Origin of the sequence: Pseudoalteromonas sp. MMG007, from assembly GCF_018100985.1 — a bacterium.
GTDB lineage: Bacteria > Pseudomonadota > Gammaproteobacteria > Enterobacterales > Alteromonadaceae > Pseudoalteromonas.
This window is the reverse complement of record NZ_JAGJEI010000006.1, coordinates 115,344-173,014: the sequence shown is the minus strand read 5'-3', so window position 1 is coordinate 173,014 and position 57,671 is coordinate 115,344. Positions and strand designations below refer to the sequence as shown.

44 protein-coding genes and 1 tRNA gene (2 of these 45 cut by a window edge) are annotated in these 57,671 nt (G+C 38.3%); 10 read left to right on the top strand and 35 right to left on the bottom strand.

Going from position 1 to position 57,671, the window contains the following annotated elements:
- The 19 genes from J8L71_RS09850 to J8L71_RS09760 form a co-directional block, all read right to left on the bottom strand.
- Positions 1-748, bottom strand: partial view of a hypothetical protein gene (locus tag J8L71_RS09850; RefSeq protein WP_211000387.1) — the 5' portion only. It extends 242 nt beyond the left edge of the window; only the first 748 of its 990 coding nucleotides appear in the window; the start codon lies at positions 746-748; its stop codon lies off the left edge, out of view.
- A gap of 35 nt (positions 749-783) precedes the next feature.
- Complete coding sequence (locus tag J8L71_RS09845) at positions 784-1,485, bottom strand: acylneuraminate cytidylyltransferase family protein (RefSeq protein WP_211000386.1); 702 nt, start codon at positions 1,483-1,485, stop codon at positions 784-786.
- Entirely contained in the window at positions 1,478-2,539 is a 1,062-nt protein-coding gene (locus J8L71_RS09840) for a nucleotidyltransferase family protein (RefSeq protein WP_211000385.1), read from the bottom strand. Before J8L71_RS09840 ends, J8L71_RS09845 begins: the two co-directional genes overlap by 8 nt.
- The gene (locus J8L71_RS09835; protein WP_211000384.1) at positions 2,529-3,185 is read right to left on the bottom strand and encodes an acetyltransferase; all 657 of its coding nucleotides are present in this window, start codon (positions 3,183-3,185) and stop codon (positions 2,529-2,531) included. The genes J8L71_RS09840 and J8L71_RS09835 overlap by 11 nt, the downstream gene beginning before the upstream one ends.
- Positions 3,175-4,248 carry an N-acetylneuraminate synthase gene (gene neuB, locus J8L71_RS09830; RefSeq protein ID WP_211000383.1) on the bottom strand — a complete coding sequence of 358 codons (1,074 nt, stop codon included), beginning with the start codon at positions 4,246-4,248 and terminating at the stop codon, positions 3,175-3,177. Before neuB ends, J8L71_RS09835 begins: the two co-directional genes overlap by 11 nt.
- A complete protein-coding gene (gene neuC, locus J8L71_RS09825; RefSeq protein WP_211000382.1) occupies positions 4,245-5,411 on the bottom strand; it encodes a UDP-N-acetylglucosamine 2-epimerase in 1,167 nt (388 codons plus the stop codon). The genes neuB and neuC overlap by 4 nt, the downstream gene beginning before the upstream one ends.
- A complete protein-coding gene (locus J8L71_RS09820; RefSeq protein ID WP_211000381.1) occupies positions 5,411-6,565 on the bottom strand; it encodes a LegC family aminotransferase in 1,155 nt (384 codons plus the stop codon). The genes neuC and J8L71_RS09820 overlap by 1 nt, the downstream gene beginning before the upstream one ends.
- A 15-nt stretch (positions 6,566-6,580) precedes the next feature.
- Entirely contained in the window at positions 6,581-7,771 is a 1,191-nt protein-coding gene (locus tag J8L71_RS09815) for a UDP-N-acetylglucosamine 4,6-dehydratase (protein ID WP_211000380.1), read from the bottom strand.
- 86 nt (positions 7,772-7,857) lie between these two features.
- Positions 7,858-9,795, bottom strand: a complete 1,938-nt coding sequence (locus tag J8L71_RS09810; RefSeq protein WP_211000379.1) for a nucleoside-diphosphate sugar epimerase/dehydratase — start codon at positions 9,793-9,795, stop codon at positions 7,858-7,860.
- Positions 9,796-9,958: 163 nt separating this feature from the next.
- Positions 9,959-10,507 carry a sugar transferase gene (locus J8L71_RS09805; protein ID WP_211000378.1) on the bottom strand — a complete coding sequence of 183 codons (549 nt, stop codon included), beginning with the start codon at positions 10,505-10,507 and terminating at the stop codon, positions 9,959-9,961.
- Positions 10,500-11,411: an NAD-dependent epimerase/dehydratase family protein gene (locus tag J8L71_RS09800; RefSeq protein ID WP_211000377.1), complete on the bottom strand. Its 912-nt coding sequence runs from the start codon at positions 11,409-11,411 to the stop codon at positions 10,500-10,502. The genes J8L71_RS09805 and J8L71_RS09800 overlap by 8 nt, the downstream gene beginning before the upstream one ends.
- Before the next feature lie 31 nt (positions 11,412-11,442).
- Entirely contained in the window at positions 11,443-12,258 is an 816-nt protein-coding gene (locus J8L71_RS09795) for a glycosyltransferase (protein ID WP_211000376.1), read from the bottom strand.
- A gap of 54 nt (positions 12,259-12,312) precedes the next feature.
- Complete coding sequence (locus J8L71_RS09790) at positions 12,313-13,521, bottom strand: hypothetical protein (RefSeq protein ID WP_211000375.1); 1,209 nt, start codon at positions 13,519-13,521, stop codon at positions 12,313-12,315.
- Positions 13,522-13,532: 11 nt separating this feature from the next.
- Entirely contained in the window at positions 13,533-14,615 is a 1,083-nt protein-coding gene (locus J8L71_RS09785) for an EpsG family protein (protein WP_211000374.1), read from the bottom strand.
- Between the two features lie 160 nt (positions 14,616-14,775).
- A complete protein-coding gene (locus tag J8L71_RS09780) occupies positions 14,776-15,627 on the bottom strand; it encodes a glycosyltransferase family 2 protein (RefSeq protein WP_211000373.1) in 852 nt (283 codons plus the stop codon).
- Between the two features lie 81 nt (positions 15,628-15,708).
- Entirely contained in the window at positions 15,709-16,662 is a 954-nt protein-coding gene (locus tag J8L71_RS09775; protein ID WP_211000372.1) for a Wzz/FepE/Etk N-terminal domain-containing protein, read from the bottom strand.
- A 57-nt stretch (positions 16,663-16,719) separates the two neighbouring features.
- A complete protein-coding gene (locus J8L71_RS09770) occupies positions 16,720-19,398 on the bottom strand; it encodes an SLBB domain-containing protein (protein ID WP_211000371.1) in 2,679 nt (892 codons plus the stop codon).
- 123 nt (positions 19,399-19,521) lie between these two features.
- Complete coding sequence (locus J8L71_RS09765; RefSeq protein ID WP_211000370.1) at positions 19,522-20,304, bottom strand: DUF481 domain-containing protein; 783 nt, start codon at positions 20,302-20,304, stop codon at positions 19,522-19,524.
- Positions 20,305-20,331: 27 nt separating this feature from the next.
- A complete protein-coding gene (locus J8L71_RS09760) occupies positions 20,332-21,150 on the bottom strand; it encodes a mechanosensitive ion channel domain-containing protein (RefSeq protein WP_211000369.1) in 819 nt (272 codons plus the stop codon).
- A 273-nt stretch (positions 21,151-21,423) separates the two neighbouring features.
- Between J8L71_RS09760 and J8L71_RS09755 the strand changes: the two genes are divergently transcribed.
- From J8L71_RS09755 to J8L71_RS09725, 7 genes are all read left to right on the top strand, one after another.
- Positions 21,424-21,499: transfer RNA gene (locus J8L71_RS09755), tRNA-His, on the top strand.
- Positions 21,500-21,765: 266 nt separating this feature from the next.
- Positions 21,766-23,091: a surface lipoprotein assembly modifier gene (locus J8L71_RS09750; protein WP_211000368.1), complete on the top strand. Its 1,326-nt coding sequence runs from the start codon at positions 21,766-21,768 to the stop codon at positions 23,089-23,091.
- Between the two features lie 12 nt (positions 23,092-23,103).
- Positions 23,104-24,228: a FecR family protein gene (locus J8L71_RS09745; protein WP_211000367.1), complete on the top strand. Its 1,125-nt coding sequence runs from the start codon at positions 23,104-23,106 to the stop codon at positions 24,226-24,228.
- 38 nt (positions 24,229-24,266) lie between these two features.
- Positions 24,267-29,882, top strand: coding sequence for an Ig-like domain-containing protein (locus tag J8L71_RS09740; RefSeq protein ID WP_211000366.1), 5,616 nt, complete (start codon positions 24,267-24,269; stop codon positions 29,880-29,882).
- Positions 29,883-29,884: 2 nt separating this feature from the next.
- Positions 29,885-30,730, top strand: a complete 846-nt coding sequence (locus J8L71_RS09735; protein WP_211000365.1) for an MBL fold metallo-hydrolase — start codon at positions 29,885-29,887, stop codon at positions 30,728-30,730.
- Between the two features lie 5 nt (positions 30,731-30,735).
- Positions 30,736-32,958 carry an adenylate/guanylate cyclase domain-containing protein gene (locus J8L71_RS09730; protein ID WP_211000425.1) on the top strand — a complete coding sequence of 741 codons (2,223 nt, stop codon included), beginning with the start codon at positions 30,736-30,738 and terminating at the stop codon, positions 32,956-32,958.
- 7 nt (positions 32,959-32,965) lie between these two features.
- Entirely contained in the window at positions 32,966-34,591 is a 1,626-nt protein-coding gene (locus J8L71_RS09725) for an HD family phosphohydrolase (protein ID WP_211000424.1), read from the top strand.
- Positions 34,592-34,818: 227 nt separating this feature from the next.
- Here the strand turns inward: J8L71_RS09725 and J8L71_RS09720 are convergent, their stop codons facing one another.
- From J8L71_RS09720 to prlC, 12 genes are all read right to left on the bottom strand, one after another.
- Complete coding sequence (locus tag J8L71_RS09720) at positions 34,819-36,246, bottom strand: NAD-dependent succinate-semialdehyde dehydrogenase (RefSeq protein ID WP_211000364.1); 1,428 nt, start codon at positions 36,244-36,246, stop codon at positions 34,819-34,821.
- 377 nt (positions 36,247-36,623) lie between these two features.
- Positions 36,624-36,962 (bottom strand): ISC system 2Fe-2S type ferredoxin, encoded by a 339-nt coding sequence (gene fdx / locus J8L71_RS09715; protein ID WP_058547557.1) that lies wholly within the window; start codon positions 36,960-36,962, stop codon positions 36,624-36,626.
- Between the two features lie 11 nt (positions 36,963-36,973).
- Positions 36,974-38,836 (bottom strand): Fe-S protein assembly chaperone HscA, encoded by a 1,863-nt coding sequence (gene hscA / locus J8L71_RS09710; protein WP_211000363.1) that lies wholly within the window; start codon positions 38,834-38,836, stop codon positions 36,974-36,976.
- Between the two features lie 41 nt (positions 38,837-38,877).
- Positions 38,878-39,405, bottom strand: a complete 528-nt coding sequence (hscB, locus tag J8L71_RS09705; protein ID WP_058547559.1) for a co-chaperone HscB — start codon at positions 39,403-39,405, stop codon at positions 38,878-38,880.
- A gap of 81 nt (positions 39,406-39,486) precedes the next feature.
- Entirely contained in the window at positions 39,487-39,810 is a 324-nt protein-coding gene (gene iscA / locus J8L71_RS09700; RefSeq protein ID WP_006791976.1) for an iron-sulfur cluster assembly protein IscA, read from the bottom strand.
- A 9-nt stretch (positions 39,811-39,819) separates the two neighbouring features.
- On the bottom strand, positions 39,820-40,203 hold the full coding sequence (gene iscU / locus J8L71_RS09695) for a Fe-S cluster assembly scaffold IscU (RefSeq protein ID WP_138682518.1): 384 nt from the start codon (positions 40,201-40,203) through the stop codon (positions 39,820-39,822).
- A 42-nt stretch (positions 40,204-40,245) separates the two neighbouring features.
- Positions 40,246-41,463 carry an IscS subfamily cysteine desulfurase gene (locus J8L71_RS09690; RefSeq protein WP_058547561.1) on the bottom strand — a complete coding sequence of 406 codons (1,218 nt, stop codon included), beginning with the start codon at positions 41,461-41,463 and terminating at the stop codon, positions 40,246-40,248.
- 24 nt (positions 41,464-41,487) lie between these two features.
- The gene (gene iscR, locus J8L71_RS09685; protein WP_058547562.1) at positions 41,488-41,979 is read right to left on the bottom strand and encodes a Fe-S cluster assembly transcriptional regulator IscR; all 492 of its coding nucleotides are present in this window, start codon (positions 41,977-41,979) and stop codon (positions 41,488-41,490) included.
- Between the two features lie 231 nt (positions 41,980-42,210).
- Positions 42,211-42,936: a tRNA (cytosine(32)/uridine(32)-2'-O)-methyltransferase TrmJ gene (gene trmJ, locus J8L71_RS09680; RefSeq protein WP_058547563.1), complete on the bottom strand. Its 726-nt coding sequence runs from the start codon at positions 42,934-42,936 to the stop codon at positions 42,211-42,213.
- Positions 42,937-43,039: 103 nt separating this feature from the next.
- Positions 43,040-43,795, bottom strand: a complete 756-nt coding sequence (locus J8L71_RS09675) for a class I SAM-dependent methyltransferase (RefSeq protein ID WP_211000362.1) — start codon at positions 43,793-43,795, stop codon at positions 43,040-43,042.
- A gap of 50 nt (positions 43,796-43,845) precedes the next feature.
- Positions 43,846-45,024, bottom strand: a complete 1,179-nt coding sequence (locus J8L71_RS09670; protein ID WP_211000361.1) for a response regulator — start codon at positions 45,022-45,024, stop codon at positions 43,846-43,848.
- Between the two features lie 135 nt (positions 45,025-45,159).
- On the bottom strand, positions 45,160-47,211 hold the full coding sequence (gene prlC / locus J8L71_RS09665; RefSeq protein WP_211000360.1) for an oligopeptidase A: 2,052 nt from the start codon (positions 47,209-47,211) through the stop codon (positions 45,160-45,162).
- 226 nt (positions 47,212-47,437) lie between these two features.
- On the opposite strand from prlC, the gene gorA reads away from it, so the two are divergent.
- The 3 genes from gorA (at position 47,438) to J8L71_RS09650 (ending at position 50,615) form a co-directional block, all read left to right on the top strand.
- Positions 47,438-48,799, top strand: a complete 1,362-nt coding sequence (gene gorA / locus J8L71_RS09660) for a glutathione-disulfide reductase (RefSeq protein ID WP_211000359.1) — start codon at positions 47,438-47,440, stop codon at positions 48,797-48,799.
- Positions 48,800-49,063: 264 nt separating this feature from the next.
- The gene (locus tag J8L71_RS09655; protein ID WP_211000358.1) at positions 49,064-49,663 is read left to right on the top strand and encodes a hypothetical protein; all 600 of its coding nucleotides are present in this window, start codon (positions 49,064-49,066) and stop codon (positions 49,661-49,663) included.
- Positions 49,664-49,778: 115 nt separating this feature from the next.
- The gene (locus tag J8L71_RS09650; protein WP_211000357.1) at positions 49,779-50,615 is read left to right on the top strand and encodes a mechanosensitive ion channel domain-containing protein; all 837 of its coding nucleotides are present in this window, start codon (positions 49,779-49,781) and stop codon (positions 50,613-50,615) included.
- 50 nt (positions 50,616-50,665) lie between these two features.
- Here J8L71_RS09650 and tldD read toward each other — a convergent pair whose 3' ends face one another.
- The 4 genes in view from tldD to rng are tightly spaced (each overlapping or abutting the next) and all read right to left on the bottom strand, a layout consistent with a single transcriptional unit that may run on beyond the window.
- The gene (tldD, locus tag J8L71_RS09645; protein ID WP_211000356.1) at positions 50,666-52,105 is read right to left on the bottom strand and encodes a metalloprotease TldD; all 1,440 of its coding nucleotides are present in this window, start codon (positions 52,103-52,105) and stop codon (positions 50,666-50,668) included.
- Positions 52,102-52,941 (bottom strand): carbon-nitrogen hydrolase family protein, encoded by an 840-nt coding sequence (locus J8L71_RS09640; RefSeq protein WP_211000355.1) that lies wholly within the window; start codon positions 52,939-52,941, stop codon positions 52,102-52,104. The genes tldD and J8L71_RS09640 overlap by 4 nt, the downstream gene beginning before the upstream one ends.
- Complete coding sequence (locus J8L71_RS09635; RefSeq protein WP_211000354.1) at positions 52,938-56,792, bottom strand: YhdP family protein; 3,855 nt, start codon at positions 56,790-56,792, stop codon at positions 52,938-52,940. Before J8L71_RS09635 ends, J8L71_RS09640 begins: the two co-directional genes overlap by 4 nt.
- Positions 56,792-57,671: the 3' portion of a ribonuclease G gene (rng, locus tag J8L71_RS09630; protein ID WP_058547573.1), read on the bottom strand. Its footprint extends 593 nt past the window's final position; only the last 880 of its 1,473 coding nucleotides appear in the window; its start codon lies beyond the right edge, outside the window — the gene reads right to left on this strand; the stop codon is at positions 56,792-56,794. The genes J8L71_RS09635 and rng overlap by 1 nt, the downstream gene beginning before the upstream one ends.

Genomic DNA, 57,671 nt, shown 5'->3' with positions numbered 1-57,671 from the left:
CGTACCCTAGCCCTTTAATTTTTTCAAGTTTACAACTAGATTCATCTCGATGAGGAACATAATAAAGCTTTAAGAATGGATAGCTTTTATAGATACTTGTCAGTACTTTAATCTCGTCGCCTTCTTTCATATAACCTGATTCAGATAATTTACTCCCTAAAAAATAAATACTTTCAAAAGTCTTTATCTGACAAACTTTTTTTTTCTCAAAATAATTCGTTTGTTCAGGTAGTAAATATCTTTCTAAATCAAAAAAAGAATATAAATTTGGCACTCTAGGTTTATTCAAAATAAAACTAAACAACTTGAGGCGTAATCCTTCAACAGTTAATATATCTTTGTTTTTTCTTATATAATTCTTTTGGACAGCTATAGTGACTGCTCCATCATCTAATAATATAGCCTCTTTGGGCTTCAGAATAGCTTGAAAAATTGCGTAGTTAGGACTCCGATAATCACCATAGAAAAAGCGCTTGATATTACCTTTATAATTTATCAAAAGCCTAAAAGTAAAAAGCAAAAACTGTAAATTTTCTAGTATATTATTTTTCCTATAAATAAAATTGATTTCAGGCCATCCGTCGTCATTATCCAAACCTTTCAATATTTGGGAGTGGTTAGTATCGCCTTTATTTTTAATATTTATAAATAGAACCGCATTTTTTATATTGAAGTGTTCTCTCGCTTTTTTTGCGGAACTCAGCTGCAAAGGGCTTTCAATAAAAAACACATCCTGTAGTTTATGCATCTTGTTTCTCTAATAATTTACATATGACTTAGCAATCAACGACTAGCTAATAAAGCTTCAGCTATGATGAAATCATTTTCATCATCAATATCAATAGAATGTGATTTACTCATTGGAAATCCAAATGAATTTGGAAGCGATAAGTAACTATTACCGTTTTTAACATTTTTGACTTCAAAAAGATAAATAGCACCATTTAGTCTATAATAAGTAGGTAGATCTTGGCTTCTTGTCTTTAATACTGAATCGGGAATAAAGCCAGATAAGTTAAAATCACTTGGTAATACATTAGCCCACAATGGTGAATGGTCGCACTCAGTTACTGATACGACTGCCCCAGCAGATTTTTTAATAAACAACTCAATAGCTCCATCAATATCTTCATTGTCCCTTAAAGGAGAAGTTGGTTGAAGCAATAATACTAAATCAAAACTATGACCTTTAAGTTCATAATTATTTATAGCATCTAAAATTACGTCCATACTGCTAGCAATATCACTTGATAGAGAATCAGAACGAAGGTAAGGGACATTTAACCCATGTTCAATAGCTATGCTAGCGATTTCAGAGCTGTCAGTAGAAACAAACGTTGTATCTATGTACTTAGATGCAGTACTTGCCTCAATAGTCCATTGGATAAGTGGTTTGCCTGCAATTGGTAATATATTTTTTCTGGGCAACCTCTTGCTTCCCCCACGAGCAGGAATAATAGCTAAGATTTTTTTATCATTAATCATTATTAATTCCTAAGGTATGAATATCCAGTTGTGCTTTTTGGAAGTCATCATGACGGCCAACGTCTAACCAATACTCATGAATCGGGAACTTCAATGTTTTAAGCCCTTCGCCTTGTTTTTGTTCAAATAAGCTTGGCATATCTAATCGTTCATTTTTTGAAAGCGAATTAATAATATGATTAGAAATTATGTAAATACCTGCATTTACAAAGTAACGGTATGTAGGCTTTTCTACCATCGCCGTAATCTCATGCCCTTCACCTTCAATTACTCCAAAGGGGATTTTAATTTCATAGTCACGCACACACATGGTTGCATCGCTTGCTTGCTTTACATGGAAGTCAAGCACCTTGGAAAAATCGACGTTCGTTAAAATATCCCCATTTATCATAATTAATGGTTCTTTTGGCAAGTCATCTGGCAATAAAGAGAGCGCTCCTCCAGTACCGAGCGGCTCTTCTTCATGCACATAAGTAATTTCAACATCAAAGTTATCGCCGTTACCAAAATAATCCATAATGACTTCTGGTAAATAGTGTGTAGAAATATAAAACTTATAAAAACCATGGTTCTTGAAATTATTTATCAAGGTTTCAAGCATTGGTTTACCACCCACCTTTAGCATTGGCTTTGGGCAATTATCAGTAAGAGGACGTAATCGTGTTCCAAAACCTCCAGCCATTATAAAAACTGGATTTTCACGCTTCTCTATTACTAGCGTTTCGTGAAGTGTTTTTAAACCAACTAATTCATTGTTATTATCAACTATCGGCAGAGATAATATTCTACGAGATTGCATTAATTGCTTAAGCTCATTACTGCTTAACGAGGCTTTTGCACTGACAGGGCTTATATTCATAATCATATTTACTGGGGCTGTTAACTCAATACCCTTGAGAATACCTCTTCGTACATCACCATCCGTTATCATGCCTACTAGCTTATTGTTATCAACAACGAGTGCTACTCTAAGCGCTTCTTTATCAATCACTTGTAACGCTTCTTTGATTGAGACTGAAGGCTCAATTACTACTTTTTGCCAATTAACTGTCATTACTTTCTAATCCTTTAACTATTGCGCGCGCACCATAAACAATTGAGTTCGCTGGAATTGATTTTGTTATATTTGCGCCTACACCAATTATACTATTGCGGCCTATAGTAATATTATTGATTACATTGCTACCCGTAGCTATGTGAACATTATTTTCTACTACAACCTGACCACTTAATGTTGTTCCCGGAGCTAAATGGCAATGTGCGCCAATAGTGCAATCGTGATCTATTGACGACGAGGTATTTATAATCGTGTTATCTCCAACTGCAGCACCGAAATTAACTACGCAGTTATTCATTACTTGAACACCGCAACCTATTACAGAATAGTCTGATATGATGGCTGAATCAGCAATGACTGTGGCAAACTCATAGCCTAGTTTTTTAAAGCGATTATAAATCGCCTCTCTTAGGGAGTTAAACGGCATAGAACCTATACCATTAACTAATAAAACATCTTGAGGATTAAATTTAAGAATATCATCATCGTTATGAAACAATTCAATATTGTCGAAGACGTTACCGACCGCTATTAACTCAGGTGCAACTACACCTACTATTTTTTTATTTTGCTTAAGAAGGGTCTCTGCTAATACAGCTGCATGCCCCCCCCCACCAATTATAATAAGTGGCTTATTTTTCATCGAGCAACTGCCCTATTGAGTAATCTCTAGTTGCAGGAGAGTCTAGTAACTTCCAAAAATTGATTGGCTCTATACCGCCACCGGGGCGTTTTACAGCTAAATTATCTGCAGTGAACACCTCTCCTTGTTTAATTGCTTGTGCTGCCACTACACTTTTACGAGCCACAGCTTTATTTTTAACTTCAGATGGGCGCGGCCCTTTAATACCATCACCTAATATTTTTTCCACTATGCGAATGCCATCAACCATTTCTTTTAATTCGATAGGATCAAGAGATGCTTTGTGATCTGGGCCTGGTAATGCTTTATCAACAGTAAAGTGCTTTTCAATTAAAGTAGCTCCTTTGGCGACAGCCGCAATAGGTACCACTATACCGGCACTATGATCTGAGTAACCTACTTTTAACTTAAATGCATCTTTCATTGTGTCCATAGCATTTAAATTTATATCATTAAACGGTGCTGGGTATTCAGTTGTGCAATGTAAAAGCGTTACTTTGTCTTTTAATAACTGCTTACCTTGCTCAGAAAAGTATGCAGCCTGTAGCGTTTCATCTGTTGGGTTACCCTCAGCGTTTATATAACCAAAAGCAATAACCGATAGAACTTGCTCTATTTCAGAAAGGGTTGCCATTCCTGTAGATACAATTAAATCACAGCCTGTTCTAGCATGTTCAAGCACTAATGGTGCGTTTGTAATTTCACCCGATGGCAGCTTAAGGCGCGTTATTCCTAAATCATCAACTAAAAACGATAGGCTCTCTGAATCAAATGCTGTAGATAAAAACTCAATACCTAAATCATTGCAATATTTAACCAACTTATGATGTGTTTCATAGCTTAGCTCTAATCGCTTAAGCATTGAGTACTGAGACTCTTTTTGACCACTATTAGTAATTTGGTACTCTGCTTGCTGTGCATCTTCAGTCACTAAGTTTTTAGCTTTAAATGTTTGAAATTTAACTATATCGGCACCAGCTTGATGCGCAGCGTCAACAAGAGAAAAAGCTAAATCGTCACTGCCATTATGATTAACACCAGCTTCTGCAATAATTAATGTCATAGAGGTTCTCGCTTTAAGTCGTAAAAAGATTTGCTCGGCTCAAATTCTAAAGATTTGAGCATTTGAATTGCTTGAGCGCTTGCATTACCTGCGCCATATGGATTTATTATTGTTTCGCCTGGAGTTTTATAACTACCTGTAACAGCTGTCGTTATTGCTGCTGAAATAGCAGCTTTTGTTGCTATGCAGTTAAGTACAGATTTAGCAGCTAAACGCCCTTTTTGCCTTTCGCCTATATTAACTGTAGGCACATTAAATGCGGGTACCTCAATGATCCCACTAGATGAGTTTCCAATAACAACAGCGGCATTTTTGACCGTGCTTAGGTAGCGCTTTTGTCCCAACGAAGGTATTGCACATACTCTATTAGGATATTGTTTAGCATAGCCTTCAAGTATTGGAATTATACGACGACCACCATCATCGGCATTTGGATAGGTTAAAATAATTTGATGATCTTTAAACTCATCTAGTGCATTGAGTAATGCAATAAAGCTTTGCTCTGGTGGCTCTTCACCTAGCGTTACCGGATGATAGGTAACAAGAAAGTAAGGCTGTTTTAAATTAAAATTTAATGAGTTGCCAATTTCATTTACGCTCATAAAATTACTACGCGCTAAATGATCAAGGCCAATTGCACCAATGTTTTTAACCCGTTCAGGTACTTCACCTAGCTGTATAACACGTTGCCGATACTCCTCAGTAGAGGTTCCGTGTAAATAGCTCAGCTTAGTAATGGCATGGCGAATAGCATCATCATAGGCACCTTCAGTGACTTCCCCACCATGTAGATGCAAAATAGGAATACGCAGTATCATCGCGGTTTGAGCGGCCGCAAGTGCTTCAAAACGGTCACCCAGAATGACCAACGCATCGGGCTTTAATCGACTTAATGCATCTGTAAATCCAAGTACACCCAGCCCTATACTTTTAGCGGTACCGACGGCCGTATCTGACGAAAGTAAAATTTCTATCTTCTCATCTATACTGAAACCATCTTGCTCTATTTGTTTATACGTTTCACCAAATTCAGATGATAAATGCATACCTGATACTAATAGCTGTAACGTAAGCTCTGGATCACTTTGAACATCTTTTATTAGCCAATATAGCAGCCCATACTCTGCTCGAGTACCTGTAAATACAGCTATTTTTTTTGTCATTACAACTTGCCTAAACTTTGTACTGGAGAGCTTGGTATATTAACTAAGTGAGCCTCAATAAACTCTGAATGGCTTAAATCGCCTCTCATTGCCTTTTCGAACATAGGTAAACGATGCATTAATTGCCAAATTGGTCGGGTCATTACGCCATCAGCATTAGTCTGCTTTAATAGTTTTTCTCGTTCACTTTGATTTGGACAAATGATTGCATTTAACCAATAGTTTGATTTTGCGTAGCTCGGCTCAGTAACAAATTTAAAGTCAGATCCTTTAAAAAAATCTACATATAAGTTTGCAAGATCACGCTTGTTGTCGATGAATTCGGCCAAGTTTTCCATTTGCGCGCAGCCAAGTGCCGCGTTTAAGTTAGGCATGCGATAATTAAATCCCGCTTCATCATGAAAGAATTCATACGGGTGAGGAACTTTAGCAGTAGTTGTTATATGTTTTGTATGCTGTCCTGACTCTATACTTTTACATAAAACCATACCGCCACCACCGGTGGTGATAATTTTATTACCATTAAAGCTGATTGCGCCAAAGTCACCTAATGTCCCGGTGTGCTTACCTTTGTAAAAAGAGCCAAGACTTTCTGCTGCATCTTCTACTAAAGCGATTCGCCACTCGTTACACACACCCATTAACTCATCAAGCTCAACAGGATGGCCAAATGTATGCATTGGAACAACAGCCTGAAAGCGCTGCTTTGTAGTTTTGTGTATAGGTCCTGATTCGGTTAGCACTGCGTGTTGCTCTAAAAACGTAGACAATGCTTTAGGGCATAACCCTAAGCTAACAGGTGAGACATCAACAAATGCCGGTTCTGCTCCCATATGATGTAATGCGTTACAGGTGGCTACAAAAGTAAGGGCTTGAGTAATAACGATATCATTATTCTTAACTCCCGCCATATACAGCGCGGCATGCAATGCTGCAGTACCATTTACAGTCGCAACGGCTTTTGCGGTCCCGGTATAATCTTCAATGTGAGCTTCAAAGTCATCTACAAATTTACCAACACTTGATACGAATGTGCTGCTAATTGTTTCTGATACATACTTTTGTTCATTCCCTGAGAAAGTTGGTGCGTGTAAAGGAATGAACTCGTTGGTTTGGTAGAGATCTTTTACAAATGAAACAAGCTGTTTAGTCATGATATATCTGCCTAATTACATTTTACCATCAAGGTATTTGCCCGTTTCTTTATGCCCGAAATCAGGTATCATTTTAAAGAAAAGCGACACAATTTCATCTTTTGTCCAAGATTTATCAGTTTTCATTTGAGTAATTGCTTCTTCAAATTCGGCTAACAAAGCTTGCTCAAAAATTGCGTCATTTTTAATAATGCCTAAATTTTCAAAACGCTCCATATCTAGTGTTTCACTGTCGGTAAAAAACTCTTCAAAGTCTTTTTCGCCAGTGGTGTCACTTTCAGTAAATAAACAGGGCCACTTACCTTGAGCGGGTAGTGTTTTTACCAGCTCTCGTGCTTCGTCTTCTGTTTTACATAGGAAAGGTTCGTAACCACGATCTTGGAGGTATTTTACAGCAATGTCTGCAAAGGTAATTAAATGTAACGCTTCACTTAGTTTTGGAAAGAAAATATCTCTATTCTCACCGAAAATACAAGACATTAAACATAATTCACCAGACTCTTGCGGGGTAACAAAGTAGCGTTTGATATCACTAGGTGCGACTATAGGTTGTTGTTTTTGTATACGCTGATTAAAGCTATGTAATAATGAACCATCTGAAAAAGCAACGTTGGCAAATCGAGCTGTAGAAATAGCGATTTCCTCGCTTTTACGCATTAAAAACATTTCCATAATGCGTTTTGACGCTCCCATCATATTAACCGGGTTTGCCGCTTTATCGGTAGAAACACAAAAATATTTTTTTGCGCCACAATCGATCGATTGTTGAATGGTTTTATCAGTATTAAATATATTTACGTCAATCATGCGCATTAATGTAAATGGGTCTTTTTCACTGCGTACATGTTTAAGTGCTGATAAGTTCAATACATAGTCATACTGCCCATCAGCTTTTATGAATGCATCATACTCGACTGAACCAATATCAAGCGCAAAAGTCTGGAAATCACCGTCAATATACCCAAACGAGCTGCGAACATCGCGAACAAGCTCAACCATATTATTTTCACTAATATCAACAACATGAAGCTTTTTAGGGTTGCGTTTGAATATTTCTTTAGTAACAGCTTGGCCTATGGAACCAGCACCTCCGAGAACAAGAAACTTTGACTCGTTTACTATTTCTTTTAGCTCATTATCAAACACTTCTAAATCATTTAAGAATAAGGGTTTATTTCTACCTATTAGTTCAAGTATGCTTTTCATTAATTTTCCAGTTTTTCGTGTTTAATACTAAATTATATAATAAAGAAAATTTATAAATCACGTATTTATAACATTTCATCTATTTTCTAAAACTTCTCATTTGCTATTGGCAACATTGATATGTTTGTTTTTCCCACTGCATTTTCTTTCCAGTTTAAATCACATATATCATCTGTAGGGGTAAAAGCTGTTGGGGCAGATAAAAGAAGCCGTCTAATTTCTACATGATTAGAATCATCACATGAATTTTTAAGTTTATCTAAGAAAGACTCAAGCTCAGTCCAAGGCATTTTAATCTCTTGTGCACTCAATATTCTTGGATGCTCTGTACCAGTTACATTATCTCCAATGAGTAACTCTTCAAACAGTTTTTCACCTGGACGTAACCCTGTACACTTAATCTCAATATCTCCGTTAGGGCGTTTCTTATGTTTAACTTCTAGCCCTGAAAGATGAACCATTTTAGTCGCTAAATCTTTTATTTTAACCGGCTCGCCCATATCTAGAACAAATACGTCGCCGCCCACCCCCATAGCTCCAGCTTGTATTACTAGCTGTGCAGCTTCAGGAATAGTCATGAAATAACGAGTGATATCTTGGTGGGTTAACGTGATTGGGCCACCTGCTTTAATTTGTTTTCTAAAAAGCGGCACTACAGAGCCTGAAGAACCTAAAACATTACCAAAACGAACCATTGTAAAACGCGTACTACTTTGCTCATCAGAAAGAGCTTGCAGTACTAATTCGGCCATCCGTTTTGTAGTACCCATAATATTAGTTGGCCTAACAGCTTTATCTGTCGAAATTAGTACAAAGGTGTCTACTTTTGCGTTTATTGCTGCGGTAGCAACGTTATAAGTACCATAAACATTATTACGTACACCTTCTACAACATTATGCTCTACTAATGGTACATGCTTATAAGCCGCAGCATGGTAAACCGTTTGAATTTTGAAGGTCGAGAATGTTGATTCAACAAGCTTTTTATTTTGGATCGAGCCTAAAATAGGTAGGATCTCTACGTTTAAACTATTCGAGGCGCAGTACTCTGTAAGCTCTTTTTCTATTGCATATAGAGCAAATTCAGAAAGTTCGAAAAGTACTATTTTTGTAGGGTTATTTTTAATTATTTGCCTACATAGTTCCGATCCTATAGATCCCCCTGCGCCAGTAACCATAACAGCTTTATTAGTGATATTTGCTGACATCAGATCACCTCGAGGCATCACGGAATCGCGCCCTAGTAAATCATCAATTTCTACGTCTTTTACTTCGTCAAGGTTATTTGTACCGGATACAATATCTGCCATACCAGGTATTGTCATAACTTGTAGCTTAAACTTTTCAATTGCATTTAATATTTCTTTACGACGGCTACGAGAAGCGCTGGGCAAAGCAAGTAAAATTTTATTAGCTGACTTTTGCTTTGCGATATCGGCAATTTGTGATGGCGCATGCACACACACACCCTGAATTAATGCTAAATGCTTTTTAGGATCGTCATCAATAAAGGCAACAGGTGAGTATTCAGGGCCATTAGCTAAGGCAGTTGCAAGCTGGCGCCCTGCTGAACCAGCCCCGTATATTATTACGCCCTCTTTACGGCGCATGGTTATTTGCCCAACCACTGCACGAACAGTTAGCCTTGCCCCGCCTACAAATAAAATACAAAAACTAGCATATATAAAAGGTACTGTGCGTGGAACAGGAGCGCTTAAAAAGAAAGACAAAACAGTAAAGTAAACGGTAGAGAGTACAACACCAGCGATAATAGCCCAAATAGCTTGCGTGTTCATATAGCGAAGCACTGCTCGGTATAAGCCAAGTTTTACAAAACTAAGTAAGCTCAATGGAAGTACTGTTGCTAGTAATATCCATGTGTGTGTATTTTTTAAAACAGCAGTGCTATCAAGCCGAAGTAAAAAGGCAAGCCAAAAAGCTACAACAATAAAGATACTATCTACAGCAAGAGATACGATTCTTTTTTGAGGGCGAGGTAAATCAACTAAGAATTTTAAAAACACAATACATTTCCCTGAAACTAGCAGTGAAACTGCTACTCTATTGATTACAATTTTACTACAAGATGAATAACTATTGTACTTAATACCTAAAGACTATAAGTAAAATATTATATAGTCTTTAGGTATTTGGTTACTTTTTGTAAGTTTGTGTATGAGAGATTGGCTACTTGACTCTATCGCCACTGCCGCTTCCTGTTACGGTTTGTAGTATATAAATAAAGTAATGTTTGAGACTTAATGTAGCGATCATTTTTTCGTCGGTTTCAGCTAGCAACTCAGGAGTCGACATATCGATTTCATTTACTTGCGCTAAACCTGTTACACCTGGACGTACATTGTAGATACCTTTAGCATCGCGAGCTTGAGTGAGCTCTTCTTGATTAAACAAGCCTGGGCGTGGCCCAACTAAGCTCATTTCGCCTTTAAGTACGTTCCAAAGTTGTGGCAGCTCATCTAATTTTGTTTTACGTAAAAAGCCACCAAATTGTGTGATAGATGCTGTACTTGCTAAGTGGCTTGCTACAGAGGCTGTATCTACGTTCATTGTTCTGAACTTTACCAAGGTAAACGGTTTTTTATTTCGACCTACACGCTCTTGCATAAACAAAGGTGAGCCTGTGTCAAAAAAGCCAATTACATACAATATAATCAAAAAAGGCATTGTAATAATTAAGCCAGAAAGCGCTAAAAATAAGTCAAGTATCCTAATCATGTTTTTCTCTAGTTAATTGGCGCATTGCTGCATCCATTGTAAATACGGGTTTCCAACCTAGTAATTCATGCATATTACTCGAATCGACTTCTAGATTATCAAACAACTGCTTATTTAAAGATTGTTTTCCTAGCAACTTAAATGCAAATTTCATTAAAAAAATAGGAATAGGTAACTGAAATATAGTTTTATTCAATCCAGCCGCAATAGAGTTTGTAAACTCTTTGGTTGAGACCTGTTGATTGTCAGATGCTAAAAATATTTGTCCTTTCGCATTTTCATGTTTTAAACATAGATATATAAAATCTACTAAGTTGTGTACTGATATAAAACTGCGTTTATTTTTTACTAACCCAAAAGGTAATATAGCAAATTTCGAGATCGTTTTTAACAGTAGCCTAAAGCTACCGGGAGCTTCTTTGCCATAAACCATGACAGGTCTAACGATCACTATTTCCAAGTCCGTATTATTCGCTATATTTTGTAGTTCTATTTCAGCATTATACTTCGATGTAGCGTAATCATTATGTGGATTTGCTTTATCATAAGGCTTGAAAGCCGTTTCACCAGAACTGATACCATTAACACCTATAGTGCTTACAAAAATAAAACGCTTTATATTTGCTTTAACGGCTTCATTAGCTAAATGAGAGACTAGTTTAGTATTGTATCGAGTGTATATTTCAGAATCGGTACCACTTATGTGGACTACACCAGCTAAATGAACAAACGACTCACACCCAACTAAGTCCTGAGCTTTAACGTTAAATAAATCATCGTATTTAATGTAATCACTTAATTTTATGCTTTTTCTGGTTAATGCTAACAGTTCAATGTCACTAGGGCATCCTGTAAGGAGCTCTTTACCTATAAAGCCAGTTGCACCTGTAACTGCTACTTTCATATAAATTCTCTATCTTTGATAATATTATTAATTAGTTTACCTTTCGAGAAAAAAGATAGACTAGGTAAAGTAATTTTTGCGGTAATAATCGTGGTAACGATCTGACTATAAAATAAAAATACGATTTTAAAGCATACTGAGGAAATAGCTTCGCTTTCTGCTTAGCAAGCTTAGCCTCGTAGGTTACATATTTAAAGCCAGTGCGCCGTGCCATCATTTCTTTACCTGCACGTGCCTTTACTAGTGTTTGCTGTATGTTGTACCCTTCGTAACCTCGACTAAGCATACGTAACCATAAATACCAATCTTCCATCGAGATCATATGCTTATAACTGCCCACAGAGATAACCGCGCTTTTTTTAAACATGACACTCATATGGTTGAATGGATTTCGTGAAATGCAGTTTTTAATAATATCATCATTAAATTCTTTTACATTACGAGTCGCTATATAGTTAGTACTTTCACACTCAATCTCATCAATAAATGATCCACAAAGGGTAATTGATGGCTTTTCTTTAAATATAGCTAGTTGCTTCTCAAAACGATCTGCTAAACATAAGTCGTCAGTGTCCATACGAGCGATAAGTTCGTAAGAGCATGCCTTCAACCCTTCGTTCAGAGCATTTCCTAGGCCTACATTTACCTGTAAAGGGACTAATATTATATTAAGCAAAGGCTGCCATTTATTTATAACTTCTATTAAGCTTTGCTTAATAGGGCCATCGAGTACAAGTACTACTTCAGACGCCTTCACGGTTTGGCTATATAAGCTTTCCAAGCATGCATGCAAATATGTAGGGTTTTCTTTATCATATATCGACATTAAAACCGAAAAATCATTCATTCATCTGTCCTATAAACACAGTTACCTAAATACACAATGGCCTTACTTAGGATTTTACTTACTTGCTAACGAGAGCAGCTTATTAAGTTCTTTTTCACTTATTAATTCATCTGAAAAATAGTCAAAATCTACCAGATAGTTATGTATATAGCTAAGTATCCTAGAAAAGTCGAAGTCACTGTAAATTGCTCGTCCGTATACTTTTAATTCTTTATTATAAATAAGCGCTTCTAGTCCAATAGTAGAGTTTATGGTAGTAACTACTTTGGCACTTTTAATTAGCTCAGTCGTATTAGAGTTAACTATTAAAAAATCATATTTATTCTTAAGCGATATATAGTCTTTTAGGATTTCAGGATCCGTTTCCGCTGGATGAATTTTCACATAAAGCTTGCAGCCATGCTCTTTGGCTAATAAAACTGCTTTTTCAATAGCTTGCTGGTTATTTATATCGCTATTTAAAATTAGTTGAGAGTCATACCTTACTTGCGTTGGAAAAAAAATATAATCGCAATTTAGGTCTGCATCATCGTAAGTTAGATCTGAACTAGATTTAGAGCGAAATAGCCTCAATACAGCGGTCACTTTTTTTAATAAAGAAACCTTGTCTTCCTCACGTATACCTTTACCAAGAAAACTACTTAAATAATCAGTAATGTAAGCTTTTATAAATTTAGGTTCTAGCTTACCTTGAGGAATAGGATTATTTTTGTAATCCTCATAAACCTTAATCCATTGCTTGTGCTTTTCAGGTGCGATTGAAGGAAGCATGTCTAATTGATGAGCATCGAAAAATAAGCTTGATTTAGCATTTACTCCTAACCTGTCAAATATAACCTTCCCAGGTAAATTACTAATTTCACTAAAGAGTGTTTTAACATTTCGTCCTGAAAAATGATCTATAAAAGCCTTTTGCGACGCTGAATTACCATTAAAAACGATCGCAACTTCTATATGATCGTAATTTAATTGCTGATTAATCAACTGAGCACTGATCATTTGATAAACAGATTTAGCATGTTCTAAAGACTGGCTACCACGGTAAACATATGTCAAGTTTAAGAAATCACTGTCAGCCAATGCATTGGCATCATTTAGATACTTTGAGTGAGCATTAAATAATACGACTTCAAAGTCGCTTTTTAAAAACTGGTAAACAGAATACTTTGTAGTAAAGAAAAGAAAACGCTTATTATTTGCACCTTTAGCTAATCGATAGAAAAAAGTGGCTCTATCATAATTATCAACATAAACAGCTATCATTTTGAATCCTTTTATAATCTTCCGCCGGGTTCTGGAGCTTTGTCATATTCTTTATACAAGAGCTCATGCATATTGTTTGAAAGTGATTCTTGCGTTGTTGATTTAAGAGCAAGTACACCAAACACTATGATATTTTGTGGTAGTAAAAAGATAATAAATATCATTGAATATACAAAAAAACGATTCATAAATATCTTTAAATTTTCTGCAGCAAGTATAACAACCGGAAAAAAGAAAAACATACCAAAGTAAATATATCGCTCAGCTAATGTCCTAGAAAATATAGCTAAAAATATAATTGGAAACATATATAAACTTACACTGTATAGCATTTTTATTGCATATTCTTTTTTATCATTAAGCTGAGCAGTTCCATACATGAACTTGAATTTTTTGATATAAACCTGTCTAATTCTATAAATAGAAAAAGCGAATACAATTAATTTAATTAATGCAATTAAAATAAATTCAAAATCTCGCCTTTCTATATACTCGCTCCACGGACCAGTCAGAAAGGTCATAAGCTTTCTTTGTATATGGTCTAAAAAAGGTAGCACGCTTGCTAAAGGTGTAAATAAGAAGCCAGTAATGCCTAAAACAAGCAATAATGAAAAAATTGTTTTGTATTTATGAAAGGAATTTTTGAATATAAATACAGGAATATACATTACAGAGTAAAGTATAGCCGCAGGGTGTATTAAAGGTGCAATAATAACAAACGCCAAAGCGGCCTTTTTCCTTTGAGTACAAATTAAATATAACGCTATATAACTCAATGAAAAAGAAAGCATCGACTCAAAGTTACCTATGGCAGTACTAGGCATACTTATAAGGGCTATCAAAAAGAAAAACAACAATTTTTTATTTCTATTAAATGAGAATAAAACAGCAAACTTTAAGCTTACAGTTAACACTATAAAATAGTTTAAAAATAGCGAAAGCCCCGTATAAAATTGAGGCCCCATACCTAAAGACTGTAGTAGATTAAAAACACTGTATCGATACAATTTACCTGTAGCTAGTATATGTATGTCTGGTTTGTAAAAAGATAAATAGTACCTTGAATAATCACCGATATATGACACCGGGTCCATGGCCATTCCATAAAAAATAAAAAACAATGAAAATAAAAACACTATAAAAGTATAGTTATTCTTATTTAAAAAAAACGGAACAACACACGAGAACAATATAAATGAAAATACTGGAGAAAAAAAACTGCCAACTAGGAAGAGTAGATATAAAAAAAAGCTTTTAACGTTTGAATTTAACATACATGCCTGCAATAAAAAGCAAGATACTTTCGTACCACGTATATGAAATATTATTTTTGACTAAGTCCTTTTTTTTACACTTACTCAAAAGGTAAACTTTATTTTTCATTAAATATAAATACTCTGAATACAAAAGTTTATACTTGCTATTTATGTACTCTTCTAATAAATAAAAAGCTTTTAACCCTTTAATATGTTGCTTTACACTTTTTAAATCTGTTATCTGTCCTTCTCCGTGATCTTTATTCCATAAAGCTACAGTATGCTCAAAATATTTAGTTTTGTTAGTTTTTATAAGCTCCATATGCAGCTGAGTATCTTGATACTTAGGGAGAGTCTCTAAAAACATGATATCGTCAAAAGCTCTTTTCTTAATTAATGAACCGTTAGTATGTAGCCCTCCAATAGCATGAAAACTATTGATGTATGTATTGTCCACAAGATGTTTAGGCTTATTACCACTGCCTTTAACGTGTCCAAACACTGCAACTAAGTTAGGCTGTGCTAATAATTTAGCAAGTAAGAATTCAATTTTATCTGTAAGGTAATGATCATCATCATCAAGAAATGCAATATATTGACCTTTAGCTAATTTAGCACCTTTATTTCGAGAAGCTCCTCCTCCTAATCTTTTTTCATTTCTTGAAATATGTATAGGAGTTTTGGAAGAAAGGTTGTCTAATTTAACAGGGGCGTCTGAGCAGTCATCTATTACTATAATTTCAATGTTCTTATATGTTTGTTGACATACTGAATCGATAGCGCGTGTAAGCATTGTAGTCCTATTTAACGTTGGGATTACTACACTTACTAATGGTTCATTGGTACTCATCATCATGCCTTTGAGTTACATATAAAAAGAGCTAGAATTTAAAAAAGCTCTAACTCGTATGAAGCTTAAAACTTTTTAGGTTTATTTTTGTTTGAGAAAAAAACGAATAACTAAAAAGAAAAAACTGAGAATGAAACCTAATAGAGTACCTGCAATACAAATTATTGCTCGTCTAGGTTTAAACTTTTCTTCAGGAATAACCGCAGGATCTATAGTTTTAAATACATATTCATCACGTACATTAGCAAACATAATTGTTTTTGTTTGCTCTTCCACTAACTTGTATAAGACACTTCGAATATCTGAAATTCTTGTTTTATCAAGTTGCTCCGTTAAAAACTCGGTGCTTTTAACAGCCTCAGTTACATCACGCTGCTTAACCTCTAAGTTTATATCTTCAATTAACCAATCAACCCACTGTTGAGCCACTAATGGAGATATATGCTCTACAGAAAGTGTAATAGTCCCACTCTCTGGATCTGAGTTTGTACTGACTATTTTAGAAAAAACTTTATAAGCTTCCTGCATCGAAGGCTCAGCATTTCTAGGGGCTTTAACTTCTCTTAACCACTTATTTTCTGAAACAGAATAAATTTCTTCATTATATGACAGCTCACCACTGTCAATACTCCAGCTTTTGGCTGCCATCAACTCAGGTAGTACTGAGTGCTTTTCTATAAAACTGCTTGTAAACTTTCGCGATTGAAGAATTTCAAGTGCGAGCTTAGTTTTATCAGCTCCGCCACCGCCTAGGTCAACACCTGTAATACCAGCTAAGCCACCAAATTGACTTGCTAAGCCTGCTAATCCATTTGATTGTTTAGACTCAGCAGGAATAAGTACAGCCTCTGCTTTATAAATATTTGGTAAATTAATAGCATAAAAAACAGACAATACTGCAAAAATACTCGACACAATAATTATAAGTAACTTTCCACGCCATATGCTGGCGATCAAATCACGCATATCTAATTCATCATCTTGGTTGTATGAAACCCCTGTTTCATACTCACCTTTTATATTATGTTTAGTCATTACTTAATTTTCACTTAAATTATTCAAATTAGATAAACAGATTTAAAAAACCATCACTTATATGCTGCTGATTGCGGCTACTGCTACACCTAATTGGTAAAGTATTTGAGTTGCAGTACTCCATAAAGTCAGTTTGTCCATATGGTCTGCGTTCATAGGGATCACAATTGTATCGCCAGGCTCTAACTGTTCTGAATTATTAGCTGCAAACCAGCCGCCGGTATGAGGTATTTTTACCGAGCCATTTGCTTTAATGATGTAAATACTATCTTCGTCAGCACGCTCTTTCAGGCCACCGCTTAGATCTATATAGTCATCAACACTTACGCCAGTTTTATACAAATGTGAGGTTGAGTAGTTAACTTCGCCAATAACACTTATTGAATCACGCTTGCTTGGTACATATAAAACATCACCATCTTGAAGAACTAAGTTTTGCTTATTTTCAACAATGAGTGGTAAATCGATTACCAAACGCCCTACTGCTTCTACACTTGCTAAATCATTTAGTAGCATGTTCATTTCGTCGTACGAAAGTGTGTTACTGCTTACTGAATTTTGAAAGCTCTTTGAAGCTATGTCACGGCGTAGTTCTGTTGATAAACGCGCTAACTGCTCCTGCTCTTGCTCTTTGATTGATGCCCGAGTAAATATTGCTGCTTTTTGCTCTGCAAACTCAGAAAAACCACCTGCGCGCTGAAGTAATTCAGTGAGCGTTTCACCTCGACGGATAGTATATGTACCAGGGAATCTAAGCTCACCTTTAAGTTCTACTTTTACGTTTTCTTGCCAATTTGGGATAGCAAACACGTTAATGCTGTCTTTACTTTGTAATGTAATATTACTTTGTAAGTCGCCGCGCATTGCACTTTCAAGGTCTAAGCGTAAGTGCTCTATTTTAGAGGCATCACTTGCTACAATACGCGTTATTTCAGCTTGCTTAACATAAGCAGACTCAAGTAAGCCGCCTGCCGCTGTTACTAAATCACGCACCTCACCGCCTACCATTAATGGGTAAATACCTGGGAAAGTTACGTTACCGCTAATTTCAACAAGCTGCATAGCTTGGCTCACAGAAGCCTGTTGTTTAAACTTGGCAATAATTGGTGCAAGTAAGTTATGACGACTAAATAATGCGTAGTCTTCTGGTTTAAGCTCTTGCTCTGCTTCTTCCTTGGCTTTACGTTTAGAAATTTCAGCAATAGTTAGTGCTTTATTTTCATCAATCACAAACTTGTCGTCTTGTTGACTAATACCAACGTATTTTTCAAATTGTTTTTGCTCGAACTTATGCCATTGTTCTGCTTTTTGCTGTTGCTCTTGCTGTTCTTGACTTAGTGCCATATTAGCAAGTGCTGATTTTTCAGCTTCTTTTTCTTCAAAACGGCTGAATACAACAATTTTGTCATTCGCTTTTAGCGCTAGGTTATTTTCAGGGTTTTTTATTATCGCTTGTGCTACATCAAACTGGTGCGCTTCTATATCACCATTAATGTTTATTTCGCGGATCACTAAGCCATAGCTTAGATCGGCTTGTGGGAGTAAGTCTCCACGTACTGATTTTAAAACATCAGAAATACGCTTACCTTGATGCCACTGATAATTACCAGGGCGAGCTACCGCACCAATTAGGCTTATAGAGTTTTGATATTGTGAGCTAACTGAATTAAAACGAATACGATCGCCATCTTGCGGGATATAGTTTATTTGTGATTTAGAAAAATCGACAGAAAGAACTTCTTTGCGGTCAAAATTAAAGCGCTCCACCACAGCATTTTTAGCATATGCACCGGGCTTAAGGCCACCGGCCATCGTTAGCAATTGCTTTGCAGACTCGCCTTTTTTTAGCTCAAATATTGCAGGGCGTTTAACTAAACCCTCAACGCGAACCTGTGCACCTACAGGAGGAACAAACACAACATCACCCGGCTTTAATACTATATCATTGCTGCTATCGCCTTTAATAAGTAAGTCATACAAATCAAAGTTAGCAACAACCTTACCGGCGCGTTTAACTTGAATATTACGAAGCGAGGCAATATCCGACACACCACCACTTACAAACAGTGCATGCGATACCGTTGTCAACGAAGAAACACTATAACTACCTGGTTTATACGCTTCACCAAGCACTAAAATACGCATACTACGAAGCTGCCCAAGTGATACAAAAGCTTTTACGCCTATGACTTCTTGTTCTACTTTTACTTTTATTAAATCTTTAATTTCGGCAAACGTTAAGCCGGCAACTTCTACCGGGCTTAAATCAGGAATGCTTATTCGGCCTTCACGGTCAACAGTTACATCAAAACTGTCGCTTTCTTTTCCGTAAAAGCTTATTTTTAATTGATCGCCAGGCCCTACTATATAAGTATCGGGTACTGCTGCATTTTCGCTTGGCATAAAGGTGGTAGGCTCGCCAGCAAATAACTCATAACCGTATGGTTTTAATTCGTCTGTTTTTGGCTTAAAACGCTCTTCATCGGTTAAGTCTGTTGTTTCTTGTTCCGGGCGTTCACCAATAGTTGATTGCTGCTCATCACTATTTTGAGCATTAGATTGGCTTGTTCCGGTGATTGTAGATACATCTACACCATACTGTTTAGCAAGCGCTTCTTGTTGAGCTTTTGGCAGTTTTTTAAATTGCTCAATTTGAGAGGCGGTTGGCGTAAAAGCCGTTGCGCTAAGACTACAAAGCAGTATAAAAGCACTAAAAAAATATGTTAAAACTTTCACGAGTAGGTATATCCCTAGTTCTACAACCAAAATCGGTCGCCATAATACATTAAATTTAGATAAATAAAAAAGGGACTTTCGCCCCTTTTTTCATTTTAATGTCATTTATATTCGTTAGTGTAGTTAAAAACTATAAACTAGCGTTAATGACGTTTCTGTATCTGTGCTTTCTTCATCGTCAGCAACGTCTGAGTTGTTGATAACGTTAAAAGCCACTTTCATTTGTAATGAACCATTAATTTTAGCAAGCAATGCAGTTTCTGAGCGAGTCTTAGTATTTGAGTCACCGTATTCAACAGCCACTAATTGAGTAAAACGCGCATTTTCAGAAATCTGCCAGTTGTAATCAAGCTTACCTAAAGCAATTATTTCACTGTCGCTTTCGCCAGCTAAAAGGTTACCGTTTTCGTCTACTTGAGTACTGTCATCTGAGTATTCAAAAAACTTATAACCCGGACCAAACTCTGCATTTAACCACATGTCGTCTTCGTTAAGTAAACGAAGACCGTAACCTGCAGATATCACAGACTCAGTTCTATACGCACCAAAGTAATCTGAAACGTGTGAACCATAAATGAATAAATGCGAGTGCTCTTCATTTAATTTGTAATTACCTTGCGCAGAGGCAGAGTACTTTTCGTTAGTACGCTGCTTTTCTTTGTCGCCGTTATCGTCTTCAACTTCATCTTCTTTGTAGATGCCGTCGATTTTGTACTCGTTATCCCAGTTTTCTAAGTGGTGTAATACTTTAAGGCCACCTTTAAGCGTGGTTGTTTCTGTATTACCACTAGTGACAATTGCCCCAAGTTCACTCGTCACTTCCCACGTTTTTTGTTCTGCGTCTTCAGCGAATGCGTTGGTTGCAGCAGATGCTGCAACTAAAAGTGTTAAAAGCTTTAATTTCATTAAAAATAACCTATTTAATACTAAGAATTAGTCTTGCTTGTGTAAATGAACATCCATTTGTGGAAACGGAATATTAATATCTGCATCATCTAGTGCAATTTTAATATTTTCCATTAATGACCAGTATGTAGGCCAATAGTCGGCAGAATTAACCCAAGGGCGAACAACAAAGTTTACGCTAGAATCACCTAACTCATTTACAGCAACTGTATAAGCTGGATCTTTAAGTAAACGGGTTTCTGCGTCAAGCACTGATTTTAATACTTCTTTAGCTTTACGTAAATCAGCATCGTAACCAACACCAATAACTAAATCGATACGGCGTGTAGATTCACGTGAGAAGTTAGTAATAGCACCAGACATAATTTGAGAGTTAGGCACAATGATTACTTTATTATCTGGAGTACGTAATTCTGTTGAAAATATTTCTATTTTTTTAACAGTACCCATTTTTCCGCCTGCTTCAACAAAGTCACCAGACTTAAAAGGACGAAGTAAAATAATTAGCACACCAGAGGCGAAGTTAGATAATGAACCTTGCAGTGCTAAACCAACAGCTAAACCTGCAGCACCCAAAATAGCTATAAATGACGTTGTTTCTATACCAATCTGTGAAAGTGCCATTAATATTGTTACAGCAAACACAAGTGCAAACACTATACTTGCAACAAATGACCCTACAGCTTTATCTACTTTCTTTTTAGCAAAGCCTTTTTCAGTTAAGTTAGAACAAAACTTAGCAACACGACTACCAATTAAAAAGATAACAAGCGCTACAACAGCTTGAATACCATAATGTAAAATTAGGCCTGAGTTTTCATTTAGCCAATTAAGTACTGAATCCATATTTACTCCGATTTGTTTATGTAAGCGATTTTCAGGAAATATTATACATTAATTTACAATTAATTCTCATAAAACAATGAATTCATACTACAAAAACGAAACATTTTTTATTTTTTAGCCAATAAAATTCCAATGCAATTTATTTATTCTGCATGAACTGAAGATCTCTAACGCTATCTTTTTAAATTATTTTATTTATTTTAGCTTTTAGGGCTTCACAAGGTTTATTATTTTATGTATTATGCGCGCCACACCAAACAAGGTGTTGTAGTGGCGGTTGTAGCTCAGTTGGTAGAGCCCCGGATTGTGATTCCGGTTGTCGCGGGTTCAAGCCCCGTCAATCGCCCCATTTTTCTTCTTTTATTTATCTCTCCTATAAAAATAAAAAAACCTCATATAATATTTTTTTGTATTCTACTTATCCTGCATTTATACAAGTTAACAGAGAAATTTAAGACTTTTTTGCTATTTAATATTTTATCCATAGCGTCAAAAACATAAATTTAACCTTAAGTCTGTTTTCTTTACATGAAAACAAAAAGTGCTACCTTAGTTAAGCATGAATAGATTTTAGTACCAGCGACTAGTGCATCTTTACAGGATTTTAAAACAAACATGATAAAGCGTCTTACTTCTATTTTATTACTTAGTTACGTTACCTTACACAGTTTAAACGTTAAGGCTCAAGACGATATCCCTTATGTGAAGATGTTAGGTGAAATACAGTATTTAATTTCAAACAAACAATACTCTAAAGCATACAAACAAAGTCAGAAATATTATAAATACTTAGGTGAGCCCGACTTTGATTATTTGTTGGGTATTTCTGCTCTAAATTCAGGCGTATCGGCTCCCGCTGTATTTGCATTTGAAAGAGTAGTAGAAGACAAGCCACAGTGGTATGAAGCTCGTTTATATTTGATTAAATCTTATATTGCGGCAAATAACTTACCTGCTGCAAACTCTCAGGCTTTAGCTTTAATACATAACAAGACTGCCTCTGATAGAGTAAAAACTGCCGCGCAAAATTTATTAGAAATATCTCAAAACAAACAACGTGTTAATGCACGTTCGTTTAACCAAAGTATTGAATTTGCTTATGGCAAGGATGGTAACGTTAATGCGGGGACGTCTGAAGATACTATATTAATTCCTAATTTAGGTGAGTTTTTACTTTCGCCAGATAGTAAAAGTACTGACGATAGTTATGTAAAATTAAATTATAGAGGCCATTATTTACACCCTATAGATCAACAAAGCGCTTTATCTGTAGGTATAAGTACTGACTGGTATAAATTTAGCGAGTTATCACAATACGACCGTATAAATACGCGTTTATCAGCTCGCTACCAGCAGCAGTTAAACAACACCCGCTGGTATGTGCAAGCAGGCGTTACCCCTTTGCTGTTAGATGGCGAACTATATAGAACAGAAACATCAGTTGTTGGCGGAGCTAACTACAAATTAGATAAACAGTTAAGCCTTTTTAGCGCAGTAACACTTGGCCATATAAAGAACTCGTTTGATGAAAAGTTAGATAACTCTTTTTACTCGCTCAATATTGGCGCAAGCTATATGTCATCAAGTTGGTTACATAGTGTAAGTGCTAACCATAAAAGCGAAATTGCAAGTATTGATACTGGTGACTTTAATGCAAGAAATATTAACGGAGTATACTATCAAGTAACCGCTCTACTTGGCCAGCAGTGGCAGTTGTCGGCTCAAACTGGCTATCAGTGGATTGAATACCAAGATGAGCACCCTTTATTTATGCAAGATCGTGACGATAGCTTGTTAATACTTTCAAGCTCATTGCGGTACTTAGTCACTAAAAGCTTAGCCGTACAGTTAGCGTTAAACTATCAAGATAAAACTAGTAATATTTCGCTGTTTGAATACGACCGCTTTGATACTAATTTAAGCGCTAGTTACTCATTTTAATTTAAGGTAATTATGAAACATTTAATCCCATTATTAACCACCTTACTTTGTGTGAGTTTTTACGCGCAAGCTAATACATCAGCTGCGGGCAAAACTATTTTGGCCAGAGGTGCGGTAGTCGCTACCGATGCCACCTCCGATAAGCAAAGATCTTTAAAACGACGCGACACTGTATACGGCGTAGATAAAATAACAACCGGCGAAAAAAGTAAGGCTCAATTTTCAATGTCTGATGGGGGCTTAATTGCTTTAAAAGAAAACTCAGTACTAAATATTGCAAATTATGATTTTGATGCAGTTACACAACAAGGTTCTGCGTCAATAGAGCTAATTAAAGGCGGGTTACGCTCAATTTCAGGTGTTATAAAAAAGAACGGCGGTTCTTATAACGTTAAAACACCGGTAGGCTCTATTGGTATACGTGGAACACACTTTGAATTACAGCTAGTTGATGGCGATATGTACGTTGCCGTTTGGGATGGTGCTATTGATCTTACCTTAAAAGATAACAGCATTTTATCACTTGGTAGTAATGAACCCTTTTCATTTGCGCAAGTTACGTCTTTAGGGGATGTAATAAAAACCACCCAAGCTCCGGCTATTTTTGCCCAAAGCATTGCCTCTATTAACATTAATGGTGAATCAGACGCTCAGCAGGAACAAATAACAGAAAATATCGCTTCAGAAAATATCGAAGATGCCGATATACTCCTCACTGATATTTACGCAGAACAACAGTTTCAAGCGGTTAGTAATGCGTCTTTAATTGACCAAATAGCCCAACGACAAGGTATTTTTAATTACCAAGCAACGAGTTTTGACGTTTCGTCAAGCTTAGGTGAAGTAAGCGACTTTTCTATGTCTATGGCGGTCGATTTTGATAATGGCACTGTTCCTGATGGAGAAATAAGTTTTAACGATGCTGGCGGAAATTGGTACGCTGCTTATAGCGGCTTTATTGATTTAACCAAATTAGATTTGGCCGTTACTTTTGCCTCACATAATAACAATAAAGCTACTGGTGAAATTGATGCTATTTTTTTAAACGATATAAATACCATCACTGGCGACTTTAATCTAAATGAAATAAGTAACCCAGCAATTAACACCTCAGGCTCGTTTAGATTAGAGCCCTAAAAAATTAATATATAAAGCTTTTTATTGGAGTATGTAAAATGACAGCAAAAAACCTTTTTTTGCACGGTTTAATGGTTTTTTTGCTAAGTGCATGTGGCGGCTCCTCAGAGGAGGCGTCTCAGCAAGAGTCTGTATCTACGCCTGTAGAGCTAGATTCCCCATCTTCCTTAGCTAATACAATTAACTTAGCGGGAGTTACTGGCGAAACAATCACTACTAAAGTACAAGTTTCTGGTGCTGTAGCTGCAAGTCGAGGTGTTGTAGGTTCAGCCATAGCCAACTCTCAGGCGACAATTACTCTTTCACAAATTGGTGAAATAATACAAGGCAATATTACTTTTTTACTTAGCGTATCTGACCCTGACGGTATAAACGCAGTAAACCTAGTACTTCCGAGTGTGAGTAAAAGCTTACCTATATGTACACAAGAATGTGGAACCGATTTTGAGCAATCTGTAATAGGCCTCAGCCCCTACTTTTACGGTATTGATGCTGGTGATTTGCGCCTAGAAATATGGATTTCTGATAGCCTTAACAACCAAGTTCTGGCAGATGCAATTACTGCTAGTTGGCAACCTTACAAAATTGAAGGCACGACGGTTCAGCGAGATAATCAAACTATAAACTTATCATGGCAGGCGAACGAAAACTTAAATCGTTATAATGTTTATTTAGCAACAGAAGCCGGTATTACCCCTGAAAATATAAACGATTTAGAAAACGGCCAGCAGTTTTTAGGTTTATCTGATACAACATTTAGTATTAGCGATACATTAACGGATAAAAGCTATCAAATTCTAATCACTGGCGTTGATGGCAGTGGTGAAAGTGGCTTTGCCGAAGTTATAAATGTTGCTCCTTTAGGGGGGACGCTAAACTTTGCTCCAATGGCATTTAACGATCAATATAACGTTAATGAAGACCAAGAACTACTAAGTAATGTACTAACTAATGATACCGATGAATACAATAGCACTCTTATTACAAATACCACTGCACAAGTAAGCCCCCAACATGGCAGTGTTGTAATAAATTCAAGCGGCGAATTTACTTACACCCCACGCGCTAATTTCAACGGCGTTGATGCTTTTAGTTATCAGGTAATTAACGAGTTAGGCATGACAGATACTGGCATTGTGGAAATCACCATAAATGCTGTAAATGATGCACCCATTGCGCTTGATAATACCTATAATATAGACTCAGCCGGTACTTTATCTATAACAGCCCCCGGCTTATTAGCTAATGATAGCGATATCGACCTCGACACTTTGACCGTCGATATAACCCCGGTAGCCTCACCTACTAAAGGCAGTATTACACTTAATACAGATGGTAGCTTTGAATATATAGGCAGCGCCAATATGCAAGGTACTGATAGTTTTCAGTACCGTATTGTTGATGCTCAAGGCGCACAAGCTGTTGCAAATGTAACCATTAATGCTTTCGATCAGAATAGCCCTCCTTCAACGTCTAATGACAGCTATAGCCTAGCTGAAGATACCACTCTTGTAGTTGACGCTGCGCAAGGGTTACTGGCGAATGACACAGATCCGAATGATGATACCTTTATTATTGATGATAGTTATTTAGTCTCCCCTTCTCATGGCCAATTACTGTTAGCCACAGACGGTAGCTTTTCATACATTCCAGATCCCAATTACTACGGAATTGATGAATTTCAATATCAAGTAATTGATGCTTTAGGCGCTACGGCATCCGCAACGGCAACACTTACAATAAACAGCATGCCCGATAACCCGGTAGCCCAAAATGATGAGTACCAATTTCAATATAACCAAACACTTAGTATTGCAACTGAAAACGGCTTACTCAAAAATGACGTAAATATAGAGCCTGGCGGATTAACGATTAACACAACCCCTGTTGTAAATGTGCAAAGTGGTACGCTAACACTAAGTAATGATGGCTCGTTTACTTACGAGCCGAACTCAGATTCATTAGATGTGGATAGTTTTACTTATTCGGTTATTAACGAACAAGGCTTGGAGGCATCTGCACAAGTTATTTTAATTAAAACAGGCTCAAACTCTCCAGCAAAAGCTAATAATGATCAATATACGTTAGCAGAAGACAGCCCTAGTACGCTATTGAATGTATTAGAGAATGATACTGATGCTAATGACGATACAATTACACTTATAAATATAGCCAATACAGTGGGTACAGCACAGATTGTAAATAATAGTATTGAGTATACACCTGAGCCTAATTATTTTGGCGAAGTCACTCTAAGTTATACAATTTCTGATGGCGTTACAGATGTTGCACCACTATCAAGCACTGCAACTGTAATGCTTACAATTACACCTATTAATGACACACCTATAGCCACGCCAGATAGTGCCTCTATGGAAGAAGATGCATCACCTATATTGGTTGATGTACTCGCTAATGATAGCGATATAGATGGTGATAATTTAACTATTACAGATGTTGTTACTGACTTAGGCATGGCTTCTGTTGTTGGTAATAAAATAGAATATACACCCACGCCAAACAGTAATGGTGTAGCCATTGTTTCTTACACAATATCAGATGGTAACGGGGCGAGTGACAGTGCTAATTTGCAAATAACGATCTCCCCTACTAACGATGCCCCAGAGGCAAATCCAGATAGTATTACCATTGCTGAAGACGCTCAGGGAACACTGATAAATGTACTCAGCAACGATACTGATTTAGATGGTGATAACTTGACCATTAGCTCTGTAACAGGCGATATGGGGAATGCCTCACTTATAAATAATTTAGTTCAATATACGCCAAGCGCTAATGCAAATGGCACCGCGACTATTAATTATATTTTAACTGACGGTGTCGATAGTGATACAGGTACTCTAACGGTCATAATTACACCAGTGAATGATGCACCCACTGCGATAAATCAAGCATTTTCCATAGATGAAAATGCAACTGATGGTGAGTTAATCGGCACTATTTCTGCAACCGACATTGAAAATAATACGCTTAGTTTTAGTTTAAACAGCGGTGAGACAGGGCTATTTAATATAAATAGCGCCAGTGGGTTGTTAACCGTAAATGGTACCCGCCCATTTGATTACGAGACTGCAACTCAGCACACTGTAAATGTTGATATTACAGATAATGGTTCACCAAATGAAACAACTACAATAACGGTTACCGTTAATATTACTGACGAAGCTACTGTACTTATACCAGTTGAAGATGACACTTTTGGGCGGCCACTTAGTGGACAAATTGATCTTTCGCGTGTTTTTTCTGACGGTGAATTCAACGACAGTATTGAGCTTAATACTAACCTTTATTTTGTAGGTTACAATATCAATGAAGATTCAGACATTATTATTGCCTCTTACTCAAATAACGGCGATATAAACACTGAATTTAATGGTACTGGTTTTAAAACTATTGATTTTGGTGAAGATGAAAAAGCCACTGCTGTTATCTCTGGTGGTGGTGATTTATTTATAGGTTATTCAAGTTTTGATGGCGTAGTTACAGAAGCCTGCTTATTAAAAATAAGCGTTACCGGAGTTGTAAGTACCAACTCAGGCGAAGGTAATACCGGCACAAAATGTACAACACTTGCAGGCGAGTCTGTAATAAACGACCTAGAGTTCACAGACAATAAAGTTCAAGGCGTTGGTTACTCGGCAAATGGCACAGATAAAGACAGTTTATTTCTTAAATTTGATATATCGACTCTCGCTTACGAATCCGGCAGCCCAGGTATAGTGGATGTAAGTGGTAATAATCGTGATGACGAAGCGCATGCAATTAGAAATTTTGGGAACTCTGAACTTCTGGTTGTGGGTAGCACAGTAAGTGAAAATGGTGATTTAGATGCGACTGTTAGGTATCTTCTTCCTGACGGTAACAATAGCGGTAGCTTTAACTCAGGTAACGCACTTATTTTAGACTTATCCGATGAAGAAGGTGACGATGAGTTACTTGCGATTGGCGGCATAAATGCCGTGGACTTTATGGCCTTTTTAGGTGGCTATGTCACCCACTCTTCTGGTGAAAAAGAAGCCGTTATAATCTCAGTTGATAGTGATGGCAATATAGATGAGGATATTGGCAATGATGAAGGTATCGCGATCTATGATATCGATGATAACTCTGGTACGGGTGACGGCGGTGCAATAATTACAGGCGTAAAATACGCCTCAATGAGTAACCAGCTAATACTTTCAGGTACAACTGGTATTGATGCTAGTGATACCGATAAAAAATCGCAGTTATTCTCAGCACGTATATCTATGTCTGATAGAGAGCTCGACGCTGGTTACGGTGATTCTGGTATTAATATAACCTCAAACATAATTGGTCATCAATCCGCTAACGCTTCAACTATCGATGAAAACGATACATTATGGCTCTCAGGTAAGTTTAACGATTCGACTAATGAACCTTTTATAACTTCAGTAACCAGTAATGCAAACCTGTTTACTGATTTTTCAGCAGATGGGTATACTAGTTTAAATAATTTAACTATCAGTTCTGATGATCAATCTTCAAACATTTTAAAACTTCAAAATGGCCTCCACGCCAACAAATATATTAGTGCATCGGTGGCGCAATATAACACCAGCAACAAACTGGTATTAACGCGCTATACGAATAGTGGAACTATTGATACTAGCTTTAGTATTGATGGACACAAAACGATTGATATTAATATTGCTTTTAAAAACATAACTACAGTTGAGCTCAGCGATGGAAGCATAGTTATTGTTGGTACACGTATAAACGGTATAAGCGAAGAAGGCTTTATAGCAAAAGTAGATCAAGATGGTAACCTTGATGATGATTTTGCAACTGACGGGGTTTATACAACAACAGATATTATTGATACCGATGTTTACTTTTCCGATGTCGCGATTGATAGCGGTGATCACATTGTTGCTGTTGGAACCGCAACCAGCCAAGGCGTTTTAAGATCATTTGCAACCATGGTAAAAAGTGATGGTAAGTTAGAGGGTAGTTTTGGTTCTAGTGGCGCTTATTATGGTGAAGTAGATGAGTTTTTTGAAACTATCTATATAGACGACAATAAAGATATATTTATTGCTGGGAAGCAAGTTACTGGAAGCGATTCACAGTTATTAATGGTTAAAATAGACGATGATGCCAACAACATATTTACCTATGTTGATGCCAGCCTCACAACAGACTTAGCAGACAGAGCTGCAAAAGTGTTAGCTGATAACTCAGGAAGCATTTATCTGATTGCAAACGAAGGTACCACACCTAATCAAGCTGTTACTTTAAAACTAAAGCCTGATGGCACCCTAGATACCACCTTTGCGCTTAATGGTGTTGGGCAATATCAACTCGCGTCGGGGAGCGATACAAAAGTTGCCGATGCAGCGTTAGATACTTCAGGTAATATCATTCTAATTGGTATGAGTGAGGCAAAAGGGTTGATTGCTCGTGTTTTAGCTGACGGCACAATAGACACTTCGTTTGGCCAAAATGCACTTGGCTATTATCAAGCTGAACAATGCGATAGCACCCATGAATTTACATCGATACTATTACAAACTGATACTCAAATTGTACTTAGCAGCACATGCTTTGACAACACCTCTAACAACGTGAGTATATCTAAGTTTGATTTCTATGCAGATGGAGTTAAGCCTTAAATATGAGAGTTGAATTTTTTGGGGTTAGAGGGTCTATGCCTTCGCCAGGTAAAAATACACATATTTTTGGTGGAAATACTTCGTGTGTGTATATAGAACAAAGTAATGGACAAAGTTTAGTTTTAGACTCAGGTACCGGCATAGTAGAGCTTGGTGAGCGCTTATTAAAAAATACACACCCCATAAATATATTGCTAACACATAATCATTGGGATCACATTCAAGGCTTTCCCTTTTTTAAGCCTATTTATCAAGCTGATCGTGAGATTACCATTACAGTGGGAGATGTTGACGACGCGGCTAGTAAAAATGCAATATTAAAACAAATGGAAGGTTCTTACTTTCCCGTTACGCACCAAGATTTACCTGCAAATATTACGCTTGATACACAGCGTTCGTCACAAGAAAGCTTCACAGTTAACGATTTTTTTGTAACCACAGCCCCACTAAATCATCCTGGCGGTGGCACTGCATATTGCGTAAATGCAAATGGAGTAAAAATAGCTTACGTTACTGATAATGAGCTCGACCCACCAGGAGAAGTTAAAACAACGGTTAATGAGTGGGCACAGTTTATAAAAGGGGCCGATTTATTAATACATGATGCCCAGTTTACAAATGATGACATGCCAATAAAGCATGGCTGGGGTCATAGTACAATAAATCAGGTGGCTGAACTTGCTGCAAAAGCTGAGGTTAAAAACATTGCTGTAATTAGTCACGATCCTGCGCGTTCAGATACCGAGCTATTAGAAATAGAACAATACTTACAAGCTAACTATAAGAGCTTATCAATAGAATGCGCTCGTGAAGGCCGAGTTTTTAAATTTGCACCAATTAAGGATTAGCGCCAATTAATAACTCTCTTATCCCAAAGATTTATAGACACTTTTTTATCGGTGTAACCATTACACTTTTAGTCGCTGCTGTTGAGCTGTTTTCTTCTGGCGCTCTTGCTCAATTATTAAATAGGGTTGAAGGTATACTTTACGACTCAAGATTAGTGTTTACCCTCCCCTCTACAGCAAAGCAATATGATGAATCAGTGGTTATTATCGATATAGATGATAAAAGTATGGCAGAACAGGGGCGCTTTCCTTGGAGCCGTTCAAAAATAGCTGAGCTAGTTAATAAATTAACTGAAGCCGGCGTTATTGTTATAGCTTTTGATATATTTTTTTCCGAACCAGAAATAAACCCCATTAGCCAAATAGAGTCACAGTTCCCTAACTTTATAAACAGTAACAAATTGAAAGTTAGCGAGGTTAAACAAAAAATTGATGCCGATTCCAAATTGGCTAAAGCACTGTCTAATAACGATACCGTACTAGGTTTTTTGTTAAATAATGACGCTCACCAGCACACCAACCCACTGCCTAGCAGTAGTGTTTATTGGGCCCTTAATGATCAAAAAAACTCACAGTTTAACGTATTTTCAGGCGCTGCCGTTAATATACCCACGTTGCAAAACAACGCTTCTGGCAATGGCTTTATTAATGCACACAGTGAGCATGACGGCTTTATTCGAAAAGCATCTCTTGTAAATAAAATAGGGAATACACTTTACCCCTCTTTAGCGCTCGAAGCTGCCAGACTTTATACACTTGCTGACAAAATTGAGACTCGCTCTCATATTTTAAATGGGATTACACTATTTGACGCAATTAAGTTGAACAATCAGTGGATACAAACCGATGAATACGGAAAAATACTCATTCCATATAAAGGCCCCGAAGGTAGTTTTACGTATTATTCAGCAACAGATGTTTTAAAAGACAAAATTGGAGAAGCTGAGCTTGAAGGGTCAGTTGCTTTTATTGGCACATCAGCCATTGGCTTAGCTGATTTAAGAGCTACGCCAGTTGGGTTACAGTACCCAGGAGTTGAAGTACATGCCAATATATTTCGAGGATTAATTCATCCTGAAATACTTCCTGCACAGCCTAGTTGGTCATCTGGCGCAACGTTATTAATAATCGTGGTTGTGGGTATTTTATTAACTATTTTAAGTTATAAAAAAAATGCTAGATACATTGTGACGGTGACTTTGTCTGTCGCAGCCTTAGTTGTATTATTTAACTTTTACTTATGGAGCATAGAAAAAATAAGTTTGCCGCTGCTTTTGCCCCTGCTACTCATCGCAATATTATCTGGTTACTATATATTTGTGGGCTCAATAGCAGAAATGAAACACAGTCGAAAAATAAAATCGATGTTTGATCAATATGTGCCTCCTGATCATATTAACCAGCTTATTAATCAGTCCAGTAATCTTCCACAGCAAAGTGTTAAACGAAACATGACCGTATTATTTGCAGATATTCGTGGCTTTACTTCATTATCTGAGAATATGTCTGCCCACCAATTAAGTGAATACTTAAATCAATATCTCTCTGCAACAACTGAAATTATCTTCAAGCACAGTGGTACAATAGACAAGTATGTCGGCGATATGATTATGGCCTTTTGGAATGCCCCTCTTAAAGACGATGAGCATGCAAAACATGGTGTAGAAGCCGCAATCGCCATGATCCAAGGGTTAAACTCGATTAACGAAGCATTTTTAGAAAAAAAACTACCCACTATCAACATTGGTATTGGTTTAAATACTGGCGACATGAATGTCGGGGACATGGGATCTAAATATCGTAAAGCTTATACTGTATTAGGCGACGCAGTTAATTTAGGTTCAAGAGTTGAAAGCTTGACCAAGTTTTATGAGGTAGCTATTCTGGTTACTAAAGAAACAATGATAGCATGCCCACATATTTCCTTTAGGTTAATTGATAAAGTACAAGTTGTAGGAAAAACGTCAGCGACAGAGTTATTTGAGCCTATCGACTTTACTGATAATTTAAATACAGCTCAAATAGCTGAGCTTAGTAAGTCAGCAGAAGCTATGACGCATTATTACAATAAAAATTGGCAAGAATCACTTACCTTATTTATTGAGCTAGAAAGTACATCGGTATTTAGCTCTCATATTTACGCCATTTTTATTAAGCGAATTAATGAAACCAATTTGAACACATTATCAAAGGACTGGAACGGTGCCTTCAGACATCAAACAAAGTAATAAAAATATGCCACAACACATTAAAGATAAAAAAAATCTTCGTCATCTCGTTGATATTAGTATCAGATTAACGACAGAAAAAGATTCGAGTAAATTACTTAACGAAATTTTACAGGTAGTGATGTCTGTTGCTAACGCTGATGCTGGTAGTATTTACTCTATTACTGACAACAAGCAACTTAAATTTGAAACGGTAATTAACAAAACATTAGGGTTACACCTAAGAGGTGACGAAGACAGCCCAATCGACTTCCCAAATATAGATCTTTTTATAGATGGTAAAGAAAACGAAACTGCAATCGTAGCGCATTCAGTAAACTCAGGTAAGTATATAAACATTCCAGATGTGTATGCTGCGCTCCCTTTCGATATGAGCGCAGCTCGTAATATGGACTCGCTCACTGGCTATCGTACCAAATCAATGTTAACGATCCCTTTAAAAGATCATGTCGATGATATTATTGGCGTTATACAGCTTATCAATGTTAAAGATGAAAATGACGACATTATTCCTTTTAGTGAGGAGTTAGTCACCCTCACACGATCTTTTGCATCATTAGGTGCTATTTCATTGACTAACTCTACCCTTATTAGAGGTATGGAAGAGTTATTTACCACTTTTGCAGAAACAATTGCAATGGCAATCGATGAAAAGTCACCACACACTGGCGGCCATTGTAAAAGGGTACCAGCGCTTACTCTAATGCTTGCTGATGCTGTACATGATAATAACAAAGGACCTTTGGCATCCTTCACTATGTCTGAAGCCGATAGACATGAACTTGATGTAGCAGGCTGGCTTCATGATTGTGGAAAAATCGCTACACCTGATCACATTATGGAAAAATCGACAAAGCTTGAAACCATATTTGATCGCATAAAATATATAGATGCAAAGTTTGAAGTTATTAAACGTGATTTAAACATTTCTTACCAACGGGAAATTATCTCTGCGCTTAAGCTAAATAAACCTATTGAAGTAAAACAACTAGAGCGTTTACTTGATACTGAACTAAAACAACTCTCTTTAGATAGAGCACTATTAAAGCGTATTAATGTAGGCGGAGAGTTTTTAGGTGAGAACGAACTAAACAAAATTCAAAGAATTGCCAATAAATACACATTAGAAATTAATGGTAAAACAATGCCATTGCTTAATGATGATGAAGTAGAAAACCTATCCATACGCAGAGGCACATTAACTCAAGGTGAGCGTGACATTATGAAGCGTCATATGGATGTAACTAAGAATATTTTAGATGCCCTACCGTTTCCTAAGCATTTGAGTAATGTCAAAGAGTATGCGCTTGGACATCATGAAAAACTAGACGGGACAGGTTATCCCCGAGGCCTTACTAAAGATCAAATGTCGGTTCCTGCTAGGCTCATGGCTATTACTGACATTTTCGAGGCGCTGTCTGCCGTAGATAGACCGTACAAAAAAGCAAAGCCGGTAAGCGAATGCTTAAATATCCTGGGGTTGATGGTTAATAATAATCATCTTGATGCCGACATTTTTGCAATTTTTATAGAATCTGGAGTGTATAAAAAATACATACTTAAGTATGCTAATCCAGAGCAATTAGATGAAGTAGACCTTGAAAATCTACCTGGGTACACCCCAATAGCGTAATACTACAAAAAAATGCCACCTTGCGGTGGCATTTACACACGGGGTTATTTCTACTTATAGAAATACTTTTATTTTTATTACAATTTTTATGTTATTTATTAACAAAAAACATGGTCATAAAGGTAGCACTAAGCGCTTTATGTAGCAACCGTAAAAGGGAAAGTTCATCTTTATGCCACACTTATGCAGTAAACTTAAATGTAACGAAACCCACCTATGTGATGTAACTAAATTTTTATACAAACGTATTTTTCTTCAAGATATTCATCAAGCCCCTGATGCCCACCTTCGCGCCCAAGGCCTGATTGCTTAACACCACCAAAAGGGGCGACAGGATTTGAGATAACTCCTTCATTAACACCTACCATGCCAAACTCGAGCCCTTCGCTTACACGATAAACTTGCTTAATGTTCTGGCTATAAAAGTACGCAGCTAACCCATAAGGTACATCATTAGCTAATGCGAGCACTTCACTCTCTTCATCAAAAGGAATAACCGTTAATACCGGGCCAAATACTTCTTCATGGTAAATATCCATCTCAGTGGTTACGTTAGTGACGATTAATGGGTTTTGGAAACTACCACCCAAATCGCTATTATTGCCAATTAAATCGGCTCCTTTATCAAGGGCATCTTGAACAAGCTGCTGTACTTTATCTTTCGCTTTTGGGTAAATAAGCGGACCAATATCAACACCCTCTTCAAAACCATTTGCCACTTTAAGTGCTGCCACTTTAGGGGCAACTTTAGAAAGCACTTTATCAATAATACTACGCTGGATAAAAATTCGATTTGCCGCAACACACGCTTGCCCACTATTTCTAAATTTAGCTGCCATGAGGCCTTCAATTGCTTCATCTATATCGGCATTATCAAAAATAATAAACGGTGCATTGCCGCCAAGTTCCATAGAGGTGCGTTTAATTGTATCTGCACATTGCGAAAGCAACTGCTTACCTACCCCTGTTGAGCCAGTAAACGTAAATTTGCGCACAACGTCTGAGTCTGTGAGCATTTTGCCTACTGTTTTTGAATCTTGTGAGACAAGTACATTAAAAGCACCTTTTACAAAGCCCGCTTGATCAGCAAGGTATGCTAATGCGATGGCGCAAAGAGGTGTATGCTCTGAAGGCTTTAATATAAAACTACAACCTGCAGCATAAGCAGGGGCAACTTTACGCGTCACCATTGCAACAGGGAAGTTCCATGGCGTAATACCCGCTACAACCCCTACAGGTTGTTTAAAGCTGGTTAAACGGTGGTTATTGTCGGTAGGTGGGATCACATCGCCGTAACTACGCTTTGCTTCTTCAGCAAACCATTTAATAAATCCAGCACCGTAGTCTATTTCACCAAGTGACTCTTTAAGTGGTTTACCTTGCTCTTTAGTCATCAGCTCTGCAAGTGTTTGCTTGTGCTTTATAACTAGCTCATACCAGCGCATCAGCGTTTCACTACGCTCAGTAGCATTCGTTGACTTTAACTTTACAAAAGCGCCTTGTGCGGCAGTTATAGCGCTATTTACACCCTGCTCGTCTATGTCACTTACTTCTACAATACTTTTGTCGGTAGCGGGATCGTCAACGCTAAAGCTCTGGTTGGTTTTATAAAATTCACCATTAATAAACGAGTCAGAAAAAATTAGATTACTCAAAATAAACCTCCAAAATTACGTTTTAAGGTGTTAGCTTTTAATGCGCGGCATAGAGCCAAGGCTAACTCTTTACGACTATAAAATAACCTACGAGCTTTGCTCGTCACGCCAGCAAGCTGTGCGTCTACAAGTTTGGTGTAAAAGTGTTTTGATATACTGTAGACGTTGAGCTTGCTCACGTGAGAAGCACAGCTTCTATATTCAAAACCTAGAGCAAAAACACACAACGCAAGCAAGCTTCGCGTCTACAAAATAACTTACGAGCTTTGCTTAAAAACGCGACGTAAAGTCGCTGCTACGTGCTCACACACCTCTTAAAAACAAAAAAGCCGCTGTATCAAACAGCGGCTTTTAATAGATTAGTTGTTAATTAAAAACTAGTGCTCTTCATTAACGATATTGAGATTGTACTTTGGTATTTCAACCACTAAGTCTTCATCTCTAATAATTGCTTGGCAACCTAGGCGCGATTCAGACTCTAAGCCCCATGCTTTATCTAGCATATCGTCTTCTAGTTCATCACTTTCTTCAAGTGAGTCAAAGCCTTCGCGAATGACTAAATGGCACGTTGTACATGCACACGATTTTTCACATGCATGTGGAATACTAATGCCATTTTTTAGTGCTGCATCAAGTACGGTTTGGCCAGCAGGTGCTTCAATTGCTGCACCGTCAGGACACAACTCCGGATGTGGAAGAAAAATAACTTGTGGCATTCTAATCTCTCTTAAATATTGTCTACTGACTGCCCTGTAAGGGCCTTTTTAATTGATGCGTCCATTCTGCGTGATGCAAATTCACTGCTCGCATTATCAACTTTTTCAATCGCTGCTTTAATATCACTTGGCTGTTGTGCAGTTTCGCGCACTTTAGCAAGCTCTGCAATCTCGGCTTTTAGATTAGCTAATTGCACTTCATCTAATAAGTTTGCGTCTACAGCAAGCGATGCTTCTAATGCTTCAATAACTCGCAGTGCTTCTACTTGCTGCTCTTTTAGCATACGCGCTTGCATATCGTCTTTAGCATTACTCATCGACTCTTTTAGCATACTAGCTACTTGGTCATCAGATAAACCAAACGAAGGCTTAACTTGAATATCGGCTTGAACACCTGTTGATTTTTCCATTGCCGAAACACTTAATAAGCCATCAGCATCTACTTTAAAAGTAACCCGAATGTGCGCAGCGCCGGCTGCCATTGGTGGAATGCCTTTTAAGCTAAATTTAGCAAGCGAGCGGCAATCATCAACGAGTTCACGTTCACCTTGCAGCACATGTAAAGACATGGCCGTTTGACCATCTTTAAACGTAGTAAATTCTTGAGCACGCGCTACCGGAATTGTAGTATTTCGCGGAATAATTTTCTCAACTAAGCCGCCCATAGTTTCAAGACCAAGCGACAAAGGTAATACATCAAGCAATAACATGTCAGAATCTGGCTTGTTACCAATTAGTACGTCTGCTTGAAGTGCAGCACCCAATGCAACCACCCGATCCGGATCGATTGAAGTAAGTGGCTCTTTATCAAAAAAGCTTTGTACTTGGCTGCGTACAAGTGGCATGCGTGTAGAACCGCCAACCATAATAACTTGCAACACTTCTTCGTTTTCTATGCCTGCGTCTTTTACTGCACGACGACATGAACGAAGCGTTTTTTTCACAAGAGGTATTGCTAGTTCATCAAACTTTTCGCGCGTTACTTCTACTGTGTATTTTTGCTCATCAAACTCAAGCACTACATTTACTTTTGCATACTGGCTTAGCGCTTCTTTGCAGGCTTTTGCTTTATTAATAAATAAACGTAATACCGATGGAGATAACACCGATACACCTGTTTGCTGCTTAAAGTAGTCAACGAGTAGTGAATCAAAATCGTCACCACCTAGGCTTGAATCACCGCCAGTAGCCATAACTTCAAACACACCTTGGTGCAAACGAAGTATCGATATATCAAATGTACCGCCACCCAAATCGTAAACAGCAATAATACCTTCTTGGCCAGAATCTAAGCCGTAAGCTACCGCTGCCGCTGTAGGTTCATTTAATAAACGTAATACGTTGATACCGGCAAGTTCTGCAGCATCTTTAGTACTTTGGCGCTGAGCGTCATCAAAGTACGCAGGAACTGTAATAACAGCTCCTAAAATTTCTTGGTTACCAAAGCTTTTTTCAGCGCGGGCTTTTAATGCCCCTAAAATATGGCTAGACGCTTTAACCGGGCTGATTTTTCCAGCCTCTGTTTGAATCGCTAAAGTGCCATTGTCTTCGCAAAAGTCATAAGGTAACTGGCCATAACTTTGCTCAATTTCAGCTTGAGTTTTACCTAAAAAACGTTTTACTGAAATAAGCGTATTAGCAGGGTCTTGTGTTGCAGCTTGTACTGCATCTGCGCCCACTGTAATACCGCCAGCCTGATAACGCACAACCGATGGTAACATCGCTGCGCCTAACTCATCAGTTAATGTACGGGCTTCACCGCTTTGTACTGTAGCCACTAGTGAGTTAGTGGTTCCTAGGTCAATACCGACTGCTAGTTTGTGCTCATGTGGTGCCGCGCTCTGCCCCGGCTCAGCAATTTGCAATAATGCCATAATACTCTTTAAACTCGTGTTGCTTGCTGTTTAGCAAGTAATTAATCGTCGAATAAACTGTCTTCAATGCGCTCAAGTTCGTCACGTAATTTATAAACAAACTTTAGTTTACGAATATTATCTGCCGCAAGCTGATACTGCTGCTCATTGTTACTCGCCAGCTGCTCGGCCAATTGTGCGCTGTATTGCTCATTTAACTGTTTTATTTGCTTTTCAAAATTGGCAATAGCGGTATCGGGATCGCTTGCAGATGAAAGCTCTTCAAGCTCTTCTCGTAATTCCATTTGTTGCATTAAGAACATAGGATCTTGCAGCGTTTGCTGCTCTGCACGAATATCAACACCTAACTCACTGAGCATATACTCAGCACGTTTTACTGGGTGCTTTAAAGTTTGTAGCGCATCGTTAATTTCAGCAGCGCTTTGTACAGCCATTAACTTATCGCGGGCGCTCGCATTTGCGTGGCGATCAGGGTGCACAGTACGTTGTAGCTCTAAGTAGTGCTTATTAATCGTTGCTAAATCTATATTGTAATCAACGGGAACTGCAAATAACTCAAAATAACGCATAACTTCAACCAATATAATTCACAAATAATAAAGCCCTACAATTACTGGCAGGGCTTATAAATACTACAAAGGTAGTTGAGCTTAAACGGTAAAGCTTTCGCCACAACCACACTCATCAGCTTGATTAGGGTTATTAAATTTAAACCCTTCATTTAAGCCTTCTTTAGTGTAATCTAGCTCTGTGCCATCAATGTAAACAAGGCTTTTAGCGTCAACAATTAAGGTAACACCTTTAGCTGCAAATGTTTCATCGTCTTCGTTTAGCTCGTCAACAAACTCAAGTACATAAGCAAGACCTGAACAGCCCGTCGTTTTAATGCCAACGCGCAGGCCTAAACCTTTACCGCGGTTTGCTAAAAATGATTGTACGCGGTTTGCTGCCGCATCTGTCAATGTCACTGCCATGAATTTCTCTTAGTTCGCTTGTTTGCTTTTGTAATCTGCAATTGCTGCTTGAATTGCGTCTTCGGCTAAAATTGAGCAGTGAATTTTCACTGGCGGTAATTCAAGCTCTGCACTGATATCAGTGTTTTTAATTGTTGCAGCTTCGTCTAACGTTTTACCCTTAACCCACTCTGTTACAAGTGAAGATGAAGCTATTGCGCTACCACAACCGTATGTTTTAAATTTTGCATCTTCAATAACGCCTTCAGACGATACTTTAATTTGCAATTTCATTACGTCACCACATGCTGGTGCGCCAACCATACCCGTTGCCACTGACGGATCGTTTTTATCAAGAACACCTACGTTACGTGGGTTTTCTACGTGGTCGATTACTTTATCACTATAAGCCATAATTCTTTCCTCATTACCTGCTACGGTACGTGCTCACTCGTATTAGTGGTGAGCCCATTCAACTGAATCTAAATCAATACCTTCTTGATGCATTTCCCATAAAGGAGACATTTCACGTAGGCGACCGATAGAGTTTTTCATTAATTCAACGGTGTAATCAATCTCTTCTTCTGTAGTGAAGCGACCAATACTAAAACGAATTGAGCTATGTGCTAATTCGTCGTTACGGCCAAGCGCACGTAGTACGTAAGAAGGCTCTAAACTTGCAGATGTACACGCAGAACCTGACGATACTGCAATATCTTTAACCGCCATAAGCAACGACTCACCTTCAACAAAGTTAAAGCTGATGTTTACAATACCTGGTACTGACTGATCTTGTGCGCCGTTAAAGTAAACCTCGTCCATATCAGCCATAATGCCGTCAATTAGACGCTTACGTAATGCACTGATATGTGCGTGATCTTTTTCAAAATCTTGTTTTGCAATTCTAAATGCTGCACCCATACCCACTAATTGGTGAGTAGCTAGTGTGCCAGAGCGCATACCACGTTCATGGCCGCCACCGTGCATTTGAGCTTCAAGGCGAGCACGTGGTTTACGACGAACGTAAAGTGCACCAACACCTTTAGGGCCATATACTTTATGACCAGAGAACGACATAAAATCAACTTTAAGTTGTTGTACGTCGATTAATACTTTACCTGCACTTTGCGCTGCATCTACGTGGAACATAATTTTACGTTCACGGCACATTTCGCCAATTGTGTTGATGTCTTGAATTACACCTAGCTCGTTATTTACATGCATAATGCTTACAAGCACGGTGTCTTCACGCATTGTGTCTTCAAGCTTTTTAAGATCTAATAGGCCGTTTTCTTCAACGTCCATATAAGTAACATCAAAACCTTGGCGCTCTAGTTCACGACATGTATCGATTACAGCTTTGTGCTCAGTTTTAGCGGTAATAACGTGCTTACCTTTCTTTTTGTAAAACTGTGCAGCACCTTTAATTGCAAGGTTGTTTGATTCTGTAGCACCCGATGTGAAAACAATTTCACGTGGGTCTGCATTGATTAGATCAGCAATATCTGTACGCGCTTGATCAACCACTTCTTCAGCTTGCCAACCAAAACGGTGCGAACGTGACGCAGGATTACCAAAATTACCGTCCATTGTAAGGCATTGCATCATTTCTTTTGCAACACGCTCATCAACAGGCGTGGTAGCTGCGTAATCTAAATAAATCGGTAACTTCATTTCTCTCTCCGCTGCGGGTCAACCTTAAAGTTGACAGCTTACTTGAATGTTTTCCAACTGCTTAATTGCATTGTTGATACTGTTATCTTGGCGCGATGCGATTTCTTTCACATCTGATTTTTCCACCAATTCAGCAAGGGTAATATTATTCAAAAATTCTTCTATACGCGCACTTAAATCAGACCATAAGTTATGAGTTAAGCAACGCATACCACTCTGACAGCCGGTATCGGCACCTTGACAACGTGTTGCGTCTACCGATTCGTCTACGGCGCTAATTACATCGCCAACTGAAATTGCATTCGCTTCTCGTCCTAGTAAATAACCACCACCAGGTCCACGAACAGAACTTACTAGGCCATTTTTACGTAAACGAGCAAATAATTGTTCAAGGTAAGACAAAGAAATCTCTTGTCTTTGTGAAATATCAGCAAGGGCTACAGGACCTACACTTGCATGTAGTGCAACATCCAGCATAGCTGTAACGGCGTATCTGCCTTTTGATGTTAACTTCATAACGCCCCCTGCACAAAAGAGTGCAAATTTTAATTACCAGAGTAAAATAGTCAAGTATTATAACTTGATAAAAATTTGATTAAACCTACAGTGCTTGTTGCTGAGTAGGCTAACAAACTTTCAATACTTGACCTGTTTGGTCAGGTATTACAGACATTGTAATTACCTGAGTATTTTAGTCAAGTATTAGCTACCTATTTAACCGTGGTTTTTATAACCAATAGCTATACCTTACTTAGGAATAGACTTATTAATAGATGTTAGAATACCGCGTAAAATATTCATTTCGGCATCTTCAGGGCGAGCACGGTTAAACAAACGGCGTAACTTAGTCATCACAAGGCCTGGATGTTGTTTAATGATGAAGCCTGTTTTAAAAAGCGTGTCTTCAAGGTGATCATAAAATAGCTCTGTTTGTTTTGAGCTTGGATAAACAGCATCGTCTTCTTCAACCTTTGCAGGCTGTTGGTTTAAAAATGCCATACGCGTTTCGTAGCTCAGTGTTTGTACTGCCATTGCTAAATTAAGCGAGCTGTATTGTGGGTTTGCAGGAATACATACATGGTAATTACAAAGTTGAAGCTCTTCGTTTGTTAAGCCACTATTCTCACGGCCAAATACAAGCGCTACTGGGCCATTTACAGCCTCAGCGACCAGCTTTTCACCACATTCACGAGGCTCAACCATAGGCCAAGATAGCGTACGTGAGCGTGCACTTGTGCCAATTGTTAACGCACAATCAGCAATAGCATCTGCTACCGTATCAACAATAACCGCGTTACCTAAAACATCTGTAGCACCGGCTGCAAGTGCGCTTGCATGGCTATCTACTTCACAGGCAGGATCAACTAAATAAAGTTTTGATAAACCCATGGTTTTCATGGCGCGAGCCGCAGAACCAATATTGCCTGAGTGTGAGGTATTTACTAAAACGATGCGAATATCATCTAAGATCATTGCTGTGCTACTTAACTATGCCAAAAAATTGCGCGAATTCTAACATGAAACCCACATAAGATCCTAGATCCTTAAGGCCGATCAGCTAACGTAATAGCAGCCTTTAAACCATGGCCGCTTTTACATAAACGTCAAAACGATTCTTTTTGGTTTTAATTTGCATGCTTGGGGTTTTGTTATTTAAAAACGGTGCGTAATCAGGGCGTTTTACTACAACGCGCTTACTGGCAAGTGGATAGGCAAAATCGAGTAAATCATCCGCGTCGGTATCTGCACCAACAAGCTCTTGAAATACACGCATTTCCTTTTTTACTAGCGCTGATTTTTCACGGTGTGGGAACATAGGATCTAAATACACTACATCAGGCATACTTTCGCATTGCTCAAGTAATGTATGGCTTGAGCCAAATATAAGGCTCATATTTTGTTGCATCCAAGGGCCTATTTCAATGTCGTCGTAGGCACGCTGCAAACCATCATACAATAAAGCAGCTACTACAGGGTGGCGCTCGTGTAATATTACTTTGCAGCCTAGTGAGGCAAGTACAAAGCCATCTCGACCAAGGCCTGCGGTCGCATCAAGCACAACGGGAGTTGCCCCCTTATTTAGCCCAACTGCTTTAGCTATTGATTGGCCTTTGCCACCACCAAATTTACGCCTGTGGGCCACTGCGCCTGTTACAAAGTCTACATTAATGGCGCCTAATTTTGGCTCATCAGTTTTTAAAAGGCTCAACCCTTTATCGTCGTAATGTAAGCTAAAGCCGCTGCAACTTTGTGCCCATTGGGCTAAGTTAAAACGCGTTTCTAGCTCATTTAAATATGGGCGCAACTCTTTAAAAGCACACTGAATAACCACTTTACACTCCGACGATAAAATACGCCTTCAGTATAACAAGCGTTAACGCCCTAAAATAGCTCTATATCATTATGATGATTAATATTTTGCTGTGCGGCTTCGGCTTTGCTTCGTAAATTTGCAAGCAGCTCGTTACGGCTTTCTGTTACTTGTTTGAGTTGGTACTTAATAAATGCCAAATCACTATTTGCTGAAGCAAATAACTGCATGGTTTCATTTAGTTGAGACAGATAGAGCGTTAAATCAGCACGATTGGCCTGTTCTTTTTGCTGCTTTACAGCACAATCAAGCTCATGTAGCTGCTCTATAAATACTTTAGCGGTGGTGTTTTGCGCAACATTTTGACTATTTAATTGTTTAACAATATCTTGCAGTGCGGTGCTTATTTGAGCCGCCTGCTCATAACTACTTTCGCTTCTTTCCATAGTTACGACCTTCTCGTTTGTAACCTCTAAAATATGCGGGAATAAATCTTTAAATCGCCCATATAGCACGCTGTTTTCTATTGGCATATTTTTTATGAGTAAAGAAACTTTTGGGTAATTAATAATTGTACTACTGCCAATATCTACAAAACGCTTTGAGTGTCGGTGCTGCTCAAGCAGTTCCTGCTCAAGCGGACATACACCACTTTGCTGACTATAAAAAATACCTTGGCTTTTGTACCAAAAGACAACCACCACATCTAAATCTAATGGTGTGAAAAATGCTAAAAAATACTCACTTAATGTTTGAAAATTATTAGCATGATAACTTTGCCCAACGTAACGCATTATGCGTCCCATATCACCAGATTCAGCCATCGCCATTTCAGCTGTTTTATTTGCTTTTTCTATATCAAGTTTTAGTCTTGCACATTGCTGCCTGTATTCGTAGAGCACTTTTATACGCGCTGTCAATTCTTCTGCATTAAAAGGTTTTGTAATGTAATCGGATGCGCCTAAACTGTAACCTTTAACACGATCACTTAGCTCAACTTTTGAAGAAAGAAACATGACAGGAATATCTTTAGTACTTTCGTTTTGCTTGAGAGTTTTACATACATCGTAGCCAGAGAGACCCGGCATTTCTATATCGAGTAATATAATATCAGGGTTGTACTTAGTAGTGAGACGTAATCCTTCATCGCCATCCTCAGCATGTATTACTTTGCAAAACCCAGCTAAAGATTCTTCAACTATATGATGAACATACTTATCGTCATCAATTGCCAGCACCAACTTTGTCATGCCTTAGTCCATTTAAAAAGGTATGTTAAAAGCATAGTACGGGAAGATAAAATTACTAAAAATTATTAATTAAAATATAAAAACAAAAAAAAGCGCCATTAAGGCGCTTTAGTAAGAATAAGAAATAAAGTTGCCTTAAGCCGCTATACCGCTGTGACGAAGTAATGCGTCAACACTTGGCTCTCGACCGCGAAACTTTTTGAACAGTTCCATAGGTTCTTCACTACCGCCTTTTTCTAAAATATTTTGCATAAAGGCTTGGCCTGTTTCTGCGTTAAAAATGCCCTCTTCTTCAAATTTAGAAAATGCATCCGCTGAAAGTACTTCTGCCCATTTATATGAGTAGTAACCCGCGCTGTAACCACCTGCGAATATGTGGCTAAAACCATGCTGAAAACGATTAAACTCCGGCGGTTTAACTACTGAGGTACGGCTACGCACATCATCTAATACCGCTTGAATTTGGCACTGCTCACCCGCTTTGTAATCGTTATGGATTTTAAAGTCGAATAACGAAAACTCAATTTGACGTAGCATTTGCATGCCTGAGTTATAATTTTTAGCAGCTAGTAGCTTATCTAATAACTCTTTAGGTAGTGGCTCTCCAGTCTCATAATGCCCTGAAATAAAGCTTAGTGCTTCTTCGTCATAACACCAGTTTTCTAAAAACTGACTAGGAAGCTCTACTGCATCCCATGCAACACCATTAATACCCGCTACAGGCGCTGCATCAACTTGAGTCAACATGTGATGGATACCATGACCAAATTCATGGAACAAAGTAGTTACTTCATCATGTGTAAATAGCGCAGGTTTGTCACCTACGGCTTTATTAAAGTTACACACTAAATATGCAACAGGTGTTTGTAGCTCGCCATTAGCGCGCACTTTACGCCCCATGCAGTCGTCCATCCACGCTCCACCGCGTTTACGGTCACGTGCATATAAATCTAAGTAAAAACGACCACGTAATGTATTACTGCTGTCATAAATTTCGAAAAAGCGAACATCGCAGTGGTAACTATCAAAGTCGTTAACTTCTTTTACGGTAATTCCAAATAAACGGTTAACGGTTTCAAATAACCCGCTAAGCACTTTATTTGCAGGGAAGTACGGACGTAGTACTTCATCTGAAATAGCGTATTTTTCTTGTTTTAATTTTTCGCTGTAGTAGCCGAAATCCCATGCTTGAAGCTCAGATATACCATGCTTTTGCTCAGCATAGGCTTTTAGCTCTGCGACTTCTTGCTCTGCTTGTGGCTTCGATTTAGCTGCTAAATCTTCTAAAAAGGAAAACACTTGCTCTGGAGATTCAGCCATTTTAGTTGCAAGGGATTTCTCGGCATAACTGCTAAATCCTAATAACTGGGCAAGCTCATGACGAAGCGCAAGCTCCTCACTCATAATTACTGAGTTATCGTATTCCCCGGCATTAGGACCTTGATCCGATGCGCGTGTACAAAATGCGGTGTAGGTTTCTCTGCGTAATTCACGATCATCTGCGTAAGTCATTACTGGCAAATACGATGGGAAGTCGAGCGTGAATACCCAACCATCTAAATCTTTACTTTTTGCTGTTTCGCTTGCAAGCGCTAATGCTGACTCTGGTAAGCCCGCTAATTGGCTTTCGTCGGTAATGTGTTTTTGCCATGCAAGTGTTGCATCCATAACATTATTGCCAAATTTAGAAGCCAGTTCAGATAAACGTACGCTAATTTCGCCATAGCGTTTTTGATCGTCATCGCCAAGTGCTATACCTGAGAGCTTAAAGTCACGAAGTGCATTGGTAATTGTTTTTTGCTGAGCAGTCGTTAGCGTTTTAAATTCGTCGCTATTATAAAGCGCGTTATAGGCCTCATATAAACCTTGGTGTTGCCCTACAAATGTTGAATACTCAGATATAAGAGGTAAACACTGCTCGTATGCTTGACGTAACTCATCGTTATTCATAACAGAATTTAAATGCGAAACCGGAGAGAACATGCGTGATAATTTATCGTCGGCTTCTTCTAAAGGTAATACTAAATCATCCCACGTGTACGAGCCTTTCGCTAGTACATCGTCAATGGCTTTGCGGCTTTGTTCAATGCCGTGCTTTAGTGCTGGTACTACATACTCCGGCTTTATTTTTGAAAATGGTGGTAAGCCTTCAAGGCCAATGAGTGGGTTAATTTGTAATTCGCTCATGAATTCTCTCAATTTAATTGACTATGAATTTGAAGTTGGGGCAAAACAATGAAATACAAGCCTCCATTGATAGGTCTAATATAGGTTACGATAAAACTGATCGTCATATTAAAGAATTTCGTTTGTTGTATTTATCGGTTTTTTACAGCATCGCCTTGGGTGACTTGCACTTTTCATATGCTATCATCGGCACATTATAGTTGAATATATTTTTTGAGGATTAAACATGGCTCAGCATTTTGATTACATAGCAATTGGTGGCGGTAGTGGCGGTATAGCCTCAGCAAACCGTGCAGCAATGCGTGGCGCTAAAGTGGCACTTATCGAAGCAAAACACATGGGTGGCACCTGTGTAAATGTAGGGTGTGTGCCTAAAAAAGTTATGTGGCATGGTGCTCAAGTAGCTGAAGCTATTAACTTATATGCGCCTGACTATGGTTTTAATGTTGAAGTTAAAGGCTTTGATTGGAGCAAATTAGTAGAAAGTCGTGAAGCCTACATTGGCCGAATTCACAAAGGTTATGATAGTGGCCTGGCGAGTAACGGCGTTACTGTAATCAAAGGTTTTGCTAAATTTGTAGACAGCAAAACGGTTGAAGTAAACGGCGAGCATTACACCGCTGATCATATTTTAATTGCTGTAGGTGGGCGTCCAAGTATCCCTAATATTGAAGGGGCTGAACACGGTATTGATTCTAACGGCTTTTTTGAGCTTAAAGAACAACCTAAGCGCGTTGCAGTAATTGGCGCTGGTTACATTGCGGTTGAGCTTGCAGGGGTTTTACACGGCCTAGGCACAGAGACCCATTTGTTTGTTCGTAAGCATTCTCCACTTCGTAACTTTGACCCATACATAGTCGAAACACTTGTTGATGTTATGGCTGCTGAGGGCCCTACTCTTCATACTGAATCTGTACCTCATAAATTAGTTAAAGAAGATGATGGCTCTGTAACGCTACATTTAGATAATGGTAAAAGCCAAAATGTTGACCAAGTAATTTGGGCAATTGGTCGCCAACCAACAACAGACGCTATTAATGTTGCAGCTGCTGGCGTTGAAGTTAATAGCGATGGTTTTGTCAAAGTTGATGAGTTTCAAAATACCACAGCTAAAAACGTTTATGCTGTTGGCGATATCATCGAAAACGGTATTGAACTTACGCCTGTAGCCGTTAAAGCTGGGCGTACTTTATCAGAGCGCTTGTTTAACAAAGAGCTCCCTGATGATTTAAAAATGGATTATAACTTAGTGCCAACGGTTGTATTTAGCCATCCACCAATTGGCACTATTGGCCTAACTGAGCAAGAAGCGATTTCTCAGTATGGCGAAGAAAACGTTAAAATTTACCAATCTGGATTTACGGCGATGTACACGGCTGTAACGAAACACCGCCAGCCTTGTAAAATGAAACTTGTATGTGCTGGCCCTGAGGAAAAAGTAGTTGGCCTTCACGGAATTGGTTTTGCAGTTGATGAAATGATTCAAGGATTTGCAGTGGCCATGAAAATGGGCGCGACTAAAGCTGATTTTGATGCTGTTGTTGCGCTGCACCCAACAGGCTCAGAAGAATTTGTAACGATGCGCTAAGCATCTATTTGAAACTATAATAGCCTTTACTATTTATTTAGTAAGGGCTTTTTTATGCTCAGTATATTTATACCCTAATGCACAACAATCATACTAAAACCATTACAAACAAAACATCAAAAGTACATTAAATACACATCTAACCCATTAATTTAACAACAAAAATGTTAGACCTAAAAATATAAAAAAAGTTTCCATATTGTTTTGGCTTTCATGCCTTTTTGTAATTAGAATCTCGGGCAATAGTCACCTATTTGGTTTTATATGTTTTTACTGCGATCTTTTATTTACTTACTATGCTTAGCAGGCATTGCCTCTTTAATTCAACTAGAAGGCTTTACGCTTCAGCAAAATGCACTTTATAGCGAAGAAACGCTTACTGAACACATGCAAGACATTTTAACAATGCTAAGCTTTATTTTGTTTTTTTATGCCTCGCGCATTAACTCGAAACTCAAGATAGCTTGCGTATTACTTGCGACTCTAGCAGCAATCATGTTTGTAAGAGAATTTGATACATACCTCGATATGTATGTGTTTGATGGGGCTTGGCAAGCTATCGTTTATTCAATACTCGCTTGTATAATCGTTTACCTAATCACAAAAAGAGGCACCATTTACAACTCTATCCAAGCTTATGCGCAAACACCAAGTTATGGAATTTGCTTAGCAGGCTTAGTTACGCTACTGGCTTTTTCTCGTATGATGGGTAAGGGCGCATTTTGGCATGCTGTAATGGGAGATAACTACGTGCGTATAGTTAAAAACATTGTGGAAGAAGGGATAGAAACACTTGGTTATACTTTAATTTTAATTTCGGCTATTGAGCTTGTACTTTTTTGTCGCAAGCAACTTAATAATTAACATCCTGGTGGTTAAGCCTTAATCTAAACCGACTTAACCTTTTTGAAGTTAAGTTTGCTAATTGATTTAATAAATCAATATACTAGTGTTTAGATTTACGAGTGTTTTGGAATTTATGCTTAAAGATATTTTGTCTCACCCATTTCTTATTTCACTGCTTTTGCTTGTGGTTGCTTTTGTTTTAAAAGTACTTGTAGATAAGCTAGCAAAAAACCGAGCTGAAAAAAAAGAAAAAGACATTAGGTATATATTACACAATATTAAGCATTTTATTAACTTTGTAATGGTGCTGTCGCTATTATTTGTGTGGTCGACCGAAATTCAAAATTTTGCGCTTTCAATTGCAGCTTTTGCAGTTGCTATTGTGCTTGCAACACGTGAGTTTATTCAATGTGTTATCGGCTTTTTTTATCTTGTAACAACGCGCCCATTTAGAGTAGGTGATTGGATACAAGTAGGTGACTATTTTGGTGAAGTAGCCGAAACTGATTGGGTAAAAACCACTATGCATGAAATTGATATTCGTACATATCAGTTTTCAAGAAAGACCATTTACATTCCAAATAACAAGCTTATTACTAGTTCTATTAAAAACTTAAACTTTGTAAAACGCTTTGCAACTCATCACTTTGCTATTGTGCGTAGAGAGAGCTTTAACCCTTATCCCATTCACAGCTTACTCACTGAAAAAGCAAAACAATACTGCGAAGAATTTGAAGACGTAGCGAGCCGCTATAATTCAATGATTGAACGAAAGTTAGATGCAAAGATATCAGGACCGGAGCCTGTTATACATTTTGGCACCACTGATTTAGGTGAATTTAAAGCAAGCTTTACGTTATTTTGCCCGACCGATAAAGCGCTTGAAATAGAACACAAATTAACTGAGTGTTTTTTTGCGCTATGGTACGAAGAGGCTGAAAAAAATAAAAAGGATGAAGGAAAAGCCTAAACTTTTCCTTCGTCACAAAAAGCGCGAATTCACTTCGCGCTTGGCAATATTTAAGCTGTACCGCCAACAGTAAGCTGATCAATTTTAAGACTTGGCTGACCCACGCCTACAGGTACGCTTTGCCCATCTTTACCACATACACCCACACCTTTATCAAGCGCAAGGTCGTTGCCTACCATAGAGATTTGCTGCATAACCTCTGGGCCGTTACCAATTAGCGTAGCGCCTTTAATCGGCTGTGTAATTTTACCATTTTCGATTAAATACGCTTCTGATGCGCTAAATACAAATTTACCTGATGTTATATCTACCTGCCCGCCACCAAAGTTTGGTGCAAAAACACCTTTTTTAACTGAGCTGATGATATCGGCTTGGCTATGCTCTCCACCTAACATATAGGTATTAGTCATGCGTGGCATTGGTAAGTGCGCATAAGATTCACGACGTGCGTTACCAGTTGGATTAACCCCCATTAAACGTGCGTTTAGCTTATCTTGCATGTAGCCTTTTAGAATGCCATTTTCGATAAGTACATTGTATGCAGCAGGTGTACCTTCATCATCTACATTCAATGAACCGCGACGGTCTGCCATTGTGCCATCATCAACAACGGTACATAATTCTGACGCTACTTTTTGCCCTACTTTGCCGCTAAATGCTGATGCGCCTTTACGGTTAAAGTCGCCTTCAAGGCCATGCCCTACCGCCTCGTGTAAAAGCACACCAGGCCATCCATTGCCAAGTACAACTTCCATCGTACCCGCGGGTGCATCAATAGCCTCAAGGTTTACTTTAGCTTGGCGTACCGCTTCTTCTGCGAATTCCATCCAACGCGGTTTACCATCAACTAACTCTTTAAAATAACCGTAATCTAAACGTGCGCCACCGCCTGCGCCACCGCGTTCACGACGGCCGCCTTTTTCAAGCAGTACTGAGCAGTTTAAACGAATAAGAGGACGAATATCGGTGGCAAATGTACCGTCACTTGCGGCAATCAATACCTCTTCGTACACTGCCGACATTGAGCTAATTACTTGCTCTGCATCGGGTGCGAGTTCACGAATGTAGTTTTCAAGCTCACGTAATAAGCTTACTTTATCGTTATCACTCATGCTTGAAATTGGTTGGTGCGGCGCAAATTGCTCTTTTGCTTTTACATCACTAAATACTTTTATTGCTTTATCTTCGCCTGCATCTGCAATGCTACGAGCCGCAGTAGCCGCTTTATTTAACGCTTCTAGGTTTATTGCATCAGAGTAAGAAAAACCTGTTTTTTCGCCGCTTACTGCACGCACACCGACACCACGTTCAACGTTGTAAGAGCCCTCTTTAACTAAACCATCTTCTAGCACCCACGATTCGTGATGGCTTGATTGAAAGTATAAATCGGCGTAATCCACTTTATGCTGATGAATATAGCCGAGCGTTTTTTCGAGTTCTTCTCGATTTAGCTGGCTGTCGTGTAATAAATGCTGTTCAACCGAATTCATAATAAATGCTCTCTAAATCGTTGATGAGATTGCACAGGCATATCTCTTCTAATTTTATTTAATTGGTTTAAGTCTACGTGACCGCTTATAAACCCAACTCCGCTTGGCAGCACTGAAAGTTGCTCGCCCCACGGTGAAATAATAATGCTGTGGCCATACGTTTGTCGGCCATTTTCATGTGTTCCGTATTGCGCAGCGGCAATTACATAACATTGTGTTTCTATTGCACGCGCCGTTAATAACGGTTGCCAATGTGCTTGCCCTGTAGGGACTGTAAATGCACTGGGTACTAAAATAATTTCAGCGCCTTGGCGAGCGAGTTCATTAAATAGCCCACTGAAACGCAGATCATAACATACTGTTAGGCCAATTTTACCAAAGGGAGAGTCTACAACCACAACATCATTACCTGCTTGGGTAGAGTCTGACTCTCGATAGCGACCTGTTTTATCATCTACGTTTACATCAAATAAATGTATTTTGTTATACGTTGCAACCAGCTCGCCTTGATTATTATATAAGTGCGATGCTGAATAATATTTATGTTCGTTAAATGGCTCAGGCATTGTGCCAGCATTTATCCAAATATTATGGTGTTGGCACAACTCACTAAGTTGTAATTTATATTGCTCAACTTGCTTAGCAACAAGTAACGTATCGTTTGCGCTTTTACTAAACACTAAAAAAGCCTCAGGCAAGCATACAAGTAATGGTCTAGTTGCTGGAAGTGTTTTAAGTGCTTGCTTTAAGCTTGCTATGTTGTCATCAGGGTTTTGCCCGGAACACATTTGCAGTGCCACTATTGTGGAGGTGCCGAGTATATCAGTGTTGTTCATTGCGTTACTGTTACTTGTGCATCTTTAAGTTTTAAATCGACTGATGCTTGTGGCTGATTTTGAGCCGCTTGTGGCAAAGTAACCTCACGGCTTTTTCTATCAAGTTCTTGTACCACCGGATCGTTCATTTTACCTGTCACCTTAAAATTGATCTCGGAGATCACCCTGGCTGAATGAATTACTTTATCAAGTGCCAATGCTGCAAGCCCTGTTACAGGGTTTACCATCCAAGCCACGATTACAGGAATACTCGAGGTAACTTGCGGAGCAACTGCTAGGTCGTAGTCTATATCGAGGGTATTTAAATTTGCATAGCCTTTAATAGTTAAATCGGCGGGTACACCATCCATTTGTGTATCTTTTGTATAAGCAATGCCGTTTTCTAATTGCATAGTGCCTTGCAGGCTATTGTAAAAAAAACCTTTTGAAAATACGTCTCTAAAATCAAGCTTTAGCTTACGCACTAACGAATCAAGACTAAGCAATGAAAATACCCGTGCGCCACCATCACTGATTTCAGTTAAGTGCCCTTCTCCTAAATCCCAATCTACCTCGCCACTTAAGCTTTTAACATCAAAATCATACGGGGCGGCTTGCCAAGTAAGGTTATAATTAAGATCTGCTTTAGAATCTTTAATGGCTGTGGTTATATCAAACTCATCAAAGAGCGCACCTATATCATCACTTTTAAGCTCTCCACTGAGCTGTGTTAATCCGTTTTGCCACTGACCATTAGTACGCAATATATGATCGCCTTTATCAACCACAAGCTCTGAGATTGATAGACGCTTACCATCGCCAACAAGCGACGCGCTTACTTTATCAAGCTGGTAGCTCGATATTTTACAATCACTGCATTCAAACTCAATTGCGGGCACTTTAGTAAGCCAATTTAAATTTTCTTTTGGGAGTACGTCTGTGACTTCAAGCGGTTGATCTACTTTTTCAGCAAAGTTAAGCCTTAAGTAGTCAGCGTTAATTCTAATTGGTTGGCTAGGTTGTGATGTAGGAATGTATACTCCTGCACGCGCCTCTTTTGCATTTAATTTCAAAAATAAGTCGCTTTGCAACGGCGCTAGACGCATTTCAAAATCGTTAAAAATAATATTACTTGCATCAAGCGTGTTTATATTTGCAACCACTTCGCTAAGTGGCGGCATAATACCTTGTGATTGCACATCTGACTTAGATTGTGCGGCATGTATAATTTGATCTATTAATTCTATCCAAGGAGATAATTTAGTTTTCTCGAGGTTTATATTTACACTTAAATCTTTTTGGTTAAGCCCTAAATCTTGCTTACCTAATACAATATTCACATTGCTAAACTGTGGCTTACCACTTTCTAAAATAGCATTAAAAAACAGCTGTTTGTTGGCATTGACAGTTATCAGGTTTGAGATATCATCACCTTGCACTACCCCATCAAGCGGCCAAACTTGCTGGCTAATTTTATTATAGGGTGCAGGTAAAGTACTTGTTAAACCTAGTAGGTCAGAATTTACTTGAGCGCGGTAATTAAAACCTTGTTCGGTGAAGTTTAATGTAAGGCCTATATCTACCTCACTTTGTCCGCTTAAGTAGCCGTTTAATATGCCTTGGGCTTTAGCGATTAACGTATCTGCATCTAGTTGCGCTTTAATATTAATATTTGCGGTGTAATCTTTTGCGTCACTTTGGCTGTCATAATCAATTTTTATCGGCATGCCAAGCCATGTTGCAGTGGCGTTATTTAAGCGAATATTGTCATTTTTAAAAGTCAGTTCGCCATTAAGTTTTTCAAGCTCAATGCCTGGATTTGCAATATAAAGAGGTAAGTCTTTAAGTGCTACCTTGCCACTAACGCTCGCGCCACCTTTAAATTTGTCACCAACTAATAGCTCAATACTGGCCTGAGCTTCACCTTTTCCTTGCACAACATCAAAAATATTAGCAAGAGGGTTTGCTATTGGGGTGGCAGCAAAAAAGTCATGTAACTTTTCCATCGGCGCTTTTTTATCAATTTGTACTATTAGTTCATCGGCATTCATTAAATCGGCAATACTTACTTTTACACTATTACCGAGCTCTAAATTAACTAATTGGCCTTGCTGGCTATAAATGTCCATTCGCTCATTAGCAAAATGTAATTGTATGTTAGCGTTTTTGACCGAAGGCCAATTTGGATCAAACTGGTAAGTGGCATCATCTATTTGTGCTAAAACATCGAACTGCCCACTACCATCTGTAAATGGAAAGCCTGAAAGCGGCCCTGCAAATAGTACTTGCGCTTTAGATACTTCGCCCTCTTTAATTGCACCATTTAAGTAACTCACTAAGCCTGGGCTCATTGCTTTTAATGGAAAGTAATGCCCTGCAATTTTGGCATCAGGTGCAAATGCTTCAGCATAAAGATCTAACCGAGGATCATCGCCTAAACTAATTTGTAACTCAGCGGCGAGTGTCACTTCGTTATTATCAAACCAAATATTGTCACTGTTTATTTGCCAGCCATTTGCACGCTTAGCTAAATCAAGCTCAACATTGAGTTGATTATAATTGATATCGTCACTAAAGCTCTCGCCTGTAACCAGCGTACCATTTTCGCCAAATAGGTTTATTCGGCCACGGTTTTGCGTAAGCAAGCCATCAACTCTTAGCGCTTGCGCTGCTGGTACAGAATTTAATTCTTGCCAACCTATATTGTTTGCTTCAAACCACAACTGCCATTGCTGTGCACTGCTAAAACTTAAATACGCTTGATTTACCTGCCCTGTTGGTTGGCGTGCAAGTAATGGCTCTAGAGCGTTAAAATTGCTGAGTCCCGCCAAGTTACTTAACAGTTCAAAATCAACTTGATGAAGCCATACTTTATTTTGTTTACCTAGCTGCGCTTCAAATTCAAGGCTTGGCCACGTTTTATCGTTACTATTGAACGCTAAACCGGTACTTTTTAGGTGCCAACTGTTTTGCTCTGGGTATAAATGAAAACCGCCTTCGCTTAAGCTTACTTGTTGGCTTTGATCATCTCGTTGCCAACGCACAAGGCTAGGTAGCCACTGCATTTTAATATCTCTTACTTGGCCTTCATTAAATTTTAGCCAAGCTTGTAAATTAATATCGCTATGCAGCTGCTGTTTTTCGGTATTAATATATTGCGCTAACCAATTAGATACATCCACCTGGTTAGCTTGTACATACATATCGCCAGCTATTTGTTCAATGGTATCGCCGGTAAGTGCAATGCGCGCATCAAAGCTTCCAACGGAAATACCCGGTAGCGCTAAACTACCACTCCCTAAATGCTGCTCGTTTTCGTTTTGCCATACAATATTTTTTAAAAGTAGCTTACGCTCTTTGCCATCTTCTAGAATAAAACTAATACTGGAGCTTTCTATTGCGAAGTGGCCTGTTTCGCCTAAAAATAGCTCTTCTATTAATTCTTTTTGTTCAAACGATACCTCTTCGTCGTTACTTTTTAATAAGTTTTCGACCTTTACGCTTGTATGAAAGCCGTTAATAACAAAGTAATTAGATTTGAGCTGAAAAGATTTTAAGCTCTCCCACAAATTAAGTTCTAGGCTAGTTTTTGCAATAGTGAGCGAAATGGGCGCGGTTTCGTTATCTTTAAATGATAGGTTTTCAAGCACAAGAGCGGGACCACTACCCTGCCAGCTTGCTGATATTTCACCGATTGATAAACTGATTGCAAACTTATCATGGAGGTAGGTTTCTATATCTCCTTTATAGTCGTTTGCATAGGGAAGTGTGTACTTTAAAATTGAAACAATAACGGCCAGTAATACTAAAATTATGGCGCAGGTTTGCCATAACTTTCTAAAACAAAAAAAACAGACCGCTTTTGCTTTCATTACATCATTACCACATCAAACTGCTCTTGGCTGTATAAGCTCTCTGTTTGAATGTTGACTTGCTTACCTATAAATAGTTCAAGTTCAGCTAGGTTATGATATTCATCATTAAGTAATGCCTCACTGACTGCTGGCGCTGCGTAAACCATAAACTTATCCGCAGCGTATGCTCGGTTTACACGTACTATTTCACGTAAAATTTCGTAGCAAACAGTCTCTACTGTTTTTTGTGAGCCGCGTCCTGAACACGCAGGGCAAACATCACATAAAACATGTTCTAAGCTTTCACGCGTTCGTTTACGTGTCATTTCAACGAGGCCAAGCGCAGAAAGACCATTAATATTAGTTTTAGTACGATCTTTAGCAAGTGCTGACTCAAGAGAGTGCAATACACGGCGTTTATGATCTTCACTTACCATATCAATAAAGTCGATTATAATAATACCGCCTAAATTACGCAGCCTAAGCTGACGCGCTATTGCAGACGTTGCCTCTACATTAGTATTAAAGATAGTCTCTTCTAAATTACGATGGCCTACAAATGCGCCTGTATTTACATCCACCGTGGTCATTGCTTCGGTTTGGTCAATAATAATATAACCACCCGATTTGAGCGTTACCTTACGGTGTAGTGCTTTTTGAATTTCTGTTTCAACATCAAACAAGTCAAAAATAGGTCGCTCACCCGGGTAGTACTCTAAAACTTGAGAAAGCAGCGGTACAAACTCTTCTGTAAATAACTTTAGCTCTTCATAAGTTAGCTTTGAGTCGACTCTAATACGCTCCATGTCCTCACCTACGTAGTCACGTAGGGTTCTAAAAGCGAGCGTTAAATCTTCATGCAAAATACTGGCTTTACTGGTTTTTTGTCTGCGAGAA

Excerpts from the sequence above, each read along its gene's own strand:
- J8L71_RS09650 (WP_211000357.1), top strand. The coding sequence starts at position 49,779 with ATGCTTAAAGATATTTTGTCTCACCCATTTCTTATTTCACTGCTTTTG.
- J8L71_RS09760 (WP_211000369.1), bottom strand. The coding sequence starts at position 21,150 with ATGGATTCAGTACTTAATTGGCTAAATGAAAACTCAGGCCTAATTTTA.
- J8L71_RS09805 (WP_211000378.1), bottom strand. The coding sequence starts at position 10,507 with ATGATTAGGATACTTGACTTATTTTTAGCGCTTTCTGGCTTAATTATT.
- iscA (WP_006791976.1), bottom strand. The coding sequence starts at position 39,810 with ATGGCAGTGACATTGACAGATGCGGCAGCAAACCGCGTACAATCATTT.
- J8L71_RS09775 (WP_211000372.1), bottom strand. The coding sequence starts at position 16,662 with ATGACTAAACATAATATAAAAGGTGAGTATGAAACAGGGGTTTCATAC.
- fdx (WP_058547557.1), bottom strand. The coding sequence starts at position 36,962 with ATGCCACAAGTTATTTTTCTTCCACATCCGGAGTTGTGTCCTGACGGT.
- J8L71_RS09780 (WP_211000373.1), bottom strand. The coding sequence starts at position 15,627 with ATGAGTACCAATGAACCATTAGTAAGTGTAGTAATCCCAACGTTAAAT.
- neuC (WP_211000382.1), bottom strand. The coding sequence starts at position 5,411 with ATGACAAAAAAAATAGCTGTATTTACAGGTACTCGAGCAGAGTATGGG.
- J8L71_RS09800 (WP_211000377.1), bottom strand. The coding sequence starts at position 11,411 with ATGAAAGTAGCAGTTACAGGTGCAACTGGCTTTATAGGTAAAGAGCTC.
- tldD (WP_211000356.1), bottom strand. The coding sequence starts at position 52,105 with ATGAATTCGGTTGAACAGCATTTATTACACGACAGCCAGCTAAATCGA.
- J8L71_RS09785 (WP_211000374.1), bottom strand. The coding sequence starts at position 14,615 with ATGGACCCGGTGTCATATATCGGTGATTATTCAAGGTACTATTTATCT.
- J8L71_RS09640 (WP_211000355.1), bottom strand. The coding sequence starts at position 52,941 with ATGAACAACACTGATATACTCGGCACCTCCACAATAGTGGCACTGCAA.
- hscA (WP_211000363.1), bottom strand. The coding sequence starts at position 38,836 with ATGGCATTATTGCAAATTGCTGAGCCGGGGCAGAGCGCGGCACCACAT.
- J8L71_RS09740 (WP_211000366.1), top strand. The coding sequence starts at position 24,267 with ATGACAGCAAAAAACCTTTTTTTGCACGGTTTAATGGTTTTTTTGCTA.
- J8L71_RS09845 (WP_211000386.1), bottom strand. The coding sequence starts at position 1,485 with ATGATTAATGATAAAAAAATCTTAGCTATTATTCCTGCTCGTGGGGGA.
- hscB (WP_058547559.1), bottom strand. The coding sequence starts at position 39,405 with ATGCGTTATTTTGAGTTATTTGCAGTTCCCGTTGATTACAATATAGAT.
- J8L71_RS09750 (WP_211000368.1), top strand. The coding sequence starts at position 21,766 with ATGATAAAGCGTCTTACTTCTATTTTATTACTTAGTTACGTTACCTTA.
- J8L71_RS09795 (WP_211000376.1), bottom strand. The coding sequence starts at position 12,258 with ATGAATGATTTTTCGGTTTTAATGTCGATATATGATAAAGAAAACCCT.
- J8L71_RS09765 (WP_211000370.1), bottom strand. The coding sequence starts at position 20,304 with ATGAAATTAAAGCTTTTAACACTTTTAGTTGCAGCATCTGCTGCAACC.
- iscR (WP_058547562.1), bottom strand. The coding sequence starts at position 41,979 with ATGAAGTTAACATCAAAAGGCAGATACGCCGTTACAGCTATGCTGGAT.
- neuB (WP_211000383.1), bottom strand. The coding sequence starts at position 4,248 with ATGACATTAATTATTGCAGAAGCTGGTGTTAATCATAATGGCAGTGAC.
- J8L71_RS09735 (WP_211000365.1), top strand. The coding sequence starts at position 29,885 with ATGAGAGTTGAATTTTTTGGGGTTAGAGGGTCTATGCCTTCGCCAGGT.
- J8L71_RS09690 (WP_058547561.1), bottom strand. The coding sequence starts at position 41,463 with ATGAAGTTACCGATTTATTTAGATTACGCAGCTACCACGCCTGTTGAT.
- J8L71_RS09655 (WP_211000358.1), top strand. The coding sequence starts at position 49,064 with ATGTTTTTACTGCGATCTTTTATTTACTTACTATGCTTAGCAGGCATT.
- trmJ (WP_058547563.1), bottom strand. The coding sequence starts at position 42,936 with ATGATCTTAGATGATATTCGCATCGTTTTAGTAAATACCTCACACTCA.
- J8L71_RS09635 (WP_211000354.1), bottom strand. The coding sequence starts at position 56,792 with ATGAAAGCAAAAGCGGTCTGTTTTTTTTGTTTTAGAAAGTTATGGCAA.
- iscU (WP_138682518.1), bottom strand. The coding sequence starts at position 40,203 with ATGGCTTATAGTGATAAAGTAATCGACCACGTAGAAAACCCACGTAAC.
- J8L71_RS09835 (WP_211000384.1), bottom strand. The coding sequence starts at position 3,185 with ATGAAAAATAAGCCACTTATTATAATTGGTGGGGGGGGGCATGCAGCT.
- J8L71_RS09815 (WP_211000380.1), bottom strand. The coding sequence starts at position 7,771 with ATGAAAAGCATACTTGAACTAATAGGTAGAAATAAACCCTTATTCTTA.
- gorA (WP_211000359.1), top strand. The coding sequence starts at position 47,438 with ATGGCTCAGCATTTTGATTACATAGCAATTGGTGGCGGTAGTGGCGGT.
- J8L71_RS09840 (WP_211000385.1), bottom strand. The coding sequence starts at position 2,539 with ATGACAGTTAATTGGCAAAAAGTAGTAATTGAGCCTTCAGTCTCAATC.
- J8L71_RS09670 (WP_211000361.1), bottom strand. The coding sequence starts at position 45,024 with ATGACAAAGTTGGTGCTGGCAATTGATGACGATAAGTATGTTCATCAT.
- prlC (WP_211000360.1), bottom strand. The coding sequence starts at position 47,211 with ATGAGCGAATTACAAATTAACCCACTCATTGGCCTTGAAGGCTTACCA.
- J8L71_RS09820 (WP_211000381.1), bottom strand. The coding sequence starts at position 6,565 with ATGACTAAACAGCTTGTTTCATTTGTAAAAGATCTCTACCAAACCAAC.
- J8L71_RS09790 (WP_211000375.1), bottom strand. The coding sequence starts at position 13,521 with ATGATAGCTGTTTATGTTGATAATTATGATAGAGCCACTTTTTTCTAT.
- J8L71_RS09725 (WP_211000424.1), top strand. The coding sequence starts at position 32,966 with ATGCCACAACACATTAAAGATAAAAAAAATCTTCGTCATCTCGTTGAT.
- J8L71_RS09745 (WP_211000367.1), top strand. The coding sequence starts at position 23,104 with ATGAAACATTTAATCCCATTATTAACCACCTTACTTTGTGTGAGTTTT.